Origin of the sequence: Clostridium sp. Marseille-P299, assembly GCF_900078195.1 — a bacterium.
GTDB lineage: Bacteria > Bacillota > Clostridia > Lachnospirales > Lachnospiraceae > Lachnoclostridium.
In genome coordinates this window covers 175,515-233,185 of record NZ_FJVE01000006.1, presented here as the reverse complement: position 1 = coordinate 233,185, position 57,671 = coordinate 175,515, and the positions used below count along the sequence as shown (strand labels likewise).

General features: G+C 32.7%; 46 protein-coding genes and 1 riboswitch (1 of these 47 only partly in view). Of the genes, 37 read left to right on the top strand and 9 right to left on the bottom strand.

The features are described 5' to 3' along the window. Together purF and purB are read left to right on the top strand one after the other, a co-directional pair. Positions 1 to 78, top strand: the final stretch of a protein-coding gene (purF, locus tag BN4220_RS05010) for an amidophosphoribosyltransferase (protein WP_082812120.1). It extends 1,359 nt beyond the left edge of the window; the window shows 78 of its 1,437 coding nt (coding positions 1,360-1,437); the start codon falls outside the window, past its left edge; the stop codon is at positions 76 to 78. A gap of 117 nt (positions 79 to 195) precedes the next feature. Next, entirely contained in the window at positions 196 to 1,629 is a 1,434-nt protein-coding gene (gene purB / locus BN4220_RS05005; RefSeq protein ID WP_066714353.1) for an adenylosuccinate lyase, read from the top strand. A gap of 138 nt (positions 1,630 to 1,767) precedes the next feature. Here the strand turns inward: purB and BN4220_RS05000 are convergent, their stop codons facing one another. Then, on the bottom strand, positions 1,768 to 2,223 hold the full coding sequence (locus BN4220_RS05000) for a YaiI/YqxD family protein (protein WP_066714351.1): 456 nt from the start codon (positions 2,221 to 2,223) through the stop codon (positions 1,768 to 1,770). A 496-nt stretch (positions 2,224 to 2,719) separates the two neighbouring features. Between BN4220_RS05000 and BN4220_RS04995 the strand changes: the two genes are divergently transcribed. The 5 genes from BN4220_RS04995 to BN4220_RS04975 all read left to right on the top strand — a co-directional run bounded on the left by BN4220_RS04995 (position 2,720) and on the right by BN4220_RS04975 (position 8,544). Then, positions 2,720 to 4,090: an aldehyde dehydrogenase gene (locus tag BN4220_RS04995; RefSeq protein WP_066714349.1), complete on the top strand. Its 1,371-nt coding sequence runs from the start codon at positions 2,720 to 2,722 to the stop codon at positions 4,088 to 4,090. 21 nt (positions 4,091 to 4,111) lie between these two features. After that, entirely contained in the window at positions 4,112 to 4,999 is an 888-nt protein-coding gene (locus BN4220_RS04990) for a LysR family transcriptional regulator (protein WP_347477049.1), read from the top strand. Between the two features lie 68 nt (positions 5,000 to 5,067). Further along, positions 5,068 to 6,483, top strand: coding sequence for an aminopeptidase (locus tag BN4220_RS04985; protein ID WP_066714344.1), 1,416 nt, complete (start codon positions 5,068 to 5,070; stop codon positions 6,481 to 6,483). A gap of 123 nt (positions 6,484 to 6,606) precedes the next feature. Continuing rightward, on the top strand, positions 6,607 to 7,038 hold the full coding sequence (locus BN4220_RS04980) for a dUTP diphosphatase (protein ID WP_066714342.1): 432 nt from the start codon (positions 6,607 to 6,609) through the stop codon (positions 7,036 to 7,038). A gap of 231 nt (positions 7,039 to 7,269) precedes the next feature. Beyond that, positions 7,270 to 8,544 (top strand): adenylosuccinate synthase, encoded by a 1,275-nt coding sequence (locus tag BN4220_RS04975; RefSeq protein WP_066714340.1) that lies wholly within the window; start codon positions 7,270 to 7,272, stop codon positions 8,542 to 8,544. A gap of 157 nt (positions 8,545 to 8,701) precedes the next feature. Here the strand turns inward: BN4220_RS04975 and BN4220_RS04970 are convergent, their stop codons facing one another. After that, entirely contained in the window at positions 8,702 to 9,742 is a 1,041-nt protein-coding gene (locus BN4220_RS04970; RefSeq protein ID WP_066714339.1) for an FAD:protein FMN transferase, read from the bottom strand. A gap of 435 nt (positions 9,743 to 10,177) precedes the next feature. Between BN4220_RS04970 and BN4220_RS04965 the strand changes: the two genes are divergently transcribed. The 11 genes from BN4220_RS04965 (at position 10,178) to mgtE (ending at position 25,173) form a co-directional block, all read left to right on the top strand. After that, entirely contained in the window at positions 10,178 to 12,310 is a 2,133-nt protein-coding gene (locus tag BN4220_RS04965) for an FMN-binding protein (protein ID WP_066714336.1), read from the top strand. Positions 12,311 to 12,795: 485 nt separating this feature from the next. After that, the gene (locus BN4220_RS04960) at positions 12,796 to 14,136 is read left to right on the top strand and encodes a condensation domain-containing protein (RefSeq protein ID WP_066714334.1); all 1,341 of its coding nucleotides are present in this window, start codon (positions 12,796 to 12,798) and stop codon (positions 14,134 to 14,136) included. A 129-nt stretch (positions 14,137 to 14,265) separates the two neighbouring features. Beyond that, positions 14,266 to 15,627, top strand: coding sequence for a methyl-accepting chemotaxis protein (locus tag BN4220_RS04955; RefSeq protein WP_066714332.1), 1,362 nt, complete (start codon positions 14,266 to 14,268; stop codon positions 15,625 to 15,627). A gap of 523 nt (positions 15,628 to 16,150) precedes the next feature. Further along, positions 16,151 to 17,188: a methyl-accepting chemotaxis protein gene (locus BN4220_RS04950; RefSeq protein WP_066714330.1), complete on the top strand. Its 1,038-nt coding sequence runs from the start codon at positions 16,151 to 16,153 to the stop codon at positions 17,186 to 17,188. 18 nt (positions 17,189 to 17,206) lie between these two features. After that, entirely contained in the window at positions 17,207 to 17,509 is a 303-nt protein-coding gene (locus BN4220_RS04945; protein WP_066714327.1) for a hypothetical protein, read from the top strand. A 375-nt stretch (positions 17,510 to 17,884) separates the two neighbouring features. Beyond that, a complete protein-coding gene (gene ilvN, locus BN4220_RS04940) occupies positions 17,885 to 18,391 on the top strand; it encodes an acetolactate synthase small subunit (RefSeq protein ID WP_066714325.1) in 507 nt (168 codons plus the stop codon). Between the two features lie 79 nt (positions 18,392 to 18,470). Next, positions 18,471 to 19,481 (top strand): ketol-acid reductoisomerase, encoded by a 1,011-nt coding sequence (gene ilvC / locus BN4220_RS04935; RefSeq protein WP_066714324.1) that lies wholly within the window; start codon positions 18,471 to 18,473, stop codon positions 19,479 to 19,481. A 234-nt stretch (positions 19,482 to 19,715) separates the two neighbouring features. Next, complete coding sequence (locus BN4220_RS04930) at positions 19,716 to 21,098, top strand: MATE family efflux transporter (RefSeq protein ID WP_066714323.1); 1,383 nt, start codon at positions 19,716 to 19,718, stop codon at positions 21,096 to 21,098. A 62-nt stretch (positions 21,099 to 21,160) separates the two neighbouring features. Beyond that, on the top strand, positions 21,161 to 21,502 hold the full coding sequence (locus BN4220_RS04925) for a DUF134 domain-containing protein (RefSeq protein ID WP_066714322.1): 342 nt from the start codon (positions 21,161 to 21,163) through the stop codon (positions 21,500 to 21,502). 56 nt (positions 21,503 to 21,558) lie between these two features. Then, on the top strand, positions 21,559 to 22,821 hold the full coding sequence (locus tag BN4220_RS04920; protein ID WP_082812114.1) for a P-loop NTPase: 1,263 nt from the start codon (positions 21,559 to 21,561) through the stop codon (positions 22,819 to 22,821). A 190-nt stretch (positions 22,822 to 23,011) separates the two neighbouring features. Beyond that, positions 23,012 to 23,168: riboswitch (M-box (ykoK) riboswitch) on the top strand. Between the two features lie 673 nt (positions 23,169 to 23,841). After that, complete coding sequence (gene mgtE / locus BN4220_RS04915) at positions 23,842 to 25,173, top strand: magnesium transporter (protein WP_066714320.1); 1,332 nt, start codon at positions 23,842 to 23,844, stop codon at positions 25,171 to 25,173. 160 nt (positions 25,174 to 25,333) lie between these two features. On the opposite strand, the gene BN4220_RS04910 is transcribed toward mgtE, so the two are convergent. Continuing rightward, a complete protein-coding gene (locus BN4220_RS04910; RefSeq protein ID WP_066714318.1) occupies positions 25,334 to 26,614 on the bottom strand; it encodes an HlyC/CorC family transporter in 1,281 nt (426 codons plus the stop codon). A gap of 478 nt (positions 26,615 to 27,092) precedes the next feature. On the opposite strand from BN4220_RS04910, the gene BN4220_RS04905 reads away from it, so the two are divergent. The 4 genes from BN4220_RS04905 (at position 27,093) to BN4220_RS04890 (ending at position 32,762) form a co-directional block, all read left to right on the top strand. Further along, positions 27,093 to 28,244: an amidohydrolase gene (locus BN4220_RS04905; RefSeq protein ID WP_066714316.1), complete on the top strand. Its 1,152-nt coding sequence runs from the start codon at positions 27,093 to 27,095 to the stop codon at positions 28,242 to 28,244. 126 nt (positions 28,245 to 28,370) lie between these two features. Further along, positions 28,371 to 30,026 (top strand): ABC transporter ATP-binding protein, encoded by a 1,656-nt coding sequence (locus BN4220_RS04900; RefSeq protein ID WP_066714313.1) that lies wholly within the window; start codon positions 28,371 to 28,373, stop codon positions 30,024 to 30,026. Next, positions 30,020 to 31,642 carry an ABC transporter ATP-binding protein gene (locus BN4220_RS04895; RefSeq protein ID WP_066714311.1) on the top strand — a complete coding sequence of 541 codons (1,623 nt, stop codon included), beginning with the start codon at positions 30,020 to 30,022 and terminating at the stop codon, positions 31,640 to 31,642. Before BN4220_RS04900 ends, BN4220_RS04895 begins: the two co-directional genes overlap by 7 nt. A 286-nt stretch (positions 31,643 to 31,928) precedes the next feature. Further along, the gene (locus tag BN4220_RS04890; protein ID WP_066714309.1) at positions 31,929 to 32,762 is read left to right on the top strand and encodes an alpha/beta hydrolase; all 834 of its coding nucleotides are present in this window, start codon (positions 31,929 to 31,931) and stop codon (positions 32,760 to 32,762) included. Positions 32,763 to 32,933: 171 nt separating this feature from the next. Here the strand turns inward: BN4220_RS04890 and BN4220_RS04885 are convergent, their stop codons facing one another. Further along, positions 32,934 to 33,332, bottom strand: coding sequence for a DUF4234 domain-containing protein (locus BN4220_RS04885; protein ID WP_066714307.1), 399 nt, complete (start codon positions 33,330 to 33,332; stop codon positions 32,934 to 32,936). Positions 33,333 to 33,979: 647 nt separating this feature from the next. On the opposite strand from BN4220_RS04885, the gene BN4220_RS04880 reads away from it, so the two are divergent. The 5 genes from BN4220_RS04880 (at position 33,980) to BN4220_RS04860 (ending at position 38,810) form a co-directional block, all read left to right on the top strand. Further along, entirely contained in the window at positions 33,980 to 34,741 is a 762-nt protein-coding gene (locus BN4220_RS04880) for a phosphotransferase family protein (protein WP_066714305.1), read from the top strand. A 759-nt stretch (positions 34,742 to 35,500) separates the two neighbouring features. Further along, on the top strand, positions 35,501 to 36,214 hold the full coding sequence (locus BN4220_RS04875) for an ABC transporter ATP-binding protein (RefSeq protein ID WP_066715424.1): 714 nt from the start codon (positions 35,501 to 35,503) through the stop codon (positions 36,212 to 36,214). A gap of 15 nt (positions 36,215 to 36,229) precedes the next feature. Continuing rightward, complete coding sequence (locus tag BN4220_RS04870; protein ID WP_066714303.1) at positions 36,230 to 37,816, top strand: hypothetical protein; 1,587 nt, start codon at positions 36,230 to 36,232, stop codon at positions 37,814 to 37,816. 12 nt (positions 37,817 to 37,828) lie between these two features. Continuing rightward, positions 37,829 to 38,095, top strand: coding sequence for an autorepressor SdpR family transcription factor (locus tag BN4220_RS04865; protein ID WP_066714301.1), 267 nt, complete (start codon positions 37,829 to 37,831; stop codon positions 38,093 to 38,095). Positions 38,096 to 38,156: 61 nt separating this feature from the next. Then, positions 38,157 to 38,810: an SdpI family protein gene (locus BN4220_RS04860; RefSeq protein WP_066714300.1), complete on the top strand. Its 654-nt coding sequence runs from the start codon at positions 38,157 to 38,159 to the stop codon at positions 38,808 to 38,810. Positions 38,811 to 38,972: 162 nt separating this feature from the next. Here the strand turns inward: BN4220_RS04860 and BN4220_RS04855 are convergent, their stop codons facing one another. Beyond that, entirely contained in the window at positions 38,973 to 39,395 is a 423-nt protein-coding gene (locus tag BN4220_RS04855; RefSeq protein ID WP_066714298.1) for a CBS domain-containing protein, read from the bottom strand. 52 nt (positions 39,396 to 39,447) lie between these two features. Continuing rightward, the gene (argH, locus tag BN4220_RS04850; RefSeq protein ID WP_066714296.1) at positions 39,448 to 40,830 is read right to left on the bottom strand and encodes an argininosuccinate lyase; all 1,383 of its coding nucleotides are present in this window, start codon (positions 40,828 to 40,830) and stop codon (positions 39,448 to 39,450) included. A gap of 308 nt (positions 40,831 to 41,138) precedes the next feature. On the opposite strand from argH, the gene BN4220_RS04845 reads away from it, so the two are divergent. The 4 genes from BN4220_RS04845 (at position 41,139) to BN4220_RS04825 (ending at position 45,463) form a co-directional block, all read left to right on the top strand. After that, on the top strand, positions 41,139 to 41,765 hold the full coding sequence (locus BN4220_RS04845; RefSeq protein WP_066714294.1) for a CBS domain-containing protein: 627 nt from the start codon (positions 41,139 to 41,141) through the stop codon (positions 41,763 to 41,765). A gap of 256 nt (positions 41,766 to 42,021) precedes the next feature. After that, positions 42,022 to 42,909: a DUF2156 domain-containing protein gene (locus tag BN4220_RS04835; RefSeq protein WP_066714290.1), complete on the top strand. Its 888-nt coding sequence runs from the start codon at positions 42,022 to 42,024 to the stop codon at positions 42,907 to 42,909. A 53-nt stretch (positions 42,910 to 42,962) separates the two neighbouring features. Continuing rightward, positions 42,963 to 43,850, top strand: a complete 888-nt coding sequence (locus tag BN4220_RS04830) for a GNAT family N-acetyltransferase (RefSeq protein WP_066714288.1) — start codon at positions 42,963 to 42,965, stop codon at positions 43,848 to 43,850. Between the two features lie 251 nt (positions 43,851 to 44,101). Beyond that, positions 44,102 to 45,463 carry a cell wall hydrolase gene (locus BN4220_RS04825; RefSeq protein ID WP_066714286.1) on the top strand — a complete coding sequence of 454 codons (1,362 nt, stop codon included), beginning with the start codon at positions 44,102 to 44,104 and terminating at the stop codon, positions 45,461 to 45,463. 132 nt (positions 45,464 to 45,595) lie between these two features. Here the strand turns inward: BN4220_RS04825 and BN4220_RS04820 are convergent, their stop codons facing one another. Continuing rightward, a complete protein-coding gene (locus tag BN4220_RS04820) occupies positions 45,596 to 46,492 on the bottom strand; it encodes an AraC family transcriptional regulator (protein ID WP_066714284.1) in 897 nt (298 codons plus the stop codon). Positions 46,493 to 46,736: 244 nt separating this feature from the next. On the opposite strand from BN4220_RS04820, the gene BN4220_RS04815 reads away from it, so the two are divergent. From BN4220_RS04815 to eno, 5 genes are all read left to right on the top strand, one after another. Then, positions 46,737 to 48,122, top strand: a complete 1,386-nt coding sequence (locus BN4220_RS04815) for an MFS transporter (RefSeq protein WP_066714280.1) — start codon at positions 46,737 to 46,739, stop codon at positions 48,120 to 48,122. A gap of 40 nt (positions 48,123 to 48,162) precedes the next feature. Then, positions 48,163 to 49,212: a mannonate dehydratase gene (uxuA, locus tag BN4220_RS04810; protein WP_066714279.1), complete on the top strand. Its 1,050-nt coding sequence runs from the start codon at positions 48,163 to 48,165 to the stop codon at positions 49,210 to 49,212. Positions 49,213 to 49,345: 133 nt separating this feature from the next. Beyond that, positions 49,346 to 50,194 (top strand): SDR family oxidoreductase, encoded by an 849-nt coding sequence (locus tag BN4220_RS04805; protein ID WP_066714277.1) that lies wholly within the window; start codon positions 49,346 to 49,348, stop codon positions 50,192 to 50,194. Positions 50,195 to 50,284: 90 nt separating this feature from the next. Beyond that, positions 50,285 to 52,087, top strand: coding sequence for a beta-glucuronidase (gene uidA / locus BN4220_RS04800; RefSeq protein ID WP_066714276.1), 1,803 nt, complete (start codon positions 50,285 to 50,287; stop codon positions 52,085 to 52,087). 278 nt (positions 52,088 to 52,365) lie between these two features. After that, entirely contained in the window at positions 52,366 to 53,676 is a 1,311-nt protein-coding gene (gene eno / locus BN4220_RS04795; RefSeq protein ID WP_066714274.1) for a phosphopyruvate hydratase, read from the top strand. A 16-nt stretch (positions 53,677 to 53,692) separates the two neighbouring features. Here the strand turns inward: eno and BN4220_RS04790 are convergent, their stop codons facing one another. Then, complete coding sequence (locus BN4220_RS04790) at positions 53,693 to 53,896, bottom strand: hypothetical protein (protein ID WP_066714272.1); 204 nt, start codon at positions 53,894 to 53,896, stop codon at positions 53,693 to 53,695. Positions 53,897 to 54,115: 219 nt separating this feature from the next. On the opposite strand from BN4220_RS04790, the gene BN4220_RS04785 reads away from it, so the two are divergent. Continuing rightward, positions 54,116 to 54,667, top strand: coding sequence for a TIGR01440 family protein (locus BN4220_RS04785; RefSeq protein WP_066714269.1), 552 nt, complete (start codon positions 54,116 to 54,118; stop codon positions 54,665 to 54,667). 189 nt (positions 54,668 to 54,856) lie between these two features. On the opposite strand, the gene BN4220_RS04780 is transcribed toward BN4220_RS04785, so the two are convergent. Then, entirely contained in the window at positions 54,857 to 57,520 is a 2,664-nt protein-coding gene (locus BN4220_RS04780) for a cation-translocating P-type ATPase (RefSeq protein WP_066714267.1), read from the bottom strand. Positions 57,521 to 57,671 lie beyond the last annotated feature (151 nt).

The window sequence follows — 57,671 nt, the reverse complement described above, 5'->3', positions numbered from 1 at the left end:
TATTGTGATGCTTGTTTTACAGGAAATTATCCAATTGAACCACCAGAAGAAGATATCCGTGGAGAATACGAGAAATAAATGGGTATAATTTAATGTCAAAACTATTAATTCTAAGTATTGGCATTCTAATTTTAAATAATATCACAAGATAAGCTGATTTCTAGCTAGATATAAATAAAGAAAGGTTAGGTTTTTATGAGTCAAGATAAATACGTTAGTCCGTTATCAGAACGTTATGCAAGCAAGGAAATGCAATACATTTTCTCTCCAGATATGAAATTTAGAACATGGAGAAGACTTTGGATTGCGTTAGCTGAGGCAGAACATGAATTAGGCTTACCAATTACTATGGAGCAAATTGAGGAATTAAAGGCTCACAAAGACGACATTAATTATGACGTGGCAAAAGAAAGAGAAGCCTTAGTTCGTCATGATGTTATGTCTCATGTTTATGCTTATGGTGTTCAATGCCCAAATGCGAAAGGTATCATTCATCTTGGAGCAACTTCTTGTTACGTTGGAGATAATACTGATATTATTGTCATGACGGAAGCTTTAAAACTTGTTAAGAAAAAGCTTATCAATGTAATGGATGAACTTTCTAAGTTTGCTTTAAAATATAAAGCATTACCAACCCTTGCATTTACTCATTTTCAGCCAGCACAGCCAACAACTGTTGGTAAAAGAGCAAGTCTTTGGTTAATGGAATTAAAATTAGATTTAGAAGATTTGGATCATGTAATTGAAAATATGAAATTATTAGGCTCAAAAGGTACTACTGGTACTCAGGCAAGCTTTTTAGAACTTTTTGATGGTGATCATGAAAAAATCAAGGATTTAGATAAACGAATTGCTAAGAAAATGGGATTTGCAGAATGTTTCCCTGTTTCAGGTCAGACATATTCTAGAAAAGTGGATACTAGAGTATTAAATGTATTAGCAGGTATTGCAGCAAGTGCTCATAAGTTTTCCAATGATATTCGCTTGTTACAGCATTTAAAGGAAATTGAAGAACCATTTGAAAAAAATCAGATTGGATCTTCTGCAATGGCATATAAGCGCAATCCGATGCGTAGTGAAAGAATAGCATCTCTTGCACGCTATGTAATGGTAGATGCGCTTAATCCTGCCATGACTTCATCCACTCAGTGGTTTGAACGTACTTTAGATGACTCTGCCAATAAGAGACTTAGTGTACCAGAAGCATTTTTAGCCATTGATGGTATTCTTGATTTATATTTAAACGTAGTAGATGGCTTAGTTGTATATCCGAAAGTTATTGAAAAACGACTTATGGCAGAACTTCCATTTATGGCAACTGAAAATATTATGATGGATGCTGTAAAGGCTGGTGGAGATCGTCAAGAACTTCATGAAAGAATCCGTACATTAAGTATGGAAGCTGGACGTAATGTAAAAGAACGTGGTCTTGAGAATAACTTACTTGAATTAATAGCAGCTGATCCAGCGTTTAATTTAAGTTTAGAAGAGTTAAAAGAAACGATGGATCCATCAAAATATACAGGTAGAGCAGAGCAACAAACAGAGGAATTTATTGCGGAGGTAATACAGCCAATCCTTGATTCTAATAAAGAAATCCTTGGAATGAAAGCTGAAATTACGGTATAAGAATAATTATAAATAATAATTATAATATAATAATTAAGGTACAAAATATATTATAGAGTAATAATTATGGTAATAATAATTTCAGTATAAAATAAATTAAAGTATAAAATAAATCACATTATAAAACAAATCACAGTATTATTTTAGATTTAATAAATCAAAAATTAATTTTCGAAACATCGTTTCAAAGCGCATATCATCATTTGATGTGCGCTTTTTTGGACCCTTCATATGGGAACCATGCTTGCCTGATTTGCGATTTACACTTGCTAAATGGCGTTCAAATAGCATACGATCAATTGTTTCATTGGTGTAAATCATACCACCTTGGTGAATGGCATTGGCTCCTTTAGATAACGCCATTGCAGCAACACCGTAATCACCTGTGACAACGACATCTCCTTTTTTAGCACGATTCATAAGTGCAAAGTCAACAGCATCAGGGGCTTTGCTAACGGTGACAATCTCACTATATTCTGAATACAACTCATGACTTGTATCAATAAACATTGTAACAGGAATTTGATATTCCTTTGCAACTTTTTCAATTATTTTTTTAACCGGACAAGCATCCGCATCAACTAAAATTTTCAATACATATCCTTTCTAAATAGATAACTTTTCAGGGATGGAAAGATTCTAACGAGTGTAAGAGTATTGCATGGTTTTGTAGGTCATACTTTATGTAATATAAGTACTATTATAAAATTAAATTATTACATTATATGTTTTACAATTGAAAAATCATACATACTATTTACACATTAACTTTTATCCCTCTATTAGTAGTTATCTCATTATCCCTAGTTTTTTTTCACTAAATATAGTATAATGTAGTTTATCAGAACAAACAAGGTTTGTTCTGATAAAAAGGGGCGTACTTTGCCCCGTGCATCGCAACGAAAAGAAGCGAAGCGTATTTGAGATAGTTTATCAGAACAAACAAGGTTTGTTCTGATAAAAAGGGGCGTACTTTGCCCCGTGCATCGCAGCGAAAAGAAGCGAAGCGTATTTGAGATAGTTTATCAGAACTAACAAGGTTAGTTCTGATAAAAAGAAGTGTGGCGACGAAGTGTGATAGGAGCTTTATATGACAATTCATGAAATAGTAAACAATCAAAGAACTTTTTTCAAGACAGGAAAGACAAAGAATGTATATTATCGAATTTACGCGTTGAAAAAACTGCAAAATGAGATTAAGAAAAGTGAAAAGGATATTCTTGCTGCTTTAAAAAAGGATTTAAATAAATCTGATTTTGAAGGCTATATGACTGAAATTGGTATGGTACTAGATGAATTGAACTATTGTATAAAGCATGCAGAAGCTTGGGCAAAACCAAAAAATGTGTTAACACCCCTTGCTCAATTTCCATCTAGAAGCTTTGTGGTATCTGAGCCTTATGGTGTAGTACTTATTATGGCTCCATGGAATTATCCATTTCAACTATGTATCGAACCTTTAATTGGAGCAATTGTAGCTGGTAATTGTGCAATATTAAAACCTTCTGCATATGCTAAATATACTTCAGAAATAATTGCAAAAATTATAAAGCGTTGTTTTACAGAAGATTATGTTACAGTTATTCAAGGCGGTAGAAAAGAAAATGAAGATTTGTTAAAAGAACGATTTGATTATATTTTCTTTACTGGCGGTACTGAAGTTGGGAAGATAGTTATGGAGGCAGCAGCAAAACATATAACACCTATTTCATTAGAATTAGGTGGAAAAAGCCCTTGTATTGTAGACGCTAGTGCAGATATTAAACTTGCAGCAAAAAGAGTAGCATTTGGAAAGTTCTTAAATGCTGGTCAGACTTGTGTAGCACCGGATTATTTATTTATTCATAAAAGTGTTAAGGATAAGTTTGTGTTGTACGTCAAACAATATGTTAGGGAATTCTTTGGTGAGAATCCGATTGAAAATGAAAATCTACCAAAGATAATAAATAAAAAACACTATAATCGCTTAATAAATTTGATGGAAAATGAAGAAGTATTAATGGGTGGTATTGGAGATGAGTTAGCAGAAAAAATCGCTCCCACATTATTAGATCATATAACTTCAGAATCAAAAATCATGCAAGAAGAGATATTTGGCCCTATTTTACCAATTCTAGAATTTGATAAAATAGACGAAGTTATCAATTATATAGTAAGTAATGAAAAACCACTAGCTTGTTATTTATTCTCCACTGAGGATAAGATTATAAATCGTTTCTTAAACGAAGTTTCGTTTGGCGGTGGATGTATCAATGATACGATTATACATTTGGCTACATCCCACATGGGATTTGGTGGCGTTGGTATGAGCGGTATGGGAAGTTACCATGGATATGAGAGCTTCCGTACTTTTAGTCATAGAAAGAGTATTGTTAAAAAAGCAAATTGGTTAGATATACCGTTACGATATCACCCATATACAGATATGAAATTAAAGTTAATTCGTAAGTTTCTAAAATAAAAGGAAAGGTAACGAGTTATCATGGTGAATCTTGAATATTACCGAATCTTTTATTACGTTGCGAAGAATAGTAGTATTACAGCAGCTGCAAAAGAACTTTGTATTTCACAACCAGCAGTAAGTCAAACATTAAAACTCTTAGAACAAAGTTTATCTGTTTCTTTATTTGCAAGAACCCAAAAGGGCGTGAAACTTACAAAAGAAGGAGAAGTTTTATATTCCTATGTGAAACGTGGTTATGAGACTATGTTACAAGGAGAAACTTTGGTTTATAAGATGCTTAATTTAGACTATGGGGAAATACGAATCGGTGCATCGGATATGACATTACAGTATTATCTTTTACCGTATTTAGAACGATTTCATGAAAAGCATCCTAAAATCAAGGTGATAGTAACAAATGGACCAACGCCAGAAACTCTAGAATATCTTAGAGAAGGAAAAATTGATTTTGGAATCGTTAGTGAACCACTTATTAATAGCGAGGATTTAGAAATTAAAAAGGTAAAGGAAATACAAGATGTTTTTGTAGCGGGTAGCCAATTTTTACAGTATAAAGACAAAGTTTTGTCCTTAAAAGAATTGGAGAATCAGCCAATTATTTGCTTGGAACAAAATACGAGTACAAGAAGATATGTTAATATGTTCCTAGATGAAAACAATGTTGTTTTGACACCGGAATTTGAATTAGCAACCAGTAACATGATTGTACAATTTGCGTTACGTAATTTGGGCATAGGACTCGTTGTAAAATCATTTGCGATGGAATATTTAACAACAGGAGAATTATTTGAATTACAGCTTAATCCACCAATACCAAAGCGTCATTTTTGTATTGTTAAGGATAATAAGCAAAATTTATCGAGTGCAGCAATGAGTCTTTTAAAGATGATTGATTGTATAGAATAAGTTAAAATAGGAAGATTCTTATGGATTTTTCGTTTTAACGAATGTTAATAAAGAAAGGATGAAAGATTATGGCAGAAAAATTAAACACATCAAGCACAGAATCTAATAAAACAACAGAAACAAACAAGAATGCTTGGTTAAAGTATACGGATGAACAATTAAAAGAAGTTATGGAGTTAAATGAAGGATATAAGAAATTTATCTCTGATTGTAAAACTGAAAGAGAATGTGCTTTAGAAGTAATTCGTCAGGCAAAAGAACAAGGATATAAGGATTTAATGGAGGTAACTTCCTTAAAACCTGGTGATAAAGTTTACTACAACAATATGGATAAGGCAGTTGCATTATTCTTAATTGGTAGTGAGCCACTGGAAGCTGGTATGAAATTATTAGGAGCTCATATTGACTCACCACGTATTGATATCAAGCAAGTTCCTTTATATGAAGATACAGAATTAGCTTTATTAGATACTCACTATTATGGTGGTATTAAGAAATATCAATGGGTTACATTACCTTTAGCAATTCACGGTGTAGTAGTTAAAAAAGATGGTACAAAGGTTAATGTTGTAATTGGTGAAGATGACAATGATCCAGTAGTTGGTATCACTGATTTATTAATTCATTTATCTGCAGACCAAATGGATAAAAAAGCAGCAAAAGTTATTGAAGGTGAAGATCTAAATGTATTATTTGGAAGTATGCCTTTAAAAGGTGCAGAAAAAGAAGCAGTGAAAGCAAATATCTTAAAATTAATCAAAGAAAAATATGATTTTGAAGAAGCAGATTTTATTTCAGCGGAACTTGAAGTGGTACCTGCTGGTAAGGCAAGAGATTTTGGTTTTGATCGAAGCATGGTAATGGGATATGGACAGGATGATAGAGTTTGCTCTTATACATCTATGAAAGCATTATTTAACTTAACAAGTATCGATCGTACTGCTGTTTGCTTATTAGTTGATAAAGAAGAAGTTGGAAGTATCGGTGCTACTGGAATGCATTCAAAATTCTTTGAAAATGCAGTTGCAGAATTAATGGATCGTCTTGGTCAATATTCTGAATTAAAACTAAGAAGAGCATTACAAAATTCTCATATGTTATCTTCTGACGTTAGTGCAGCATTTGATCCAAATTATCCATCTGTAATGGAAAAGAAAAATTCAGCTTACTTTGGTAGAGGTATTGTATTTAATAAATACACTGGTGCTAGAGGAAAATCTGGTTGTAACGATGCAAATCCTGAATATATGGCAGCACTTCGTGCAGCAATGGAAAAACACGGTGTAAATTATCAAACATCTGAACTTGGTAAAGTAGACCAAGGTGGCGGTGGTACTATCGCTTATATCATGGCACAATACAATATGCAAGTAATTGATAGTGGCGTTGCTGTATTAAACATGCATGCTCCTTGGGAAATTACAAGCAAGGCTGATATTTATGAAGCTGTTTGTGGTTATGAAGCATTCTTGAAGGAAATGTAAAATAACTTAGAGAATGGCTCAATACAATGAATTTATATGTGAGTTCCTAATTCTATTTTAGCGTTTCGATTAACATTAGGAATCTCACATATAAAAATTAAATTATAAGAAATGGGTATTAAGATGAACATACGTATTAAGTATCTTAGTGATAAAATAGATAAGCTTGAATATATTGATGGAAAATCTGATTGGATTGACTTAAGAGCTGCGGAAAGAGTAGAGTTAAAAGCATTTGAGTTTAAGTTAATTCCATTAGGAATTGCAATGGAATTACCAAAAGGCTATGAAGCACATATTGTACCAAGAAGCAGTACTTTTAAAAATTTTGGTGTCATTCAAACAAATTCTACTGGAATCGTAGATGAATCTTATTGTGGAGACAATGACCAATGGTTTTTCCCAGCCTTTGCTTTAAGAGATACCGTAATTGAGGTGAATGATAGAATTTGTCAATTTCGCATTATGGAACATCAACCACAGATAACATTTACCAATGTTGAAGTACTTGGTAATACAGATCGTGGTGGTATTGGAAGCACTGGTAAGCAATAAAAGTTTTATCTTGTATAATTAAACTTGTATTAACGTCATAAGTTTTGATTATGGAGAACATAAATAATATTGATTATACTTATGTTCAAAAATCATGTATAATACAAAAGTAATAGGGCATTGTAGCAATAACTGTTACAATGCCATTTGTATTTGTTGAATATTTTTTTAAAAACAGATGCATTTTACTAAAATAGGACGATACAAGAAAATGCAAGGAGGATTATCATTATGGTAAAAGCAATTGTAGGAGCAAACTGGGGAGACGAAGGTAAGGGTAAAATTACTGACATGTTAGGACAAGAATCAGATATTATTGTCCGTTATCAAGGAGGTAGTAACGCAGGTCATACCATCATAAATAAGTATGGTAAATTTGCACTTCATTTATTGCCATCTGGTGTATTTTACGACCATACAACATGCGTCATCGGTAATGGTGTAGCACTTAATATTCCTTATTTATTTAATGAAATAAAATCAATTGTTGACCGTGGTGTTCCAATGCCTAAAATATTAGTATCCGATCGTGCTCAAATTATGATGCCTTATCATATTTTATTTGATCAATATGAAGAAGAACGTTTGGGTGGTAAATCATTTGGTTCTACAAAATCTGGTATAGCACCATTTTACTCAGATAAATATGCAAAAATCGGATTTCAGGTTTCTGAATTATTTGATGAAGTTTCACTAAGAGAAAAAGTGGAACGAGTATGTGAAATGAAAAATGTTTTACTTGAGCATATGTATCATAAACCTCTACTTGATGTGAATGAAATATACGAAACCTTATTATCTTATAAGGAAATGGTAAAACCTTATGTTGCAGATGTATCTAAATTCTTACATGATGCAATCAAAGAAGGAAAGAACATTTTATTAGAGGGACAATTAGGAGCACTTAAAGACCCAGACTTTGGTATCTATCCAATGGTTACTTCCTCCTCTACACTTGCAGCATATGGTGCGATTGGAGCAGGTATTCCTCCTTATGAAATAAAAGAAGTTGTAACAGTAGTAAAAGCATACTCCTCTGCAGTTGGAGCTGGTGAATTCGTCAGCGAAATCTTTGGAGAAGAAGCAGATGAATTAAGACGCCGTGGTGGAGATGGCGGAGAATTTGGTGCTACAACAGGAAGACCAAGACGTATGGGATGGTTTGATGCAGTTGCTTCTCGTTATGGTTGTAGAATGCAAGGTGCAACAGAAGTTGCTTTAACAGTACTTGATGTTTTAGGTTATCTTGATGAAATTCCAGTTTGCGTAGGTTATGACATTGATGGTGAAGTTACGAAAGACTTCCCAACTACTGTACAACTTGCAAAAGCAAAACCTGTATATGTTACTTTACCAGGATGGAAGAGTGATATTCGCGGAATTACAAAATACGAAGACTTACCAGAAAATTGCCGTAAGTACATCGAATTCATTGAAAAAGAACTTGAAGTGCCTATCACTATGGTTTCTAATGGTCCTGGAAGAGATGAAATCATCCGTAAATAAGGCATTTTCATAAAGTAGCTAGGGTTTTACACCTGAATCCTAAACTATAATAAATGTATTTTTATATAATTCATAAAAAGTGCTCTTGCATAGAAAGTGATATAAAAATCACGTTCGATAGCAAGAGCACTTTTTTGATTTATTATGTTTTCTATGATTATTCTTCAATCAAATTAATATTATCTAAAAATCCCTCGGAATAATGCAATTTATAATCATCTGTAATAAATATTGCATAGGTATCTTCTATTGAATTGATTAGCTCCATACCATCTTCTAATCCTAATGCAAAAACAGTGGTGCTAAGAGCATCACCATCAACGGAAAGTGGAGATATTATTGTGACAGATATTAAATTGTTATCGATTGGATATCCAGTTTTCGGATTTAATATATGGTGATACGTAATTCCATCCTCTACAAAGTATCGTTCATAAATTCCAGATGAAACGACAGAAACGTCACTTAGCTGCATAATAGCAATTGTTTCTTGGCGGTCTGCAAATGGTTTTTGGATTCCTATGTTAAATGGGCTACCATCTGGTTTACTTCCAACACATAGTACATTTCCACCTAAATTAATCATTGCACTTTTTACGCCTTTTTCTAATAGAAGATCTTTTATTCGGTCTGCGATATAACCTTTTGCAATGGCTCCTAAATCAATTCCCATACCTTCTTCTTTAAAGGTTATTGTTTGTCCTTCTAGAATTACGTTTTCATAATTTACGTGTTTCACAGCTTCTTCAATAGCTTCTGTTGCTGGGCGTTTTGTTGAAGTTCCAAAATTCCAAAGAGAAGAGAGAGGTTCAATTGCAATATCAAACAAGCCGTTTGAAATCTTACCATATTCTAATCCCTTTTTTATTAAATCAGCAGTAGTTTCTGATAATTGATAAGGAGTAGTACCTGATTCATTTAATTTAGCAATTTCACTTGTTGCTATTGTACGGCTTAACTGCTCTTCATAGTCATCACAAAGATCAAAACATGCATCAATAATACTCATATCATCACTATCATAAAGGGTAATGGTGATGGCTGTGTTTAATTTTATAGATGTTTTAGTAATAGGTGTTTGACTCGTGTTCTTCGAATCATCATTCTTTGCTTTGCTGCAAGATACTAAAAATAGAATGCACATACAAAAGGAAAGGAAAAAATAAATCCTCTTTTTATTTTTTAATGTCTTTTTCATAAAATCCTCCAAGGTTATTTATCGCGTGATTATAAAAAGTTTTAAGTTGTTTTACACAATAGTAGATTAATTGTAAGGGAATCGGATATACCTGTCAAGGAATTGGCATCGAAAATACGCTATTCTTAAGAAAAAAACATTCATTTTATGAATGTTTTTTAAAACGAGTTTATATATAAAAATTTATTGATAAAAAAATATCAATAATTAGTAAAATATAGTTAAAAAAACTTATAAAAACTACATAAAATGTAAAAAGAATATTAGTATAAATTTTAAAGTTTAGAAAATCCAATATTTAAAGGCTTTACGAATTGATAAAGTCATGTTATTATAAAATTGAAAAGAAAAAAATAGTTTTTATTGTTAATATCGTGACGTACTATTACGGACATATGAAAAAATAATTAACTAATTGTGTGGAGGAACGAGGAAATGAGAAAGCAAAAAAGATGGATTGGCGTAACTGCAATTACTGGAGTTACAATAGTTGCATTGACGGCTAGTGTTATTATTAAAAAGAACTTAACGAATGATGTAAATGAAGTAATAAACATTACAGAGGAAGGAACCAACCTTGGAATTAAGCAAATCGAAGTAGTAACTGATAAGGATGGTAATGTTTCAGGCTATAAGGTAAATGTTGAAACAAAGGGATTTGGTACTGATCCAATCGTTATGGCAGTTAGTTTTAATGCAACCGCAGATGAAGTAACTGGGCTTGAAATTATCTCTCATTCAGAAACAGATGGTTATGGCGCTAGGATAACAGAAGATGCATTTTTAAGTCAATTTACAGGTTTAAAACTTCCAGTATATATTGATGGAATGAACGTTGGAACTGAAAAGGAACCAGACAAAGCGGAAGAGGTAGAGACTAATACCAATAACAATGAAGCTACTCAATTAGTTGATGGAACATATGAAGTAAAAGCAAAAGAAGCAAGCAATGGCTGGACTAGTCAGGTAAGTTTAACGGTTGCTGGTGGAGTAATCACAGACGTTGTTTGGGATGCCGTGAACGAAGCTGGTGAGAAGAAATCCGTACAATCCATGAATGGTCAGTACGTAATGACAGACAATGGACCAACATGGGCAGAACAAGCAGAAGCTTTAGCTGCTTATGTAATTGAGAATCAGACAGTAGATACACTTAATTTATTAGATGGCGGGAAAACAGATACCGTAGCAAGTGTAAGTATTTCAATTACTGAATTCGTAGATGGTGTAAAAGAATGTTTAGAATTAGCTTCTGGCAAAGCAAAACCAGCTACGGTTGTTCTAAACGATGGAACTTATGAGGTTAAAGCAAAAGAAGCAAGCAATGGCTGGACTAGTCAGGTAAGCTTAACGGTTGCTGGTGGAGTAATCACAGACGTTGTTTGGGATGCAGTGAATGAAGCTGGTGAGAAGAAATCTGTACAGTCTATGAATGGTCAGTACGTAATGACAGATAATGGACCAACATGGGCAGAACAAGCAGAAGCCTTAGCAGCTTATGTAATCGAGAACCAAACAGTAGATACACTTAATTTATTAGATGGTGGAAAAACAGATACTGTAGCAAGTGTAAGTATTTCAATTACCGAATTCGTAGATGGTGTAAAGGAATGTCTTGACTTAGCATCTGGAAAAACAAAACCAGTTGATGTTGCCTTAAAAGATGGAACATATGAAGTAAAAGCAAAAGAAGCAAGCAATGGCTGGACTAGTCAGGTAAGCTTAACGGTTGCTGGTGGAGTAATTACAGACGTTGTTTGGGATGCAGTGAATGAAGCTGGTGAGAAAAAATCCGTACAGTCTATGAATGGTCAGTATGTAATGACAGACAATGGACCAACATGGGCAGAACAAGCAGAAGCCTTAGCAGCTTATGTAATCGAAAACCAAACAGTTGATACACTTAATTTATTAGATGGTGGAAAAACAGATACCGTAGCAAGTGTAAGTATTTCAATTACCGAATTCGTAGATGGTGTAAAAGAATGTTTAGAATTAGCTTCTGGAACAACAGCACAAACATTATCTTTAAAGGACGGAACTTATGATGCTGTTGGAAAAGAAGATCATGGATGGACGAGTGAAGTTAGTGTAACTGTAAAAGATGGTAAGATTACGAATGTTGTTTGGGACAGTGTTGATGCTAATGGAAATAAAAAGTCAGTACAATCCATGAATGGTGAGTATGTAATGACAGACAATGGACCAACATGGGCAGAACAAGCAGAAGCTTTAGCAGCTTATGTAATTGAAAATCAAAGTCTATCTGGAATTACTTTAAATGAAGAAGGTAAGACAGATGCAGTAGCAAGTGTAAGTATTGCAATTACGGATTTTGTTGATTTGGTTGGAAACTGCTTAGAACAAGCATCTGGAACAGCTGTAGATACAGTTGTTACTGATGAAAAAGAAGATAATAAGAGTGAAGAGAGCAATGAGGACAGTAAAGAAGAAACAACTGATGGAACAAAAGTAGATGCGGTGTCTGGAGCTACTATTTCAACGAAAGCAGTTCTTACTGGTATTAATAATGCTTTTGAGTATCTTCAAAGAACAGTAGTTAAATAATTAGGAATAATAATAAGAATCCTATCATAAAAGGATAATTTAATCCCAGAATAAAAAGTTATTGTGAGATAGTATTAAGTAATTAGACTATTTTACAATAACTTTTTTTGTTGTTATTTTTGCATTTTGTGTATTTTGATAGCAAATATATATGAATATGTGAAGTTAGTATTTGTAAATTTCAGACATTAATAGATAAAATCGTAAATTTTAAAATAAAAAATGTATATTGAAGTAATATTACTTTTTTGTTATACTATTTTTTGGACAATTGGTAAAATATAGTAGAGAGGGAGGATAAAGCTAATAAAATAGAATTGATTATAAAGGGATAAGTTAGAAATATGCAGATATATGTAAGGATTATAGTGGGGGATGGCAATTCATATATATAAAAATTTCTATGCTATTTTATTAGAGGAAAAGAGTAGAGTACAAAGGTTATAAAAATACGGAGGAGTAACTAATTAATTAGGAGGCATAAGATGAGAAAAAGACATGAAGGGTTATTAGTAGAAAGAAATTTTTATAGGGCAACGAGTACGCATTTAGTAGTAAAGGGAACGATTGTAGGGGAGTTTAACTTAACAAAATTTGAAAAAGCTGTGGATGAATTAAGAAGAGTACATCCTATGTTACGAAGTATAATCGAGGTTGATTCTAATAGTCAACTTTCATTCGTCTACAAAGAGGAAATTAAATTTCCTGTGTATTATATGGATAAAGTGGATGATAATCAGTGGATTGACATAGTAAAGGAAGAAGATAATAAACCATTTCGTGCTGCTGAAATGACTCCGATTCGATTTTTTGTATTAATGGGACATAAGGAATTTGAATTAATTATGATAGGACATCATTTATTGGGAGATGGATTGTCCTACGCATACTTATTCCAAGATTTATTAGAAATATATTGTAATGAGAAAAAATTAGAAGTAGTGGAGTCAAAATTAATTACTTCGTATAAAGATTTGCCAGAAGAGAGCAAACTGGATAAAGAATATGTGGAACATATTAAAGCTTTAAATGAAGAGTGGAGTAAGGAAAGAAAAATATTTACAGATGATGAATATGAAGAAATCTTTGCATTATACCACGAACAACATTATATCGATGTTATGGTTTTAAAAATAGAGAATGAAGAATACCATGAATTAAAACGTAAATGCAATGAAAATCATGTAACGGTAAACACACTTATTACAACAGTATTTTTAAAAGCATTAAAGGAATTAACAGAGCATGAATCTGAAAATGTTACAGTGGCAATGAATATTCGTGATAAAATCAATATTAATCCAGGAAGATGTGTTGGAAACTATGCTTCATCTTTTACACCGAATTTTTACTATAATGATAAAATGGACTTTTGGGAAAATGCAAGACAATTTGGAGACATTATAAGGGAGTATGTAAATGATCCTAAGCAAACACTTCTAGTTCCACAGTTGTTTTGTCAACTTGATAATAGTGTCATAGATGCTTTATCATTTGCTTCCATGGGTAAATATCTATCTCCAATACTTTTAAAGGCAGCAGCTTTACTAGCACCATTAGCTGGGGGAGAAGGAATATCTCTTTCAAACTTAGGGGCGCTTAGTATAGATTTATCAGATAGTAATTATGAGTTAAAGAATTTTGTTTATATGCCGCACTCATCACTTAAATACGATAAAACATTAGGTGTGGCAACTATGAACGATACTTTGATGATAAGTATTCTTTATAAAGAATATTTTATTCCGAAAGATAAAATGGAAACAATTAAAAATAGAGTAGAAGATATATTTAAAGAATTCTCACAAACACTTTGCTTAGTATAGCAAAATAAAAAATTTTAATATCGAAATTATCTGCTTGTAATAATTATCTTAATATATATAATGAATAAGGTACATTAAATTAATTAAGGTATGAAAAATACTATAACAGATAAAATCCGGAGGTGGATTATGCGAAAGAGCATAGCAATTAAAATTCTATCATTAGTAATAATATTAACTGGTTTTGGAGTACTTGCCAATATAACGAACTATGCAAATTTAGGCCGTTTTTATCAAGTTGCGTCAGAACAACTTGGTAGTACAGATGCACAAAGTGTTGAAACTGCCAGACAATCTTTAGATGAAATCTATGCAAATATAAAATTAACGAATATCAATGGTATTGTTATTATGTTGTTTATAGGGATAGTATCTATTGTAATTACACTGGTAACGGTTATATCGCCTACAAAGAAGGCAACGAAAGATTTACATAATATATTAGATGGTATTGAACAAGAGCATGGAGATTTAACCAAGAGAATTCCTATCAAGACTAAAGATGAAGTTGGACAATTAGTGATTGGTATTAATACATTTCTTGATACCTTACAAAGAACTATGAAACATATGATTATGAATTCTCATCAGTTAAATACAAGTGTAACTAACGTAGTTACCAATATTAATGCAGTGAATGGGAATTCCTATGAAATATCGTCCACTATGCAACAACTAGCGGCTAGTATGGAGGAAGTAACTGCTACTATTTCTACAATGTTAGAAAATATTGATGTTCTTGATACGGGTGTTAGTGATATAGCAGAAAGCACCAAAAGTATGGCAAACTATGTTGGTGAAATGAAGATAAGAGCCAACGAGATGAAGGACACTGCACAGCAGAATAAAGAATCATCCAATCGAATTGTTCAAGAAATTGGAGTTACGCTACAAGATGCGATTGAACATAGTAGACAAGTAACTCGAATTGATGAATTAACGAAAGAAATTCTTGATATCTCCAATCAAACAAACCTATTAGCATTAAATGCATCAATCGAGGCAGCTAGAGCAGGAGAAGCAGGAAAAGGTTTCGCTGTTGTTGCAGAGGAAATTAGAAAGTTAGCAGATAACAGCCGAGCAACTGCTACAAATATCCAAGATATTAGTGGTTTAGTTATGGATGCAGTAGCAAAACTTATGGATAGCTCAGAGCATGTATTACAATATATTCAGACGACGATTTTAACGGATTATGAAAAGAATGTATATATAGGTAAGAAATATCTTGATGACTCAATTTACATTGATGAGGTTATGGATAATTTCCTTGGCAAAACAAAAGATTTAAAAGAATTGCTTGGTAGTATGATTCAATCATTCCAAGGGGTTGCGGGGGCTATTGACGAGAGTGCCATTGGTGTAAGTAACGCAGCAGATAGTACATCAAATCTTGTGTTACGTATGAATGATATAAGTAATGAAATGGAACTGAATAAGGAAATCGTAACAAGTTTAAATAAGGAAGCAGATAAGTTTAGAACGGTATAGAAAAGACAAGATAAGATCACATAAGTGAATACAACATTTGAGTATAGTAAGATAAGACAATGTAAGATAAGAGGCTATCAGGTAGATGGTCTCTTATTTTTTCTGTGTAAATTCAATCGGTAAACTCAATCAGTAAGTTTAATCAGTAATTCAATCAGTAAATTCAATCGGTAAATTCAATCAGTAAGCTTAATCAGTAAATTCAATCGGTAAACTCAATCAGTAATGTTATTCAATAAATTTAATCAGTAAATCAAATAGTTGACTTATATGATTAATTCAAACAGTAAGTTTAAACATCATAAATACTGAATAATAATTGCAATAAATACATGAAAAGCAAAAATAAGCATAAAAATGTTAACAAATAATTTATTATCTGACAAGATTCGACAAAATAATAGCAAATATTATAAAAATCATACTTATTATCACTTGAATTTCTTTCCAGTTACTATATAATTATATTTTGGAGTTATATAGTAAAAAATTATAAGGGATGGATAAAATCCGGAGGTGGAGTATGAAGAGAAGCATTGCAACAAAAATTTTAGTAGTAGTAGCAGTGCTAACAATATTTTCATTGTTAGCGAACTTAACCAATTATTTATACTTAAATCAAGTATTTGAGATTTCATTGAATGGGCTTGGCAATACGAGTTTGGACAGTATTGCAAAAACTAAACAGGAAATAAATGAACTTGCTCTCAGAGTTAAAAGTGCTAATCTATATGGAGCAATTTTTATGTTATTACTTGGTCTAATGGCTGGAATTATTACATTTGTTTCAGTGATATCGCCTACAAGAAAAGCGACCAAAGAATTAAATAAGATTATTGATGAAATTAATCAAGAAAAAGGGGATTTGGATAAACGTATCACCGTAAAAACCAAAGATGAGGTTGGAAATTTAGCAATAGGAATTAATACTTTTTTAAATACCCTACAAAGAATTTTAAAGCATATGATTAGTAATTCTCAACGATTGCACACCAGTGTTACAAATGTAGTATCAAATATAGATGAGGTCAATGAAAATTCCTACGATATTTCTTCTACAATGCAGCAACTTGCTGCTAGCATGGAAGAGGTTACAGCTTCAATTACAGTAATGCTTGAAAATGCATCATTTTTAGATAATGATGTGATTGATATGACAGAGAGTGCAAATCATATCGTAGCTTATGTTGACGAAATGAAAATAAGAGCAAATGAGATGAAGGATTCTGCGGAGGAAAATAAAGAATCGACTAGAAACATGGTGAACAAAATTGGTACTTCATTACATGATGCAATTGAAGATAGTAAACAAGTAGTTCAAATTGATGAATTGACAAAGGATATTCTTGATATATCCAATCAAACCAATCTACTTGCTTTAAATGCTTCAATTGAGGCTGCTAGAGCAGGAGAAGCAGGTAAAGGTTTTGCTGTTGTTGCTGATGAGATACGTCAATTAGCGGATAATAGTAGAGCAACAGCAACAAATATACAAGATATCAGCGGTAAGGTCTTAGGTGCAGTGAAAAAGCTAATGGATAGTTCAGAACAGGTTCTTTAGTATATACAAACTACAATTATGAATGATTATGATAAGAATGTAAGTACTGGAAGTCAATATAATGAAGATGCAATATTTATTCATAAGCAAATGGACGGATTTTTGAATAAGACTAAAAATTTAAAAGATATGATAGAACAGATGATTGGTTCCTTTAAAGGAGTTGCCACTGCCATTGATGAGAGTACAGTTGGAGTTAATAATGTTGCGGATAATACCTCGAATCTTGTATTACGTATGAATGACATAAGTAATGACATGAAAACCAATGAGGAGATTGTAAAGAATTTAGATTTATCCAGTCGATTTAGCAATATTTAAAAGATAGGTAAGGAAAATAGGGGACAATATAGGAAACAATATAGGAAACAATATAGCTAAGATCATAGCTAAAAGACATAATCTAGACTGTTTTAAAATAGAGTTGAATAAGATCTATTTTATAGCAGTCTAAAATTTTAATCCATTGCGATATTAAAAAAAATCAAGAACATAGAATTATTTTACAAAAAATTCGATTATCTGATTAATAAATATCCTTGACAAATAAAATTGAAGTTGTTAAAATACTTAGTAACGTTAAAACAGTAAAGTGCAAAAGAATTGTGTTTTCAAGGGTTTGAAGCATTTTTACATAAATTTTGCGTTATGCTAAACCAATATCTACTGAGTATTCATACGAGGGAGGAGAATCTTATGAGAAAGATGGTTTTATCATTATTAGTTGATAACACAGCAGGTGTGTTAAGCCGTGTCGCAGGATTGTTTAGCCGAAGAGGATATAACATTGATAGCTTAACGGTTGGAGAAACGGAGAAGCCTCAGTTTTCAAGAATGACAGTGGTGGTTAGTGGTGATGATCAGATTCTTGAGCAGATTAGAAATCAGCTTCAGAAGTTAGAAGATGTAGTGGAAATTAATGAATTAGAGACAGATGAATCTGTATGTAGAGAACTTGTTTTGGTTAAGGTTCATGCAACGACAAAGGAGCGTCAAGCCGTCATTTCAGTAGCAGACATATTCCGAGCAAAAATTGTTGACGTAGCTCCTGAATCTTTAATGATTGAATTAACAGGAAATCAAGCAAAAGTAGATGCTTTTATTAAACTATTAGATGGCTTTCAAATACTTGAATTTGTTCGTACTGGAATAACAGGTTTAGTACGAGGCTCTGGAGATATTGCAGAGTTTATAGAAGAATAATTAATTTTGTATATCAGCCCCCTTGATTTTTCAAGGAACCGGTAGAATATAAATAAATACATATTTAGGAGGAATAAAAATGGCAAAGATTTATTATCAAGATGATTGTAACCTATCCTTATTAGAAGGTAAAACAGTAGCTGTTATTGGATATGGTAGTCAAGGACATGCGCATGCACTTAACATGAAGGAATCAGGAGTTCATGTCATTATTGGTTTATACCAAGGAAGCAAGTCTTGGGCAAAAGCAGAAGCAGCAGGATTTGAAGTTTATACAGCAGCAGAAGCAGCGAAGAAAGCAGATATCATCATGATTTTAATCAATGATGAAAAACAAGCTAAAATGTATAAAGAATCCATCGAGCCAAATCTAGAGGCAGGAAACGCATTAATGTTTGCACATGGTTTTGCAATTCATTTTGGACAAATCATTCCTCCAGCAGATGTTGACGTATTAATGATTGCACCTAAGGGACCTGGACATACAGTTAGAAGTCAGTATGAAGAAGGTCAAGGTGTTCCTTGTCTTATCGCAGTACATCAAGATGCTACAGGAAAAGCACATGACCTTGGTCTTGCATATTCACTTGCAATTGGTGGAGCAAGAGCTGGTGTACTAGAAACAACATTTAGAGAAGAAACTGAAACTGACCTTTTCGGTGAGCAAGCAGTTCTTTGCGGTGGTGTTACACAACTTATGAAGTGTGGATTTGAAGTATTAGTTGAAGCTGGATATGAACCTGAAAGTGCATATTTTGAATGTATTCATGAAATGAAGTTAATCGTTGACTTAATCAATGAAAGTGGATTTGCAGGTATGAGATATTCTATCTCTAATACAGCAGAATACGGTGATTACATAACAGGACCTAAGATTATTACTGAAGATACTAAGAATGCAATGCGTCAAGTATTAAAGGATATTCAAGAAGGTGTATTTGCAAGAAATTGGCTTCTTGAAAATCAAATCGGATGTACTAATTTCCTTGCTAAGAGAAGAATTGAAGCAGATCATCAACTTGAAAAAGTTGGAGAAGAACTTCGTGGTTTAATGAGCTGGACTAAGAAAAAGAAATTAATTGAAAACTAATTCAATAAGAATTTATTAAAAGTAGTAGAGTATTTGGTGAAATTATTATCCAATACTCTACTATTTTTTATGTAAGAAATTATTTTGTTCCTTTATGCAAAACGAGACTTTACTTCGTTTTTTCTTTTGTCTGTTTAAATTTCTTTATTTGGAAATGAAAAGCTTGTATATAACTTTAAAAAATGCAAATTGTATTCAGTAATATGAATTAATTTTTTTGGAAGGATAACAAGCATGAAAGATTTAAAGGGTCATGATATGACAAATGGAAGTCCGATGAAATTAATGGTGCATTTCTCGATTCCTTTATTAATAGGTAATATATTTCAACAATTATATAGTATGGTCGATACAATGATTGTTGGTAGATTTATGAATGCAAAGGCACTTGCAGCTGTTGGAACAACAGGGCCGCTTAATTTTTTAGTTATAGGATTTATCACGGGTATTACTGGTGGTTTTGCGGTTGTTGTTGCACAAAGATACGGTGCAAGGGATGAAAAGGGAGTTAGAAAATCAGTAGCAACATCAACTATATTATGTGTGGCAATCACTATAATAATCACTTTATTATCCGTTTTCACAACGATGCCTTTGTTAAAATTAATTAATACACCAGACGATATTATTAAGGATGCGTATAATTATATCGTCGTGATTTACTGGGGTATTGCAGCTACGGTACTCTATAATATGCTTGCGTGCATTTTAAGAGCATTGGGGGATAGTAAGACACCGCTTTATTTTTTAATCGTTTCATCTATTTTAAACATTGCGCTTGATTTATTATTTATAATTGTATTTCATATGGGTGTGGCTGGAGCTGCTTGGGCCACAGTTATTTCACAGGCGGTTTCAGGTATCTTATGCTTTTTTTATACAAAGAGAAAATACTCTATCTTACATCTAACGCGGGAAGATTTTAAGATGGATTGGAAGTTTGCGTGGAAACATCTAAGGATAGGTTTACCAATGGCGTTTCAATTTTCTGTAACTGCAATTGGAATTGTTGTTTTACAAGGAGCACTAAATTTGTTTGGTTCCGTAAAGATAGCGGCCTATACAGCAGCTTCAAAAGTGGAACAATTGGTCATGCAACCAGCCATAACCTTTGGAGTAACCATGGCTAATTATGCAGGTCAGAATCTAGGAGCAAATCGAATTGATCGTATCAAAGAGGGTGTGGAAAAATGTACAAATTTATCTTTAATCTTTTGTGCATTAGCCATCTTTGTTATGAATGTGTTTGGAGAGCCTTTGTGTAATCTCTTTTTATCAGAAAGAGACCCTGAAATCATTAATGCAGCGATGCTATATCTTAGAACTTGCTCTTATTTCTTTGCATTTGTAAGTATGATTTTTGTATATCGAAATGTATTACAAGGAATTGGAAGAAGTTTTATGCCCTTATTGGCTGGAGTTTTTGAACTTGTTGTAAGAAGTGTAGTAGCTTATACATTACCAAATCTTATTGGATATCTTGGTATTTGTTTTGCTGGACCACTTGCTTGGGTTGGAGCAGCTGTTCCACTTGGAATTACGTATTTTATTGTAATGAAAAAAATGATGAAGGAATATGTAAGAACTTCTGGTACGAAACTTGACAAATCAACATGAAGTTGTATAATTTAATTGTGCATTTGCACATAATATATAATAGTATTGGAGGGGGGCTGTCGATGTCTAGAAATGCGAAGTGTAGAAGGATTTGCGCTGAGTTTGAGAATAAAAATTTTTATTCCGAAGCTGGAATTGAAAATTACATCACAATTAATGTGGATGAGCTAGAGGCAATGCGTTTGTGCGATTTCGAAGGACTAGATCAAGAAGAGGCGGCAACGAGAATGCAGATTTCTCGTGGAACATTCCAACGTATATTATATTCTGGTAGAAAAAAATCAACGCAGGCGTTATGCACTGGCAGTAGTGTTTTGATTGAAGGCGGAAATTACGAGGTAGCAAAGGCTCCTTGTGATAGATCTCCAATCTGTAAATGCTGTATGTATTCCATGCCAGAGTAATTTATCTATAATTAATTAAGGACATAATTGCCCTATAAATAAAAAGGAGAAATATTATGAGTGAAGAAGTATATCAACAAGAAAGTAGCTGTTCCCATGACTGTTCAAGTTGTGCATCCAGCTGTGGTTCCAAACAACCATCCAAAGAAGATTTCTTAGTACCAATGAATCAATATAGCCGTGTACGCAAGGTAATAGGCGTTGTAAGTGGTAAGGGCGGAGTAGGTAAGTCCTTTGTTACTTCTTATTTATCCGTACTTTTAAATCGTAAAGGTTATAAAACTGCAATATTAGATGCGGATGTTACTGGACCATCCATTCCTAAGGCATTTGGTATACATAAATTAGCCGAAGCAAATGAACTTGGTCTTTTACCTGAAATTACAAAAAATGGTATTGAGTTAATGTCTGTTAACTTATTACTTGAAAATGAAGAGACTCCAGTTGTATGGAGAGGCCCTGTAATTGCTAGTACAGTAAAACAATTTTGGTCAGAAGTTGTTTGGGGCGATGTAGATTATATGTTTGTGGATATGCCTCCAGGAACTGGTGATGTGCCACTAACTGTATTCCAATCTCTACCACTTGATGGTATTATTGTTTTAACAAGCCCACAAGAATTAGTTTCTATGATTGTTGGTAAAGCTGTTAATATGGCAAAAGAAATGAATATACCTATTTTAGGACTTGTAGAAAACTATAGTTACATCGAATGTGGAAATTGTAAAGAACGTATCTCAGTGTTTGGTAAGAGTCATATTGATGAGATTTCAAAGAAATATGGAATCCCTGTACTTGCTAAGTTACCAATTGACCCATCCATTGCAGAAGCAATTGACGGTGGAAATGTTGAAGATTTACAAGGCTCTTGGCTTGATGAAGCAGCAGATACAATCGCTAAAATACTACCTGTGGAAACAGCAAAGAAGAGCGAATATGTTAAAATTGCTGTTGCTTCAACAGAAGCTGGTAATGTAAGTGAACATTTTGGTCATTGCGAAAACTTTACAGTTTATGAATTAGAAGGCGATAATCTTCTAAATAGAGAGGTTATTAAAAATACAGGCTCTGGACATGAAGAAGTTGCAAACCTTATGAAAGAATTAGGCGTTAATGTTGTGATCTGTGGTGGAATTGGTGCACCAGCAATGAGTCTATTAATGGAATATGGTATTTTAGTAGTTCCAGGTATGCAAGGAGATGTTGATATCGCAGCAGCAGCTTATTTAGATGGAGCCGTTTATAATGGTGAAATGGATTCCGATTGTGATTCTGGTGCATGTAGCAGTTGTGCTGGAAATTGCGGTAAGCGTTTCTAATTAGAATGTTAAAATAAAATGATTTCTCCGACAAAACACTACTTTATTTGTTGGTGTATATTTAAACATGTAGAAAGACTTATGCTTTGTTTTCATTTGATAGATGATTTCATTGCATAAGTCTTCTTATTTTTAATATATAAAATCTTTGTTCTTGACAAACGAATAGGAACATAGTAGACTAACATAGAATTTACTTCGGTAGGTGAGGCTACCGAAGGGATACGGATTGCTACCGCGAAATAATGGAGACACTATTAGTTGGTTAGCAGGTTATGTCGCTTCAAGGCATAATCTAATGCAATTTCATTGCCCTTCGATGCTAAAGCTTGGACGGTGGGTAATACTACAGGATTGTTTAAACGAAATCATAGATTTTTATGAGAAAGAATAATACCTATCACTGTCTTAACGAATGTATAGATGCAATAAATCGCAATCTATTAGAGTTAAATCGGTGATATTTTTTTTGCTTAATTCGTTCAAAATGAAGTAAAATAAGAATGATATATAGAAAATATAAATCGATACTGTAAAATACAAACTGATATATATAGAATATATAAGTCGATAAAGTAAAAACGAAATGATATATATAGTTCAAATCGATAGATAAAGTACAATTATTTTAATAATAAGTAGAAAAATGAAATTTTAAAACAGAATATAGATAGAGTTATTAAGTTAGTAATTTAAATGAAGTTCAATAAAAGGAGAGGTGAGGATAATGGATGACAGTTGCAGTAGTAGCGGCATAAAACCCAAAGGGCGTAGCTTGAAAGTGCATATATTATGTAACATCATGCATTTTCTAAGCCTCGAATTTTAATAAAATAAAATTTTATTGCCTGTAATGTTTTATGCCCGAATATCTGTATAAACTAGTAGTAGTTATAAAGTGACCGAGATTTCCATAAAAGGAGAGAAAGTTATACACAGATTCTTTTGTTAAAAGTATAAAAGACTCTTTGTTTGTGGGATTTTAGTCAAATGTGTACAAAAAGATAGGAGGGTAATGATTTGGAAACTCAAATTTTAGAATTATTAGAAGAAAAAAAGTATAATGATTTAAAGCATTTACTTGAAACTATAAATAGTGCAGATATTGCACAGATATTGGAAGAAATAGAAGATAAGGATATGCTTGTGGTATATCGTTTATTGAATAAAGATGCTGCAGTAGAGACATTTTCATTTATGGAGCCTGAATTACAAGAGAGACTAATTCATGTAATGACCGATAAAGAGTTAAAGGAAGTAACTAGTAAGCTGTTCCTAGATGATACGATTGCTTTAATTGGTGAAATGCCAGCTACTATTGTAAAACGTATTTTACGTCAAGCTGACCCAACACAAAGACAATTAATTAATGAATTCTTAAATTATCCATCCGATAGCGCTGGAAGTGTAATGACCATTGAATTCGTTGATTTAAAAGCTTCTATGACGGTTGAAGATGCTTTTGAGCGTATTCGTAAATATGGTGTAAATAAAGAAACCATATATACTTGTTATGTACTTGATAAAAGCAGACATCTAGAAGGAATTGTAACAGTAAAAGAGCTCCTTTTAGCGGATATGTCTACTTGTATTGCCGATATCATGAATACGAATTTAATTAAAGTAAATACACTAGAAGATAAAGAAGAAGCTGCGAAAAAATTTGATAAGTATGACTTATTAGCACTTCCAGTTGTTGACCAAGAGGATCGCTTAGTAGGTATTATTACGATCGATGATGCTGTGGATGTAATTCAAGAGGCAAACACGGAAGATTTTGAAAAGATGGCAGCGATGAATCCATCGGATGATACGTATTTTCATACGTCTGTTTTTAAGCATGCGAAGAATCGTATTATGTGGCTATTAATTTTAATGCTTTCATCTACCATTACAGGGCTTCTAATTACTAAGTATGAAAATGCCTTTGCGGCCATTCCTATTCTGGTATCTTTCATTCCGATGATTATGGGAACTGGCGGTAACTGTGGCTCACAAAGTGCTACTTTAATTATTCGTGGACTTGCAATTGATGAAATTCGCGCTAAAGATTTCTTTCGAGTAGTTTCAAAAGAAACTTTAGTAGCACTTGTTGTAGGATTAGCATTAGCAATCGCCAATGGAATCCGTATCATGATTCAATATCATCAATTAAGACTAGCAGTTGTAATAGGTTTAACGATTATGGTAACTGTATGGATGTCAAAGTTAATGGGCTGTATGTTACCTATGGCTGCAAAAAAACTAAAATTAGATCCTGCCTTAATGGCGGCTCCATTAATTACAACAATCGTAGATACTTGTTCCATTTTAGTATATTTTTCAATTGCTACAAGAATTTTTGACTTATAAAAGGATAGGCCTTTAAGGGAAAGAAAATATTTTATTACACATGAAAAATGCTGTCTAACAATTTGCTTTCATATATTATGAAATGCACTTTGCAGACAGCATTTTTAATTTATACAATAGAAAGTTCCAAAGGTGTGATTCCTATTGTTTATTTAATAGTCTATTCTTCGTCATCAGAATCAAGTGATTCACGGTCAACGAAAATATGAACTTTATCTATTCTATTTTTATCAACAGCCTGTACTGTAAAGGTTACATGATTTTCAGTAATCTGTTCACCCTCAGCTGGCAAATGATCAAGTAAGTGAATGATATGACCTGCAATAGAATCATAGTCCTCAGATTCCAGTGAAAGGCCAAGTTCTTCATTAATATCTTCAAGTTTTGCAGCACCTTCTGCAAGATATTCGTTATTTCCAAGAGGAATAATAGAGTCAACCTCATCTCCATCATATTCATCACGAATTTCACCAACGATTTCCTCTAAGAGGTCTTCAAGTGTAATAAGACCAGCGGTTGCACCATACTCGTCAAGTACAATAGCCATTGGTATGGAATCACGTTTCATTTCATGTAGCAATTCAGAGGTCTTCTTATATTCGTAAGTGAAAAATGGTTCACGTAAAAAGTCTTTTATATTGAAATCGGATTCATCTCCACGAAAGAAAAATACGTCCTTCAAGTTTATGATACCAATAATATTATCACGTGTTTCTGCATAAACTGGCATTCTGGAATATTTATCAGCTCGAAAGGCTTCAATTAATTCGCTGTATGACATCTCTGTATTTGCAAATGACATGTCAATACGTGGTACCATTACTTCTTTTGCAAGTGAATCTCCAAAATCAACCACGTTGGTTATCATTTTTCGCTCTTCGCTTTCAATTACACCTTCTTGATGACTAACATCTACAAATTGTCTTAATTCATTCTCCGTTATGATTGTATTTCTCTTGTTTGGATCTACTCTCATAATGAGTAATAGTACTAAGGACAGTTTATTAATCAAAAATACAACTGGAGTTAACAACTGAATTAAAAAATAAATAATTGGTGCATAAGCAAGAGCAAGCTTTTCTGCATGAATGGTTGCAATTGTTTTTGGGGTAATCTCACCAAAGATAAGAATAATAATAGTTAAAACACCGGTTGCAATACCTGCAAATGTATTGCCCCATAATTTAATGGCAAGTGCAGTAGTAAGTGCGGAAGCGGATAGATTAACGATATTATTACCAATTAAAATGGCACTTAGCATCTTTGAGGGATCCTCAATAATAATACTAACAGTTTTTGCTCCTCGAACATTCTCATCCACTAAACTTCGAATACGAAGCTTATTGATGGTTGTGAGGGAGGTTTCTGCAGATGAGAAAAAAGCAGATAACACTAATAAAATAACTAAAATAACTAATTGCGTGGCGACACTGGGGTCCAAATTATCATCTCCTATAAATGTTATTATTTTTACTTTCCTTTACGTTACGTATTAAGAAAGCGTATACATAATCAATTATAGTAAGCTTTATGGTATTTGTCAATCTTAAGGGAAAAAACCAACGTTAACATCTGAAATAGTGAATTGAAAAGGTAAATTCAACTTCTTTTCTTACAGCTTGGAATATATTTTTCAAATTATCATATGGAATATACGTTCCCAATTACCAAATTAAAAATTTAAAAGAAAAAAATAAATAATTTAAAAATCTAATACGAGTAAATGCATGTTTATAAATTCATAATAAAAAATATCACTTGTATATTGGCAATATTTTCAATATAATTCTAGGTGTACAAGTATTAAAGTCCTTAAAGAATTCTCATATAAGAGGCGTTTCATTTTGGGAAATTTAAAAATACTTTCTTACACTGGAATCATTGATTTAATTTAATATTATTACAATTGGAGGAAAATTATGAAACTATTAATTAAGGGTGGTCAAATACATGACGCTATACATAAAGAAGCATACGTTGCAGATATCTTAGCAGAGGATGGGAAAATCATCAAAATAGAAAAAGATATTTTGGTGAAAGATGAAGTTAATGTGGTTAATGCAGAAGGTTTAAATGTTTATCCAGGTTTAGTTGAAGCACATGGTCACATTGGACTTGATGGGTATGGTATTGGTTTTGAAGGCCAGGATTACAATGAATACAATGATATCTTAACACCACATCTAAGAGCCATTGATGGAATTAATCCTTTGGATGAGACGCTTCATCAAGCAGCACTTGGCGGTGTAACAACCGTTTCCACTGGTCCAGGAAGCTCAAATGTAGTTGGTGGTACATTTACAGCGATTAAGATGACTGGTAAGAGAGTAGACCAAATGATAATAAAAGAACAGGTAGCAATGAAGTGTGCATTTGGTGAAAATCCAAAAAGATGTTATAAGGATAAAAACAATTGCTCTAGAATGTCTACAGCTGCAAAGTTACGTGAGATTTTATTTCAAGCAAAAGAATATCAAGGAAAACTGTTAGCCGCTGGAGATGATATTACTAAAAAACCAGCGTTTAATATGAAATTAGAAGCACTTCTTCCAGTATTGAATCGTGAAATTCCTTTAAAATGTCATGCTCATCGTGCAGATGATATATTTACAGCAATTCGAATTGCAAAAGAATTTAATCTAAAACTTACCATTGAACATTGTACCGAAGGACATTTAATTGTAGATGAACTTGTAAAAGAGAATGTGCCAGTTGCAGTAGGACCATCTTTTGGGCATGCCACAAAGTATGAACTTCGCAATAAAACATTTGAAACACCAGGGATTTTAGCAAAGGCTGGCCTAAAGGTATCCATTATTACTGATAGCCCTGTAACACCACAACAGTATTTATCATTGTGTGCAGGTCTTGCAGTGAAGTCTGGAATGGATGCATTTGATGCATTACAAGCAATAACAATAAATCCAGCATTACATATTGGAATAGAAGATAGAGTAGGTTCCCTGGAAGTTGGAAAAGATGCAGATATCGTAATCGCAGATGGAGATATTTTAGAATCTTCTACAAAAGTTTTATATACTTTTATTGATGGTAAGCAAATAGAAGCATAGGAAACAAATAGAATCGCAGTAAAAATAGAATCGTAGAAAAAAATAGAATCGTAGGAAGCAAATAGAATAGGTAGGAAACAAATAGAATAGCTAACAAAATAGCTAAGAAAATAGGGTGGGAATTCCATGGAAGAGCTGTTGTGGAAGCGTAGAGGTAAGTTTATTCAGTATCTTATTGCATCATTTATGTTTAATATAGAGCGATTTATAAATATGGGGCTTTTCGCATTAATACTTGGTGCAGTAGAAAAAGGTGAGAAATCAAATTACATATATGTAGTAATCATCACGATGGTTGCCTGTATCTATATGGGAGCAAATTTTATTATATCTCGTATGCTACGTATTGGATATATGAGAGATACGATACTAGATGTAAGGAAACAAGCCTTTGATAAGATTATTGGGATGTCATTTAAACAATTTTCAAAAAAATCAAAAGAGGTTTACATCTCGAATCTTATTAACGATATCAATACCTTTGAATCTAAATTTTTTATAAGTCTCTTAAACTATCTAATCAATATAAGTATGTTTGTATTATGCTTTCTTTGTTTGGTGTTTATGGAACCAATCTTAGCAGTTGTGATGCTTTTTGTATCTATTATACTTTATGGGATATCAAGAATATTTTCCAATAAAACGGTGTCTCTTCAAGGCGAAGTTTCTACTCTTAACGAAGAGTTTACCACTGAAATGGGAAATACATTCAATGGTTTAGAAATCTTAAAATTAAATCGTATTGAAGATAAATTTTTACAAAAGAGTTTGGATTCTATAAAAAAAGTAGAGAGAAAAAAGAATTGGTTTAATATATTTTCGGAGGGACAGAGAAGTTTAATTAATATTGTTGGATATGTCATAATGTGTGGAGTTATGATTTATTTATGTCTTGGGTTTCAAAATGGAATGTCTCTAGCAAAAGCGACCTTTATTTTTCAACTTGCATCTGCCATGAGCTTTAATTTAATTGAAGCATTTCCTCTTTGGAATACAATAAAAGCTTCGGTTAATATTTATGAGAAAATTACATCAGTACAAGAGAAGAATGAGGTTAAAGCATCGGAATATCAGAGTGGAGATTTTTCTGACGTAAAAGAAATTAAAGTTGACCATGTAAAGTTTGCATATGAGAATACGGAAATTTTAAAGGATGCTAATTTTACAATTGAAAAAGGTAAAAAATATTTAATCAAAGGGGTAAGTGGTGCCGGAAAATCGACACTTATGAATTTACTTGCAAAAACATACGATAATTACGAGGGTGCAATTTTAGCAGATGGTATTGAGTATAAGAATATCGAGGATAAGAAATTCCAAGATAAAGTAGCATTTATTTATCAGGATGTATTTTTATTTGAAGATTCAATTAGGAATAATATAACACTATATAAAGAGATTCCCAATGAACGCATACAGTTTGCTGTTAAGGCATGCCAATTAGACACCTTGATAGCAGATAAAGCTCTAGGTCTTGATGAAGTACTTTTAGAAAATGGTAAGAATCTTTCAGGTGGACAGCGTCAAAGGATTTCCATAGCAAGAGCCATAGCAAAAGAGGCTGAAATTTTATTTGTTGACGAGGGGACTTCTAGCTTGAATGAGGAGCTTGGTAAAGAGATTGAAAAGCTATTCTTATCCCTAGAACAAACAGTAATTGCAATTAGTCACAGGTATTATGAGGGTGTTACAGAGCAATATGATTATATACTTGAAATAAAAAATGGTAGGGTGAATCAATATGCAGCAAAGGATTACTTCGGGGAGGCTATCACATGTTAAAACAAGTATTTAAAGCTACACCAAAGATGATAATTGCGCTATTATTTGCGACACTTTGCACTTTTCTTGATGGTATGGTATATGTAAAAATGATGGGCCTTCTCGATTATGCATTAATTGGTGATATAGAAAACTTAACGAGAAAGATACCTAGTCTTATTTTATTTGCGAGTCTTTTAATTCCAATTGGAATTATAACTTCATTAACAAAAGGCTGGTATCGTAAAAATGCCAATATAACAATGAAGAGATTCTATGTGAACGGGGTATTTCGTAAAGATATCTCAGAATTTCAGAAAGAGAATACGGCGAATTATTTATCAAAGTTAACCAACGATTGTAATACACTTGATGTCAATTTTATCGAAGGAATCTATTCCATCGGAAATGGGCTTGCTAACTTTGCTGTTGGTATGTGGATTATAGCTACCGTAAATCCATGGATGATATTATTATCCATAGGAGTTACAGGAGTTAATGTGCTGATATCGATTCTTATGAATAAACCTGTCAGCAAATCTTATAAAGAACGAAGTGATATGTTTGATAGTTATACCTCATATATTAAGGAAGTTTTATCAGCGTTTCATATTGTTAAGACCAATAATCTTGTAGATAAAGTGAAAAATGATTACTATGGGAAAAGTGAAGCAATACAACAAAAAGGTTATTTAATTGAACGTATGTTAAGTTTTATTTTCGCTGCTCAAAATTTTTTAATGAATACATCCTTATATATCGTAATTTGTACACTAGGATATCTAGCTATCCAAGGAAAAATTACAGTAGCTGGCATTTTGATTGTATCTGAGGGAATGAGAAGAATGGCATGGCCACTTATGATGTTAAGCGAGGCATTTCCGAAAGTCTTTTCTTCAAACGAATTAAGTAAAAAAATTAGTAATAGTTTAAATAATTCGGATACTTATGAGGAAAAGGAAGCATTACACGAATTTAAGGATAAAATTGAATTGAGGGATGTGGGCTTTCATTATGAGGATGATGATAAAAAGCCAATATTAGAAGATGTAAATTTAACTATTAAGAAAAATGGTAAATACTTAATTGTAGGACCAAGCGGTGGTGGCAAATCAACCTTACTAAAGTTACTTAGAAAGTATTTTAAGGCTACTACTGGTGAGATTTTTATTGATGGAATTCCTCTAAGAGATGTGAAAAAAGAAGATTACTTCTCCATGATTGCTAATGTGGAACAGCAAGTATTTATTTTTGAGGATACCCTTTTAAATAATATTACCTTATATAAATCCTATACCAAAGAAGAAATTGAGAGAGCGCTTCAATCATCTGGATTAATGGAATTTGTGAAGGCATTATCAAATGGATTAGATACGATGCTATATGATAATGGTAAAAATATTTCAGGTGGAGAACGTAGCCGTATTGTTATTGCTAGAGCTATGCTAGCTAAGGCCAGTATTTTATTCTTGGATGAAGCCTTTGCCTCACTTGATATGGAGCGTGCAAAAGAGATAGAGAAAACTATTTTATCTTTGGAAGATATTACTGTTATTAATGTAAGCCATGTTATTTTTAAGGAGACAAAGAATCAATACGATGGAGTTTTTCATGTAAAGGGAACTGTTAGTGTGTGAAAAATTGTGGAAAATTGTAGTATTATATGATAAAATAATAGGGATTTAGGAAATGTGAGTCTGCTTATGTTTCCATTAAAAAATTATGGGGATGCGGTAAAGCTATTTAGTTTGCCGCATCCCCATAATAAAAAATATTTTATAGTATTATCAAATGATTTGAGTGTTAAAATTAGAAATAGATTTCAGAATGAAGATACGACTACCAGTAGTTTAAGGAAAGTCGAAATATAGTTTTCCTCTCGAATCAAGAACAAATGTTAAAAATGGAAAAGGAGAGTGCCAGATGATTCATCAAGAGATTTCAATTCAAATTCCGAATAGAGGTGTGGAAGAGCCTGCTAAGTTATATTCCTATATTATAGACAACACAGCTCAGATTGACATAAATCGAAAACGCCCAGCAGTAATTATTTGTCCTGGTGGTGGATATTCACATACTTCTGATCGTGAAGCAGAGCCAATTGCGTTACGAATGATGGCTGGTGGTTATCATGCATTTGTATTACGCTATCATGTAGCACCAACGACATATCCAGTGCAATTATTAGAGTTAGCAGCAAGCGTAAAATATGTTCGCGAGCATGCAAAAGAACTAAATATTGATGAGAATCGTATTGTGATTGCAGGATTTTCAGCAGGTGGACATTTAGCAGGAAGTCTTGCAATGTTTTGGAGTGAGGACTGGCTTTCTAAAGAATTGAATACAACGAAAGATATGATTAAACCAGATGGTTGTTTATTATGCTATCCAGTAGTCACTTCTGGAGAGTTTGCACATCGCGACTCATTTATTCGAGTGTTAGGGGATCGCTATGATGAACTTTTAGATAAGCTTTCCTTAGAAAAGCAGGTAAGTGTTAATACACCACCTATGTTTGTTTGGCATACGTATACAGATGCAAGTGTTCCAGTAGAAAATTCATTATTACTTGTTTCTGCCTTAAGAAAATTCAATATCTCAACAGAGTTTCATATGTATCCAGTTGGAAAACATGGACTTAGCTTAGCTACGGAAGAAACGATGAATTCTGATGGTAGAAGTATACAGCCAGAATGTGAAGGATGGATTGATCTTGCGATTCGCTGGATTAAAAACCTAGGAGGAGCGCAACAATAGAAGTTAGGAAGTTAAGAAGTGAGTCGGCCACTCACTTCTTTTTTTATAACAGTAAATAAAAGCAGAAATGCTTTTTCTTATCATTTAAAATCGCTCCGCTAAATATGCGTACTTACTAAAAATGAAATATGTCGCTAAAGCGACGATGTTCGCTGGTCAATTCATTTATAATTAACGATTTATAACTCTTGAGTTATAAAGTGCACAAGCCTGATTTAGATTTTTTAAAAATAAATGAGTACCATAGATTGGTCCTAAACCACAGAGAATAACACCAATAATTTGCCATAGTAGATAAGTTGTTCCGTTTTCCTGACAGGATCCACCCATGCCATGAATAGTAAATTGTAGACGATTTCCTTGCTTATAAAGCCAGTAGTAATAATAAATACCACATGTAATGATTGTTAAAAGATATACCACGATGATATTTGGTGAATCTTTTCCATCATTTTGGCCTGTTGTATTTAAATCTTCGCAAACAGACCACCAAAAGAAAATTCCGTAAATTCCACAAGTTATTAAAGAAAGTATAAATAAACGCAGAATCCCCCTATTTGTCTTAAGCATCTTAAATTAACTCCTCCTATTAAAAAGTATTTTATAAATTATAGACTCCTTAAAGTTAAATGTAACGATAGAACTTTCGCCGAAAAGTCTTATAAAATATACAATTAAAAAAAGTGAAATAATACATCCCCAAAATAGATATTTCTTTTTATTACTTAGTTTATCGTTGAAAACGATTAAAAATAGCATGATGGGAACACTCCAGAATAATGGATGAAAATAATATGCCTGACTAAAGTTTAATCTTAGTAATGAAAGCCAAGCTCTTGTCATTCCGCACCCAGCACAGGAAAGCCCTGTGAAATTTTTTATTGGGCAGCCGAAAATCCAAATCATAATACACGAAACACCTAGCAGTAGTATGATTGATAAATATTTAGATTTTATATATTTCAATATGGTCACCTTTAAATAAAAATTATAAGATTATATTAAGAAAATAAAAAAATAATTAAATATTAATAAATATTTTAATTTAGCAAAAGGCATTTGTCAACAAAATCTGATAATATTATACAAATATAGTGAAAAAGCACTAATTTAATGAAATGTTTGAATTATATATAAATATATTTACTTGAGGAATATTTATGTTAAAATGGGAGTAGTTAAAAATACCTTTATTTTACAAATTTATAGGAGGGCATATGGATCATACATATTTTACCCAGTTGATAGGAAGTGGAGCACAGGCAGATGTATACTTATATGAAAATAAAGCAATTAAGGTTTTTAAGCCAGATTACGGAAGTAATAATGTAGAATTTGAGGCAAAAATTCTAAATCGTATTTATAATACAGGACTTCCGGTTCCAAAGTTTTATGATGTAATTAGTATAAAAGATCGTACGGCAATTGTAATGGAATATGTGAATGGAGAAACATTAGGAAACTTGCTTCTTAAGGATAGTGTGCATGGAGCTGACTATATTGAACAATCCGTTTTAATACAACAAAGGGTACATCAGATTAAAAATGTCGAAGGAATTCCATTACTTAAGGATAAATTACAGAGTAAAATAAAGTGGACTACATTAATTAGTGAGGAATTGAAACAAAAATGTATTGAGAAACTTGGTCATTTAAATGTGGATTATACTCTTTGTCATGGTGATTTTCATGTTCTTAATTTAATTAAAACGGATTCTGATATTAAAATAATCGACTGGGTGGACGCAAGCTTAGGTTGTGCAGCAGCGGATGTTTGTAGAACTTATTTGCTATATCTTCTTTATAAAAGTGAGATTGCAGATTTGTATCTTCAATGCTATTGTGATAAAGCAAAGCTAACAAGGGAAGAGGTCTTAAGTTGGTTGCCAGTGCTTGCTGCAGCTAGATTGGTTGAAAATAATGCACCAGAAGATGTAGAAATTCTTTTAAGTATTATTAATAGGGAATTTTGTGAGTAAATATATAGAGATTCAGGGTAAGTGAATTCAATAAAAATTTTAAAGTACGATAATGTTATGATTAGCCTAATTAAGGTGATGCTATGGATAACTTAAGTAAGGTGATGTGATAAATATTCTAAGAATATGATGTTAAGAATATCCTAAGAATGGGATGTGATGAATATCCTAAGAATGGTGATTTTATGAATAAGGTATGATAATGTTATAAATATCTAAGAATGGTGATGTGATAAATAACCTAAGAATGATGATTCTATAAATGTTCAGAGTACGATTATAAAGAATTGAATTGTTATTTTTAGCGTTATGTAAATAATGCAAAAAATTATTATGTAATTGGAAATTTTCATTGACTAAAATTTTAGAGTGATGTATATTGTTGTTAGATATTTAGACAATTGTCTAAATATCTAACATATAATAAAAGCTTTATAGTAAGGCGATTTATAACAAAGCAATATAACAAAGCAATATAACAAAGCAATATAACAAAGCAGTATAACAAAGCAATATAACAAAAGCGATATAACAAAAGCGATATAACAGAAGCAATATGACAAAAAGCAATATACTAAAAGCGAAATAACACAAAAATTTATAACAGCAAATTTGAAAAAGCATTTCAATTTGAAATTAAGAGGCTTTAGTAGCATGAAGGCTAGTGTGAAAATAGAAAACAATTTTCACACGCAAGTTTGTGCTTACACACCACAAACTTGTTTTGCCCAAAGAACCTGGGCAAGAAAGGGGATTATTATGTTAGAAATTAAAAATTTTACAAAAACTTATAACAATACGAAGAAGGCGGTAGATAATCTTACGTTAACTGTAGAGGCTGGTGATATCTATGGGTTTATTGGTCATAATGGAGCGGGAAAAACCACCACACTACGTGCAATTGCTGGAGTACTTGATTTTACGGAGGGTGAAATTTTAATCAATGGAATTTCTATAAAAAAAGATCCAGTTGCATGTAAAAAGCTAACAGCGTATATCCCTGATAATCCTGATTTATATGAACATTTAACAGGAATCCAATATTTGAATTTTATCGGAGATTTATTTGAGGTAGCAAAATCAGATAGAGAAACGAGAATAAAAAAATTTGCAGATGCTTTTGATATTACACAAAACTTAGGAGATTCCATAGGGTCTTATTCTCATGGTATAAAGCAGAAGCTCGCAATTATTTCTGCATTGATACATAAGCCAAAGCTTATGTTATTAGATGAACCTTTTGTAGGTCTAGATCCAAAAGCATCCCACTTATTAAAAACATTTATGAGTGAGCTATGTGCAGAAGGCAGTGCTATCTTTTTTTCAACACATGTTCTTGAAGTAGCAGAAAAACTTTGTAATAAAATCGCAATCATTAAAGGCGGAAAATTAATTAGTTCTGGATTAACCAATGATGTAAAAGGAAATCAAAGTTTGGAAGAAGTATTTATGGAATTAGTTGATGAAAAATAAGGATTGGAGATTGTTATGAAGCAAATTATAACATTAACAAGAATGCAGATTGGCTCTGCACTTGACTTTTTAAATATAAAGAAAAAAAAGGACAAGAAAAAACAAATGAGTGCCTTAGCTATATTAGGGCTAGGATTTCTTCTTTTTTCATTTATTTCCTTTTCCTATAGCATGTCAATGGGCAGTGTGATGCAAATGGTAGGAGAGCTTGATGTACTTCCAGGATTTCTGATGGCAGTTACCTGTTTAATTACTTTAATTACAACTATTTATAAGGTGAAAGGAACGTTATTCGGTTTTAAGGATTACGATCTTGTTATGTCCTTACCAGTAAAAACAAGTTCAGTAGTAGCAAGTAGAGTATTGCTATTGTATATCATAAATATTTATTTTACGATTATTATTATGATTCCGGGAATTATTGTATACGGATACCTAGCGCACCCTAACATAAGTTTTTATATCTTAACAATTTTGTCTGTATTTTTTATACCGTTAATACCAATTATACTTGCATCCGTTATTGGAGTTGTATTAGCTGCTGTTTCTAGCCGTTTTAAATATAAAAATGCAATCAATACAGTATTATCAATTTTGTTTTTTATGTTTCTTATGGTTGCCTTATTATTTATTCAAAATGAGCAGCAATTAGCTCAAATAGGGACAATGCTTAGAGATCAGATGAATCAGATGTATCCCCTTGCTGAACTATATTTACAAGGAATTACGGAAGGAAACGTTATTGCATATATAGGCTTTATTGCTATATCGGTAGTTGCATTTATTGCTTTTGCTGTAATTGTTGGTAAGTTATTTAGAAAATTAAATTCTGGAATTATGGCACAAAGAATCTCATCAAAATTTGAATTTAAGGAAGTAAATCAAGTAAGTTCGTTAAAGGCTTTGTATAAAAAGGAGCTTAAGAGATATTTTTCAACATCTATTTATGTAATGAATACAAGCTTTGGATTAATTTTTCTTATTCTTGGATCAATTATTATGTTTTTTGTTCAACCAGAACAAATTAAATTGATTCTTGAAACAAAAGAGGCACTTACAGTCATTCAACAAACTCTGCCATTTGGAATTGCTTTAATGGTAGCGATGGCATCCACAACATCTTCATCCATATCGCTGGAAGGTAAAAATTTATGGATTATAAAATCAGCTCCTATTAAAGCAAGTGATTGGTTTTTATCAAAGATGCTAGTAAACTTGACTTTAACGGTTCCAACGGTGCTAATTGGCGGGATTCTCTTAGGAATACAATTTAAATTAAATGCGGTTCAAATGCTTCTAAATATCTTGTTACCGCTTTCATATTCGTATTTTACTGCGGTATTCGGCTTATTTATTAATTTGAAATTTCCTGTATTTGATTGGACTAATGAAACAGTTGTTGTGAAGCAAAGTGCAGCCTCAATGATTGGAGTATTAAGCCCTATGGTAACAGTTGGAATTCCTACTGCAATGATATTTGTGTTTTCTTTTATTAATTATGAACTTTTAGTAATCACAACCATAGTTATTGTTTTGGTAGTTTCAATTTTAATGCATTTGAATTTAAATAAAAAGGCAGATCAACTTGTGGCTAAGTTATAAGGGGGAGATAAATTGAACGATGCGTTTAAGGCACTTTCAGATCCAACTCGTAGAAAGATACTTGAATTATTATCAGAGAAAGATAGAAACGCAGGAGAGATAGCAGAATATTTTCAAATTAGCAAACCTTCAATTAGTCATCACTTAAGTATTTTAAAAAATGCTGGTCTTGTTATTGATGAGAGACAGGGACAAAATATTGTTTATTCTCTAAATACAACAGTTTTTCAAGACATTGTAAAGTGGTTTTTTGATTTTAGCAATCATGGACAACAATAATTCAAACCGATAAGAAATAGTTGAATTATTATAGTAAACTACAAAATGGAGGTAAGTATCTATGGAGAATAAAAGAACAAAATCGGATGTGTTAATATACCTAATTGCTACATTATCATTTATAGGCTGTGCATTAAGTTATTTTTTCATTGATGGGAAGATAGGAATACATTGGAATAGTCAATGGCAAATAGATAATTACGTGGATAAAAAGTATATTTTTTTAATTGGTGCAGCACCAATTCTCATATTATTATTTCATGATTTTATTTTGATGAAAGATTCAGGAAACAGTAGTTTAATGAAACATCCCGTGGTAGGCAATAAGTTACGATGGCCATTAGTTCTTATGATGATTGTTTCTTCATGGGTAAGTGTTTCAACGGGATTATCAATAGATATCAATTATAAAATGATTGCTCCCATCGGGTTTGGAATTTGTTTCATTATATTAGGAAACTATCTACCAACGGTTAGAAGAAATTACCTTGTGGGAATAAGAACACATTTGACAATGACTGACAATAATTGTTGGAGGAAATCCAATCGTTTTTTAGGATATATTATAGCGATAGAAGGGCTATTGATGATTATTGCTGGAGTAGTACAAAATAAAATATTGAATCGGTTTGTTGTATGGTTTCTAATTGTGGGAGTAATTATTACAATGTATTATTCGTATTTTATTACTCGTAGAGAAAAGTATCTAAAATGAGATATGGAAAGTTTGATCAAATTTCTTAAGAAAAGAGTGCAAGATAAAAATATAATAATAAAAAAGCTGTAGCATAATAGTATTTATATTGATATGATACTTGTCTGCTTGACAGGCATCATATCAAAAATAATTCTATTTTGTTACAGCTTTTTTTATATTTTATTTACGTACTTTTTCCTGTTTTTCACAATGTGTATAACAATATTGTATAATATCTTTTCGAGTTATAATTCCAATAAATATACCATTGTCATCAATGACTGGTACAAAGTTTTGGCTCATCGCTTTGCTCACTAAATCTTCCATGTTAGCATCTGCTTTCACTGGTTGATTATCTTTTCTTCTTTGAACCTGCGTAATTTGAATTTTCTCAGGGTTTTGTACAGAAAGATCAAAGTCATTCTTAATTGCCCAAAGCATGTCACCTTCTGTTAAAGTACCAATATATTTACCATTTTTATTAATAATTGGTATTGCGGAATAACGTTTTTCTTCAAGTACATTTAATGTTTCGATGAATGAAAAATCATCATAAACATAAGTAACATCACTTTTGGGAGTTAAGAAGTATAAAATATTCATTGTGTTTACCTCCGAATAATAAAAGGCAGTTATTAGCTAGTTTACATTCATTTTATTTTGATAAATTATTTAAATACATTTCATTTGAAGATAATACTTCTTTCATTGCAATAAGACCAGGTGCTCCTTTGGTATTACGTTTTTCAACGCAGGTTTTAAGGCTAATTGCTTCATAAATATCATTCTCAAACACTGGAGAAATTTTCTTAAATTCATCAATGCTTAAATCATCTAAGGAACAATTTTTATCAATGCAATATAGTACAAGTTCACCAATAATACCATGGGCATCACGAAAAGCTACGCCGTGATTTACTAAATAATCAGCAGCATCTGTAGCATTTGTAAAACCGTTCTTTGCACTAGCAGCCATCACATCGTTACGAAAACGCATTGTAGAAAGCATCCCAGTAAATAATGAGATACATCCCTTTACGGTATCGATAGCATCAAAGGTTAGTTCCTTATCTTCTTGCATATCTTTATTATATGCCAAAGGTAAGCCTTTCATGGTGGTTAAAATAGAAATTAATGAACCATAAACACGACCAGTTTTACCACGAACTAACTCTGCGATATCTGGATTCTTTTTCTGTGGCATAATACTACTTCCAGTGGAGTAAGCATCGTCAATTTCTACAAAACGATATTCATTTGAATTCCATATAATAATTTCTTCACTAAAACGGCTAAGATGCATCATTATGGTAGATAAAGCACTTAATAATTCAATGAGATAATCACGATCTGCAACGGAGTCCATACTGTTATTCGTTGCGCCAACAAAGCCAAGAAGTGATGCTGTATATTCACGATCTAAAGGGTAGGTTGTCCCTGCAAATGCGCCTGAACCAAGTGGTGAATAATTCATTCTTGTATAAGTATCGTCTAATCTACTAAGGTCACGTTTAAACATTTCAAAATAAGCTCCCAAATGATGTGCTAGCGTCGTTGGTTGTGCCTTTTGCAAATGTGTAAAACCTGGCATATAAGTTTCAAGATTATCCTTCATAAGAGTATGAAGAGTTAAAAGTAAATTGTACACAAGTTCTTTTATCTCCGTAATCTCATCACGAATATATAACTTCATATCTAAAGCAACTTGGTCATTACGGCTTCTTCCTGTATGAAGTTTTTTGCCAGCTTCACCAATTCGTTTTGTAAGATTTTCTTCTACAAAGCTGTGGATATCCTCGCTAGCACCATCTATTAATAGAGTACCATCTTCAATATCTTTTAGAATACCTTCAAGGCCTGTAATAATTTTATCGCGTTCCTCGTTTGTTAAAATTCCTTGTTTTGCAAGCATTGTAACATGTGCAATGCTACCTTTAATATCTTGATGATAAAATTTTTGGTCAAAGGAAATGGAAGCATTAAAATTATGTACTAATTGATTGGTTTCTTTTGTGAAGCGCCCGCCCCATAGTTTCATATTATTACCTCTTTTCTAGTTTATCATTTCAGCCTTATCAACATAATTTGTATTTAGGTAACTTAACATAGTATCACTTCGCAGTTATAAAGTATTTAAAACAAGCAGCGAAGATGTATCATAAAAAAACTAATGTTTTTCTTGTATAATAGTATCTTGTTTTCAATGAATATGCAAGTTGAACTTGCTTTTTTAGTATAAAATTATTATAATTAATTATAGAACTATCTTAGTAATTGAATATACTAAGAGTAACGAAAATGGGTTATGATTATCCATAATAATTAGCAGGAAGGCGTGTGAATGTTATGAAAGTAAAAGCAATTATGAAACCTTTTGTTGATTTAAAATGTATATCTATAGATAATACAATAGAGGAAGCATTAGCTATTATAGATGAGCATAATCTATTATCAATGCCAGTTGTTGATCACAAAAAATTTGCGGGTGCTTTATCAAAACAGCATATTTATGAGACATTTTTTCGTGAGTTTACTGGGACGAAAGAGGAATTTGTTAAATTGCCAGTTCGTGAGATGATGCGTACTAAATTACTAGCGATTTCAGAGAATACACCAATTGAAGAAGCAGCAAGAATGTTTATATCTTCAAAATTTCGTTTTATTCCAGTTGTTGATAAGAAAGAAGAGCTCATTGGAATTGTAACACAGCAAGCAATCTTTAAAGAATATCAGAAATTATATGGGGAAAATTATAATACAATTACAATCTACTCTTATGATTACAAGGGAACACTTGCTAGAATTACAGAAACCATTGCTAAATACGATGGTAATATTAAGAATATTGTTATAATTAATACAGAAACAATGGGACTTCAAGAAATATTTGTACGTATTGATACGGAGCACTTTGATAGTGTAGTCAAAGGACTCGTTAAAAAAGGTTTTGATGTAAGAGTTAATACAAAATAAAATGCGAAATATTATACCTGCTTTTCTTTTTGTTACATATTTACAGGTTGCAAAAAGGAGGCAGGTTTTTGTTAATTTATCTTATAATGACGGCGAAGTAATCGGAGTAACAAGAGTATATACGCATTTTGTTCATGGAATAATAAAGTGTACTTTTATGATAATTATCAACATTACGGAAAGAATAAATATTATTAATAATGACAGTAGGATTACCATAAGAGAATCATGGTAGAAAAGCAACGAAAGGAAAATTATGATTGAATTTAGACCGATACAAATAACAGATAGAGAATGGATAGAAAAATGTTTACAACAAGGAAATTCACGTAGTTGTGAATATACATTTGTAAATAATTATATTTGGAGCAAACAATATCAACTTGAGATAGCAAATGTTGATGGTTTTTATTGTTCAAGAAGTGGCAAGGATGAGGAAAGATTTTATAGTTATCCAGCTGGCCAAGGAGATATCAAAAAAGTGATTGAAAAATTAATGGAAGATGCAAAGGAAAAAAACATTCCATTTATTTTAAGAAGTATGATAAAAGAGCAAGCGGATGTATTAAATGAATTATTTCCAAATCGCTTTGAAATTACTACAAATCGAGATGAGTCAGAATATATTTATACCGTTGAGAAGTTAAGTAATCTTGCAGGAAAGAAACTACATGGAAAAAGAAATCATATTGCAAGATTCAAAGACAATCCAGACTGGAATTATGAAGATATTTCAGATAGTAATATGAAGGATTGTCTAATAATGAATGATGAATGGTGCAAAATGTACAATTGCATTGATGATCCAAGTCTTAATCACGAGCTCTGTGCAGTAAAAGAAGCTTTTGCAAATTACAAAGAATTAGGTTTAGTTGGTGGTCTTATACGAAGAGAAGGAAAAGTGATTGCATATACGGTTGGAAGTCAAATTACGGAAGATACCTTTGATATTCATATTGAAAAAGCATTTGCGAATATTCAAGGAGCTTATCCTATGATAAATCAGCAATTTGTACAACATAATTGTCAGGAGTATATGTATGTAAATCGTGAGGAAGACCTAGGGGATGAAGGCCTTAGAAAGGCAAAGACGTCTTATTATCCTGATATTTTATTAGATAAGTATGTAGCAAGACTAATTTAGTTTGATTTGCTTACTAAAATAGTATTGAGGGTTTCTTAGAAAAGGAGATATTCATGATTACTTTTGCAACGGATGAGGACCTTAAAGGAATTAAAGAATTATGGAAAGAATGTTTTGGTGATAGCGATGAGTATATTGATTTCTTTTTCTCAGAACACTGTTTAGAAAAAGAAACACTTATATATAAAGAAGATAGTAAGGTTGTTGGTATGTTGAATTTACTTCCAGCGACTATGAGAACAGCGGATGGTTATATACCAGTCCGCTATGTTTATGCGGTAGGAACTTTGGTAAATTATCGAGGAAGAGGAATTGCTGGTAAATTATTACGCTATGCGAATCAGGAGCTTATAAGGCAAGGCATTGCTACTATTTTAGTACCTGCCAATGAACAATTATTTCAGTATTATCAAAAGCAAGGATACCAGACTTTATTCTATATGAAGGAAGAGCAAAAAGAATTCGATGATCTTTCAAATATGGTAACTGCAAGTAGTTTCAAAGAAAATGAGATTAATGAAGAAGTTATCATCGGAGATATCACTCCATTTGAATATAAAAAACTTAGAGACGAGTTTTTTGAAGGGCTTGGATATATTAATTGGGGGATATCTGAAATAGAATATGCCATAAAAGAAAATGAGTTTCTTGGTGGAAAAACTAAGAAAATTATAATTGGAGAGGACAATTATTTTATCATGTATTATATTCATGAGGGGATGATTGTTGTGAAGGAAAGTTCCTTAAGTGCTAGTAAAATTCCTTATGTATTTCAAGCTCTTGCAGATGATTTTAAATGCAATCAAATCAAGTTTCGCTCCTCTAAAAATCATTTAAAAGATGGAACACTAAGACCATTTGGAATGTTTTATGGAAATATAGATCATAGTAAATTGAAGCTAGGTGCTGGTGAAGCATATCTAAATTTAGTTCTGGATTAATAAAATGTTAACTGATTTGTAATAAAGTAAATAATATTTCATAATTCGACTTAGTTCAAAGCCTTATAAATGCTGGAAAATTATAAATCTTGTTCCAGAGGTTGACAGAATTTCATATGTTTGGTACAATAATCATGTAATAAATTCGTAACAATTCATTAGATTATGTAGTTGTTCTGTAACAAAGATGATATTTAATCTATCAGATATCATTTCAAGACAGCTATAAACATCGAAAGGAATAGTCAACCATGAATAAAAAGTATAAAATTACAACCTTGCTTGTAATTGGCATGTGTTTCTTCATCACAATGATGTTAGCAGATGTTTTCTTACTACAAAAGAACCAGTTAAAAAATAGAGATAAGAAAGTTTTTGCAGCAGACTATGAAAAAGAGAGTACAAGTGAAAAGCAGGAAGAAATTTTTACTTCAGTATTACTTAATCTTGAAGATATTACAGATACGAAAGATATAAATTCAGAAGAATTCGTTAACTTTCGTATGAGAGCTGTCTTAGAGGATAAGACAATAGATGATACTTACACAAACAATGAAGAACAAAATAATACCGATAACGAACAAACAACAGAAGTTGCTTCTGATGCAAACGAAGGAATAAGCTTAGCTTCCAGTGAAGATGAAATGGAGATTGGTCTTTTATCATTGGATACCGAAGAAACACCAGAAGAAGTAGAAGAAGTTGTAACCTTTGATAAAGTAATTGCAAATGTAAATGAATCTTTAAACATCCGTAAAGAAGCATCTTCAGATTCAGAGGTGGTTGGTAAATTAAATAAAAATGCATATGCAAAGATTATAGAACGTGGAGAAGAATGGACTAAAATTTCTTCAGGTAATGTAACTGGATATGTCAACAATGATTATTTATATTTTGATCAAGAAGCAATTGATCAAGCTACAAAACTTGCAGCTTTTAAAGTAAAAATTACAGCTGGTAAGGTGAATATCCGTAGTGAAGCTAGTACAGATAGTGAAGTTCTTGGAGAAGCAAAACAAGACGAAACTTACGTATTAAAAAGTGATTTATCTACTCCAGGTTGGGAAGCAATTCAATATGGAGAAACAGGTGTTGCTTATATCACTAGCGAATTTACAGAAGAAATTTTTGATTTAGACAAGGCTGTATCAAAAGAAGCTGAAGAAAAAGCAAAGAAAGCGGCAGAAGTTTCTAAATCCCTTGAAAATGCTAAAAAATATAAACCAGAAACAACAAATCGTGCAGCGATAAAAGCTACAGATGAAGAAATTTATTTAGTAGCTACAGTTGTTGCTATGGAAGCACTTGGAGAATCTTACGAAGGTCAACTAGCAGTTGCTAACGTTATTGTAAATAGATTATTAAGTGGTCATTGGGGCAACACAATTGAAGATGTTATCTATGCTCCTGGTCAATTCTCTGGTGCTAACTCAGGAAGAGTAGAAAAATTCAAATCTAAAGTAACAGAAAGCTGTAAAAGAGCGGCAGTAGAAGCTCTTGCAGGCAATAACAACATAGGAAATTATATGAGTTTTATAATGAAGAGTAGTGCTAAATATTCATCTTACTCAAAATACTATGTTCTTGGATGCCATGTTTTCTATACAAGATAATTAAAATCATAATAAAAAAACGTATTATTTCGTTTAAACTATTTGGGTTAAACGAGATAATACGTTTTTTTGGCTCTGTGTCACTGTTGGATTGCGGGTGTGCTAGGATGTATCCTAAACAGACTAAGGAAATCAAAGATTTGCATCATTCAATTGACTATCTAACATATTTCTATTTAAATTGCTACATATATTCTTAGGCAATACTCCAAATTCATTTTTAAAAGATTTTAAGAAATTAGAGTAATCTGAAAATCCACTGCTTATAAAAGCTGCTCGTACATTGGAACCGCTAATTAATAAAGATTTTGCTATAATTAAGCGCTTTTTCATAATGTATTGATAGATTGTCATTCCAACATTTTTCTTAAATAATCGACATAAATGATATTTACTTAAGTAAAACTTTTCGGCAATGTCATCCAGGGAGATTTGATCATGAAGATTGTCATTAATATATTTAATTATATCATTTATTCTAGGATCATACTCCGATGAACCTTCTGATTCGTACTGATTATCCATACTTACACGATTTAAATAAATTAGTAATTCGGTCAAGTAACTCTTTTGTAATAACGAATCGCCAAATTTACTATTTGAATTTGTTACTACAAGATTTGAAAATAAATTTGATATTAGCGTATGCATGGAACTAGAAGGTCTTAGTACATGATTATCACCTTGAGATACTTGTTCAAATAAAGATGATAAATTAACAAAATTATCACTTAGCTCCTTAATAAACTTAGGATGAATCCATAATACGTATCGTTCATATGGCTTTGAGGCATCCAGGATAGGTTTATGCATTTCTTTATTATGGGTTACTAAAATATCTCCTGGTCTTAAATTATAAACAGTACCTTCAATCATATATCTTAAACGTCCAGATACGAAATATAATATCTCATGATAATCGTGATTATGGTAAGTTATATGAAAAGGTGTTGTAGTTATAAGATAATTTAGTTCAAAATTTGGGGATTCCATATCATATCTAACAACAAAATTAGATGAATTGTTCATAAATATTGCTCCTTCATGAATTAATATATCCATATTAACATATATGAGCAAGAATTACCACATAAAATAGCAATATATATAAGGCATTAGTAAATATTAAGTGATATAATTTTAACATACTTAAATGATTTACTTACAAAAAGTACTTATACCATAGAACTTGTGACAATTATCTTGTGAGTGTTTGGATAAAAGCTTTGAAATTATTTATGTAAAATTAAATGGTATGAAGGAGTGAAAGACAATGAACCAATTTGGCATGAAAGACAAGCTTGGTTATATGTTTGGTGATTTAGGAAATGATTTATTTTTCTTGCTAATATCATCATATTTAATGAAGTATTACACAGATATTCTAGGAATATCTCCTGCAGCAGTTGGAGCATTGCTGGTCGTTGCTAGTATATGGTATGCATTTTCAGATGTTATTTGGGGACGAGTAATCGACTCAAGAAAGGCAACAAAGCAAGGAAAGTTTAGACCTTGGATTCGTAGAATGTCATTGCCACTTGTAATATTTGGCTGTTTAATATTTTTTGGATTACCGATTCAAAAAATGCCAGGAATCACAGGAACTGCTTTAATGTTTGCTATTTACCTTATTTGGGGAACAATTTATAGTTCAGTAAATATTCCATATGGTTCAATGGCAGCAGTTATTACAAGCGATCCAGTGGAGCGCTCTAGCCTATCAACGTTTCGTAGTATGGGTGCTGCAATCGCAGGTATTTTTATTGGTTTCATTGTTCCAATGTTTTGCTTTGTTGAAAAAGAAGTAAACGGAACGACTGTACGTGCACTAGATAAGACACATATGCGTTATACAGCAATTGCATTTGCTATCGTAGCATTTATTTGCTATATGATTTGTTATAAAAGTTCTACAGAGCGCATTGTTACAACAGAAAAAAATGAAAAAGTAAAATTATCAGCAACATTAAAAGGCTTAAAAAATAATAGAGCTTTATTGGCAATTATCGCTGCAGCTATTGTGTTGTTATTATCATCTTTATTAGGTACAGGTCTTAATAGTTATTTATTTACAGATTATTTTAATAATACAACTGCATTAACCGTAGCGTCAATCATACAACTTGGTACACCTCTTGTTATAGCACCTTTTGTTGGAGGCATTATTAAAAAGTTTGGTAAAAAGGAAGCTGCCTCTGTTGCAATGATTTTAGCAGCAGTTATCTATTTCATATTGTTTTTATTACCAATAAAAAATCCAGTGATTTATATCTCTATTATGTTCTTTGGTGCAGTATGTAGTGGTTTTTTCACAACAGTAATATGGGCATTTATTACAGATGTAATAGATTATCATGAATTTGTAACAGGAACAAGAGAAGATGCAACAATTTATTCTGTGTATTCCTTTGCACGTAAGATTGGACAAGCAGCAGCAGGTGGACTTACAGGTTTTGCACTAGGTGCAATCGGTTATGTTTCTGCTAAAACAGGAGAGGCTGTAGTACAAACTCCTGAAGTTGCACAAGGAATCAAGAATATTGCAACTTTAGTACCTGCGATTTGTTACGCACTTGTTGCTCTTATTTTAATATTCTGGTATCCATTGGGTAGAAAAAAATTAGAAGAGATAAATAAAAAATTAAGAAGCAATAATTAATTAGAATTATCAATAAATTTAAGAAAGAAGGGAATAACTTATGAAATTATCTTTTAGATGGTATGGTGAAGAAGACCCAGTTAAGATTGAATACATTAGACAAATACCTAAAATGAATAGTATCGTTACTGCAGTATACGATGTTGCAGTTGGTGAAGTATGGAGCGAAGAAAGCATTAAAAAATTAAAAGACAAAGTTGAAAGCGCTGGTCTTGCATTTGATGTAATCGAAAGTGTTCCAGTACATGAGGATATTAAGTTAGGTAAAGATACAAGAGATAAATATATTGAAAATTACAAAGAAAATATTAGAAGACTTGGTAAATATGGAGTTAAATGCATTTGCTATAATTTCATGCCAGTTTTTGATTGGACAAGAACACAGCTAGATAAAGAATTAGAAGATGGTTCTACTGCATTAGTATACTACAAAGATCAAATCGAAAAAATGGACCCTCTTACTGGAGAATTATCTTTACCAGGTTGGGATTCTAGCTACAAAAAAGAAGATTTAAAGAAATTATTTGATGATTATTCAAAAATTACAAAAGAAGATTTATGGTCCAATCTAGAATATTTCCTTAAAGAAATAATTCCAGTAGCTGAGGAAAGTGGCGTAGTGATGGCTATTCACCCAGACGATCCACCATTTGATATCTTTGGTTTACCACGTATTATAACATCAGAAGAGAATCTTGATAGATTTGTTAAATTAGTAGATAGCAAGAGCAACGGAATTACTCTTTGTACAGGTTCCTTAGGATGTGTAAAATCCAATAACATCTATTCTATGATTGATAAGTTCTCTAAGATGGGACGTTTACATTTCATGCATGTAAGAAATGTAAAAATCTTAGACGATGGAAGTTTTGAAGAAAGCGCTCACTGCTCCGATTGTGGTTCTTTAGATATGGTAAAAATTATGAGTATTCTTCACAAAAATAATTTTACTGGTTACTTAAGACCTGATCATGGAAGAATGATTTGGGGCGAAACAGGAAAACCAGGTTACGGATTATATGATAGAGCACTTGGTGTAAGTTACCTAACAGGTATTTGGGAAACTTTAGACAAGATGAAAGAACAATAAAATTTTATTTATAGCATGTTAGTTAGTATATAGATAGAAGTAAATAATAGTAAACATTTTAATCTGGCAAAAAGCACAGAATGTGCTTTTTCCAGGTTTTAAAAAAGCCGTAAGTGGCATCATGGAGGTAAGTATGAAAAATCCAATCAATATAGATTTAAATAATAAAGTAGCAGTAGTTACTGGTGCAGGTGGTGTATTATGTAGCATGTTTGCAAAATCACTTGCTAAGTGTGGAGCAAAAGTTGCTCTTTTAGATCGTAATCTTGAATCCGCTGCAAAGTATGCTGAAGAAATCGTAGCAGAAGGCTATGTGGCAAAAGCATACCAAGTAGATGTATTAAATAAAGAAAGCTTAGTAAACGCAAGGGAAGAAATTAGAAAAGATTTAGGAACTTGTGATATTTTAATTAATGGAGCAGGCGGTAATAATCCACGTGCAACAACTACAAAAGAATACTATTTCGATGGTGATTTAGAAAAAGATCTTGTAACATTCTTTAATTTAGATCCAGCTGGTGTTGAATTTGTATTTAACTTAAACTTCCTTGGAACTTTAATACCATCACAAGTATTTGTTGAAGATATGTTAAACAAAGAAGATGCAACAGTTATTAATATTTCTTCTATGAATGCATATACTCCATTAACAAAAATTCCTGCATATTCAGGAGCAAAAGCTGCGATTAGTAACTTTACACAATGGATGGCAGTACACTTTGCTAAAACAGGCATTCGTGTAAATGCAATTGCACCAGGATTCTTCTCAACAAAGCAAAACGCAGCATTATTATTCAATGAAGATGGAACTCCAACAGAAAGAACTGGAAAGATTTTAGCTGCAACTCCAATGGGACGTTTTGGAGAATCAGAAGAATTACTTGGAGCATTATTATTCTTAGTTTCAAAAGAAGCTGCTGGCTTTATCACTGGCGTTGTAATTCCAGTTGATGGCGGATTTAGTGCTTATTCAGGCGTATAAAAATTAGAATAGATAGGTAACTGCGAAATCATAAATAGAACAAATCATAATTTCGCAATGTATTAAAGTTACAGAAAGAGAGTGTGGACTATGCTATATCCAATTTTAAATGAATCGAGAAACTTAATCGATTTATCTGGTGTTTGGGAACTAAAACTTGATGACGGTACAGGTTTTGATAATGAATGGTATGCAAAAAAACTTGATAATCCTTACAATATTGCAGTACCTGCATCTTATAATGATCAAGTAGAAGATGTAAACTTCCGTGACCATTATGGTTATGTATTTTATCAAAGAAGCATTGCAATACCAAAGATAATTACATCTGAACGTGTAGTATTAAGATTTGGTGCAGTAACTCATTATGCAAAAGTATATTTAAATGGTAAATTAATTAAGGAACACAAAGGTGGATTCTTACCATTTGAAGTTGAAATCAACGAGTATATCAAAGCAGGAGAAAATCTATTAACAGTTGCAGTAGATAATGTTATAGATTTAAGTACATTGCCAGTAGGTAGTGAAACTGGTGGAAATATGTTAGGTTCTGCACTACCAGCTATGCCAGGGGTAACACCTAAAAAAGAAAATGCTCCTAACTTTGACTTCTTTAATTATGCTGGTATTACTAGACCAGTTAAAATCTATACAACACCTAAGAACTATATTAGCGATATTACAATTACTTCAAAAGTCGATGGCAAAGATGCAGTAGTTTCTTACGCAGTTGAAACAGTTGGAGAAGGTAATGTATCTGTTGAGATTATAAATGAAGATGGTGTTGTTGTAGGAACTTCCAACGGAGCAACTGGTGAAGTAAAAATTAATGATGTAACATTATGGCAACCATTAAATGCATATTTATATACAGCAAGAGTAAGTTTTGGTGATGATACTTATGATCAAACATTTGGCGTTCGTACCATCGAAGTAAAGGGAACAAAGTTCTTAATCAATGGGGAACCATTTTACTTTAAAGGTTTTGGTAAACATGAAGACTCTAACTTCCGTGGAAGAGGTATTGATGAGGTTCTTAATGTAAAAGATATTTCCCTTATGAAATGGATGGGAGCAAACTCCTTTAGAACTAGCCACTATCCATATTCAGAAGAAATGATGAATTTATGTGATCGTGAAGGTATCGTGGTAATTGATGAAACTCCAGCCGTTGGTGTTACAATGAACTTTGGTGCAACAAAAGGACCAGTACCAGTAGATAGCTTTAAAATATTAAGAACACATGAACATCACCATGATGTTATTGTAGATATGATTGCTAGAGATAAAAATCATCCATGTGTAGTTATGTGGTCTCTTGCAAATGAAAGTGATACAATCACCTTCCCAGATAGTGCATATGAATACTATAAACCACTTTATGACTTAGCTCACGAATGTGACCCAGAAAGCCGTCCTGTAACTATTGTAGGTGTTCAAATGGGATACGAAGGAGATAAGACATTACCAATGACAGATGTTATCTGTTTAAATCGTTATTATGGTTGGTACATCTATGGTGGTGACTTAAATGCTGCAAAACAAGCACTTCAAATAGAATTTGATTATTGGAAACAATATAATAAACCACTTATGTTTACTGAATACGGTGCAGATACTGTAGCAGGTTTACATTTAACAACACCAACTATGTTTACTGAAGAATATCAAGTAGATTATCTTGAAGCAAATCATGAAATCTTTGATAAGACTGATTTCTTTATCGGTGAACAAGTATGGAACTTTGCAGATTTTGCAACAATCCAGGGAATCAACCGTGTAGATGGTAACAAAAAAGGTGTATTTACTAGAGATAGACGTCCTAAATTAGCTGCTCACTACTTAAAACGTAGATGGAGTGAAATCCCTAATTTCGGATACAAGGAAAAATAATTACTAAGTATAAATAAGTAAAAAATTAATGGTATAAATAATTAATAAGTATAAATAGATAATGAGTATAAATGTTTAATTGGTTTAAATTATAAATATGAGTACTTAATAAGTATGTATGAATAAGTAATAAGAATGGGATTAAAAAAGTAAGGCAATTCATTTTTGAATTAGCCTTACTTTTTTACGTTATAAGTATAGTTTTCAATGGAATTGGATATAAATGAGAAGGAGTGAGTTTATACAGATTAATGAAAATTTGAAAGGCAGGATATACGATGAAACAGTTATTATGTATTGAAAAAGTTGTTGGTAGGGAAATCATGGATTCTAGAGGAAATCCAACCGTAGAGGCTGAAGTTGTAATAAGCGATGGTAGTAGTGGAACGGCTGCAGCACCGTCTGGAGCATCCACTGGGGCCTTTGAAGCAGTGGAATTAAGAGATGGAGACCAAAGTAGATATCTTGGAAATGGTGTTTTAAAAGCAGTGGAAAATGTAACAAACGAAATTTCAGAGGCTGTTTATGGTAGAAACCCGCTAAATCAAGTAGAAATTGATGCGGCAATGATTGCTGCGGATGGTACAGATAACAAAGGTAAATTAGGAGCCAACGCAATTTTAGCTGTTTCATTAGCAACGGCAAAAGCAGCTGCAGTTGCTGTTGGACTTCCATTATATCAGTATCTTGGTGGTACAAACGCTAGAACATTACCTGTACCAATGATGAATATTATCAATGGAGGAAAACACGCAGATTCAAGTTTGAATATACAAGAGTTTATGATTATGCCAGTTGGAGCAAAGTCATTTAAAGAAGCACTAGAACATAGTGCAACGGTATTTCATACTTTGAAAAAGTTACTAAAGCAGGATGGCTATGTGACAGCAGTTGGAGATGAGGGTGGATTTGCACCTAATTTTAGTTCGGATGAGCAAGCATTACAATATATTGTGGAAGCCATTAGAAAGGCAGGATACAATCCAGGAGATGATTTCTTAATTGCTATGGATGCAGCAGCGACAGAAATGTATGATGAGGCCAAAAAGATCGGAAAAGAAGGGGATTACCTATTCTGGAAATCTGGTGAAGTAAAAACTGTAGATCAAATGATTGATTACTGGGAAGGACTTTGCAATAAATATCCGATTATATCCTTAGAGGATGGTCTTGCGGAAGAGGACTGGGAAGGCTGGAAGAAGCTTACCGAACGTTTGGGAAAACGTATTCAACTCGTTGGTGATGATTTGTTTGTTACTAATACAAGCCGAATCTCAAAAGGAATTCAGATGGGAGTATCAAACTCAGTATTAATTAAGTTCAACCAAATAGGAACATTAACGGAAACCTTAAATGCCATTGAAATGGCAAAGAACGAACGCTGGACTGCTATTATTTCACATCGCTCGGGTGAGACAGAGGATACAACCATTGCAGACATTGCGGTTGCTATGAATGCTGGTCAAATAAAAACTGGTGCACCTTCAAGAACGGATCGTGTTGCAAAATATAATCAATTATTAAGAATCGAACAACAATTAGGTAAATCGGCAATATATCCAGGAAAAAATGCCTTTAAAGTAATTTAATAAATAAGGAGGAGATTTAATCTCCTCCTATTTTAGTTGCTTTGGTTATGTTACAAGTAGAGTATTTTACAATATTTCCGCTTTCCATATGTATCGTTTCTTTATTACATAAGTCATGGTCCCTTTGGTAGGTCGTATTATCATATATAACAAAGCTTTCTCCTAAGGTAATGTCATATGGAAGAATAGGTGTATAATCTTTTGAATCAGTTAAATCCATATTCTTTCACATCCTGTTCTACAATAACTATCAATTTGGTAATTGTATTTTACTACTTCCCTTCGATGATTACAAGCAGTCTATTGATAATTTAGATAGGCAAAATGTCTCATTTGTTATCGTCTCTTTCTTGTATTATGAAACAAATAGAGTTATAATTTTGTAGATGGCAAGTATAAGCCGTAGGTTATTGTTTAGTAGTGTGAAAAGAGGGATGACATGACAGAAAAGATTTCAGAAGATATATCAATGGCAGTCTTAGAGTTAATAGAAACAGCGAATCTTAAAAAGAATGATATACTAGTAGTTGGATGTTCAACAAGTGAGATTATGGGACATAAAATTGGCTCAGAATCTGTTCTTGAAGTAGCAGGAGCAGTATTTGCTGGTATCTATCCAGTGTTAGAGGAAAAAGGAATCTTTCTTGCAGCACAATGCTGTGAGCACTTAAATCGTGCAATTATACTAGAAGAGGAAGCTGCAAGATATTATCATTATGAGGTTGTAAATGTAAGACCACAAATAAAGGCTGGTGGAGCTTTTGCAACGGTTTGTTATGATGCATTTCAGTCACCAGTAGCAGTTGAAGAAATCAAGGCAGATGCTGGAATGGATATCGGAGATACTTTAATTGGAATGCATTTGAAAAAAGTAGCTGTTCCAGTTCGTTTACAGATAAAGACTATTGGATTGGCGAATCTTGTATGTGCAAGAACAAGACCAAAGTTTATCGGTGGAGAAAGAGCTTGTTATAATAAAGAGATAATGTAGATATTTTCAAGTATCTATAATGTAAAAGAGAGTTATAGGTTTGCTTTAATAAATTTAATAAACAAGATATTTTGTATGTTATGTATCTTTAGATAACTATACGTAAGAACAGGTTTCTTGTGAATTTATTAGAAGGGGTTATCACAGAATAGAGTTTTATTTCTCTATTCTGTGATAACCCCTTAATTATTAAAATTTATGTGATACTAGTTTTTGTAATTCTACAATAACAATTGGAACAAATGCCAAGGCAAATACAATACCCCATTGTAACACCGAAAGAGGGACTACATTAAACACTTCGGCAAGTGGATGAAATGAAATTACAATCACTTGTAGGAATGTACATACAACAAAGGAATATACCATCTTTTTGTTAGAGAATATACCGATTTTAGAGATGGAATGCTCGCTTCTCATATTAAACGCATGGAAAAGTTGAGATAAGCTTAAAACAGCAAAGCACATTGTTTGATTTCCAATTATGTAAGCAATAAGTGCAAGGCAGCCTATCATTGCACCTTCAAATATTATTTTATAGACTAAGCCATCAGAAAACATGCCTTTTTTCGGCGAAATCGGAGGCTTTTGCATGATATCATCTGGTGCTCTTTCCACACCAAGAGAAATTGCTGGTAAGGAGTCAGTAACTAGATTTACCCATAATAATTGAACGGCAACCAGTGGGGTAGGCAATCCAAAGAGTATAGCAACAAAAATAGTAATTATTTCTCCGATATTACTAGAGAGTAAAAAGTGGATGGACTTTCTAATATTATCGTAAATTCCACGCCCCTCTTTTACTGCGGAAACTATGGTAGCAAAGTTATCATCCATTAAAATCATATCGGCTGCATTTTTAGCAACGTCTGTACCAGATAAGCCCATTGCACAGCCAATGTCAGCTGCTTTTAGCGCAGGAGCATCGTTAACACCATCACCTGTCATTGCAACGACTTCGCCGCGATTTTGCAATGCTTTTACAATACGGACCTTGTGTGCTGGAGAAACTCTAGCAAAAACTCGGTATTGGTATATATTATCTTCTAATTCTTTTATGGAGAGTTGATCGATTTCTTCACCAGTAATGGCAGGTTTTTTTAAAGTATCCTTACGACCTTTTGTACCAAGTGTTTGTGTTACAGAACAATTTTTAAAATTCATATACTCAGCTTCAGTAAGAATCCCAAGTTCTCTTGCAATTGCACAAGCCGTAGAAACATGGTCACCAGTAATCATTACTGGGGTAATGCCAGCACTCTTACATACTGCAACAGCATCCTTAACTTCTTCACGAGGTGGGTCAATCATACCTAATAGTCCAATGAGCGTTAAGCCAGATTCAAGGTCTTTTGAACTAGTTGGAGTTTTACTTAAGTCTTTATATGAGATTGCAATAACACGTAATGCCTCTTCTGTAAGAGCTAGATTAATATTGCTAAGCCTAGTTCTATGTGCTTCTGTCATTGGAATAACCTTGCCATTGCTATAAATAAAGGAGCATTTTTTAAGTAATACATCAAAAGCACCTTTTGTAATAGAACGACAGGAACCGTCTTGTTTCGCATGTACTGTGGTCATTAATTTTCTAGTAGAATCAAAAGGAATTTCATATACTCGCTTATTTTTTCGTTCTAACTCAGATTTTATTAATCCGTTTCTTGCTGCTGCAAGTACGAGGGCTTTTTCGGTGGGTTCCCCTAAAACTTCATTACTTTTTTTCTGCATCTGTGCATCGTTACAAAGAGCAGCATGTTCTAGTAGGAAGTGGGCTAAGTTTGTTCTTTCATCTAATATCCCTTCAAAAGAAGCTATTTTAGTTACCGTCATGACATTTTGAGTGAGAGTTCCTGTTTTATCGGAACAGATAAAGGTTGCACTTCCAAGGGTTTCAACAGCGGGCAGTTTTCGAATAATGGCTTTCTTTTTCGCCATGCGCTGTACACCAAGTGAGAGCATAATTGTTACAATTGCTGGTAAGCCTTCTGGGATTGCTGCAACTGCCAAACTTACGCTGGTCATGAACATATCAAACATAGGGCGCCCTTGTAAAGTACCAAGTAAAAATATGATGACACATATTGATAAAGCAGCGATTCCAAGTGCCTTTCCTGTTTTGGCGAGACGTCTTTGCAAAGGAGTTTCTTTCGCATCATCCTCCATGATCATTTTTGCGATGTGACCAACTTCTGTACCCATCCCAATGTCAGTAACGACAGCTAAACCTCTACCATATGTAATAATTCCAGTAGCGGAGACCATGTTTTTACGATCTCCTAACATCGTTCCTTCTTTCAGTACGAGATCAGCATTTTTTTCAACGGGATGAGATTCTCCCGTAAGAGAAGATTCATCTACTTTTAAATTGATGGCTGTAATAAGTCTTGCATCAGCAGGGACATAATAACCAGTTTCAAGATGGATGATATCTCCAGGTACTAGATCTCTTGCAGGAATTGTTGATTGTGTGCCATCTCTTATAACCATTGCATTTGGGGCTGCCATTTTTTTAAGAGCTTCTAATGAGCGTTCTGCTTTTGTTTCTTGAATAACGCCTAATAATGCATTCACAATGATAATAGCAAAAATAATCAAAGGATCAACGAAATCAGCTTTGCCCTCTAGTAAGGAGACAATGAAAGATATAATTGCTGCAACAATTAAAACAATAATCATAAAGTCAGAAAACTGCGATATAAAACGTACGAATATACTTTTCCCCTTCTTTGATTCTAAGAGGTTATATCCATATTCATACTGTCTTTTTTGTGCTTCTTTTGTGGTAAGACCTTGCTCCTTTGAAGTTTTTAGTTCGCTTAGAGCTTTGTCTATGCTTAAGGTATGATAGCGCATGTAATCACTCCTGTTCTTTGTAAATTTCGTTGTTTGGCAAGGATTTTCACACAATATAGGTAAGTTGCATAATGTAGTAAATGGATTTCAAACAGGAAATTAAATTATTCTACCATGACACTACATGTGTTTTATAAATCCCCCTTCTAGC

Excerpts from the sequence above, each read along its gene's own strand:
- purB (WP_066714353.1), top strand. The coding sequence starts at position 196 with ATGAGTCAAGATAAATACGTTAGTCCGTTATCAGAACGTTATGCAAGC.
- BN4220_RS04995 (WP_066714349.1), top strand. The coding sequence starts at position 2,720 with ATGACAATTCATGAAATAGTAAACAATCAAAGAACTTTTTTCAAGACA.
- BN4220_RS04990 (WP_347477049.1), top strand. The coding sequence starts at position 4,112 with ATGGTGAATCTTGAATATTACCGAATCTTTTATTACGTTGCGAAGAAT.
- BN4220_RS04985 (WP_066714344.1), top strand. The coding sequence starts at position 5,068 with ATGGCAGAAAAATTAAACACATCAAGCACAGAATCTAATAAAACAACA.
- BN4220_RS04980 (WP_066714342.1), top strand. The coding sequence starts at position 6,607 with ATGAACATACGTATTAAGTATCTTAGTGATAAAATAGATAAGCTTGAA.
- BN4220_RS04975 (WP_066714340.1), top strand. The coding sequence starts at position 7,270 with ATGGTAAAAGCAATTGTAGGAGCAAACTGGGGAGACGAAGGTAAGGGT.
- BN4220_RS04970 (WP_066714339.1), bottom strand. The coding sequence starts at position 9,742 with ATGAAAAAGACATTAAAAAATAAAAAGAGGATTTATTTTTTCCTTTCC.
- BN4220_RS04965 (WP_066714336.1), top strand. The coding sequence starts at position 10,178 with ATGAGAAAGCAAAAAAGATGGATTGGCGTAACTGCAATTACTGGAGTT.
- BN4220_RS04960 (WP_066714334.1), top strand. The coding sequence starts at position 12,796 with ATGAGAAAAAGACATGAAGGGTTATTAGTAGAAAGAAATTTTTATAGG.
- BN4220_RS04955 (WP_066714332.1), top strand. The coding sequence starts at position 14,266 with ATGCGAAAGAGCATAGCAATTAAAATTCTATCATTAGTAATAATATTA.
- BN4220_RS04950 (WP_066714330.1), top strand. The coding sequence starts at position 16,151 with ATGAAGAGAAGCATTGCAACAAAAATTTTAGTAGTAGTAGCAGTGCTA.
- BN4220_RS04945 (WP_066714327.1), top strand. The coding sequence starts at position 17,207 with ATGAATGATTATGATAAGAATGTAAGTACTGGAAGTCAATATAATGAA.
- ilvN (WP_066714325.1), top strand. The coding sequence starts at position 17,885 with ATGAGAAAGATGGTTTTATCATTATTAGTTGATAACACAGCAGGTGTG.
- ilvC (WP_066714324.1), top strand. The coding sequence starts at position 18,471 with ATGGCAAAGATTTATTATCAAGATGATTGTAACCTATCCTTATTAGAA.
- BN4220_RS04930 (WP_066714323.1), top strand. The coding sequence starts at position 19,716 with ATGAAAGATTTAAAGGGTCATGATATGACAAATGGAAGTCCGATGAAA.
- BN4220_RS04925 (WP_066714322.1), top strand. The coding sequence starts at position 21,161 with ATGTCTAGAAATGCGAAGTGTAGAAGGATTTGCGCTGAGTTTGAGAAT.
- BN4220_RS04920 (WP_082812114.1), top strand. The coding sequence starts at position 21,559 with ATGAGTGAAGAAGTATATCAACAAGAAAGTAGCTGTTCCCATGACTGT.
- BN4220_RS04905 (WP_066714316.1), top strand. The coding sequence starts at position 27,093 with ATGAAACTATTAATTAAGGGTGGTCAAATACATGACGCTATACATAAA.
- BN4220_RS04900 (WP_066714313.1), top strand. The coding sequence starts at position 28,371 with ATGGAAGAGCTGTTGTGGAAGCGTAGAGGTAAGTTTATTCAGTATCTT.
- BN4220_RS04895 (WP_066714311.1), top strand. The coding sequence starts at position 30,020 with ATGTTAAAACAAGTATTTAAAGCTACACCAAAGATGATAATTGCGCTA.
- BN4220_RS04890 (WP_066714309.1), top strand. The coding sequence starts at position 31,929 with ATGATTCATCAAGAGATTTCAATTCAAATTCCGAATAGAGGTGTGGAA.
- BN4220_RS04885 (WP_066714307.1), bottom strand. The coding sequence starts at position 33,332 with ATGCTTAAGACAAATAGGGGGATTCTGCGTTTATTTATACTTTCTTTA.
- BN4220_RS04880 (WP_066714305.1), top strand. The coding sequence starts at position 33,980 with ATGGATCATACATATTTTACCCAGTTGATAGGAAGTGGAGCACAGGCA.
- BN4220_RS04875 (WP_066715424.1), top strand. The coding sequence starts at position 35,501 with ATGTTAGAAATTAAAAATTTTACAAAAACTTATAACAATACGAAGAAG.
- BN4220_RS04870 (WP_066714303.1), top strand. The coding sequence starts at position 36,230 with ATGAAGCAAATTATAACATTAACAAGAATGCAGATTGGCTCTGCACTT.
- BN4220_RS04860 (WP_066714300.1), top strand. The coding sequence starts at position 38,157 with ATGGAGAATAAAAGAACAAAATCGGATGTGTTAATATACCTAATTGCT.
- BN4220_RS04855 (WP_066714298.1), bottom strand. The coding sequence starts at position 39,395 with ATGAATATTTTATACTTCTTAACTCCCAAAAGTGATGTTACTTATGTT.
- argH (WP_066714296.1), bottom strand. The coding sequence starts at position 40,830 with ATGAAACTATGGGGCGGGCGCTTCACAAAAGAAACCAATCAATTAGTA.
- BN4220_RS04845 (WP_066714294.1), top strand. The coding sequence starts at position 41,139 with ATGAAAGTAAAAGCAATTATGAAACCTTTTGTTGATTTAAAATGTATA.
- BN4220_RS04835 (WP_066714290.1), top strand. The coding sequence starts at position 42,022 with ATGATTGAATTTAGACCGATACAAATAACAGATAGAGAATGGATAGAA.
- BN4220_RS04830 (WP_066714288.1), top strand. The coding sequence starts at position 42,963 with ATGATTACTTTTGCAACGGATGAGGACCTTAAAGGAATTAAAGAATTA.
- BN4220_RS04825 (WP_066714286.1), top strand. The coding sequence starts at position 44,102 with ATGAATAAAAAGTATAAAATTACAACCTTGCTTGTAATTGGCATGTGT.
- BN4220_RS04820 (WP_066714284.1), bottom strand. The coding sequence starts at position 46,492 with ATGAACAATTCATCTAATTTTGTTGTTAGATATGATATGGAATCCCCA.
- BN4220_RS04815 (WP_066714280.1), top strand. The coding sequence starts at position 46,737 with ATGAACCAATTTGGCATGAAAGACAAGCTTGGTTATATGTTTGGTGAT.
- uxuA (WP_066714279.1), top strand. The coding sequence starts at position 48,163 with ATGAAATTATCTTTTAGATGGTATGGTGAAGAAGACCCAGTTAAGATT.
- BN4220_RS04805 (WP_066714277.1), top strand. The coding sequence starts at position 49,346 with ATGAAAAATCCAATCAATATAGATTTAAATAATAAAGTAGCAGTAGTT.
- uidA (WP_066714276.1), top strand. The coding sequence starts at position 50,285 with ATGCTATATCCAATTTTAAATGAATCGAGAAACTTAATCGATTTATCT.
- eno (WP_066714274.1), top strand. The coding sequence starts at position 52,366 with ATGAAACAGTTATTATGTATTGAAAAAGTTGTTGGTAGGGAAATCATG.
- BN4220_RS04790 (WP_066714272.1), bottom strand. The coding sequence starts at position 53,896 with ATGGATTTAACTGATTCAAAAGATTATACACCTATTCTTCCATATGAC.
- BN4220_RS04785 (WP_066714269.1), top strand. The coding sequence starts at position 54,116 with ATGACAGAAAAGATTTCAGAAGATATATCAATGGCAGTCTTAGAGTTA.
- BN4220_RS04780 (WP_066714267.1), bottom strand. The coding sequence starts at position 57,520 with ATGCGCTATCATACCTTAAGCATAGACAAAGCTCTAAGCGAACTAAAA.